We start from the raw sequence: 57,671 nt of genomic DNA, 5'->3' as shown, positions 1-57,671 counted from the left end.
GCCTCCAACACTTTACTGCACGTTTTCGCTTCCGGCAAATAGAGTTACCTGCATGAACTCTCGTTTCACACCCGCCACATTTTCCGCAGCGAACCGCTCGTGGTGGGACCACGACGCCGCCAATTATCACGCCCAACATCCCGAGTATCTCTCCTCTTTCTATTGGTGCCCAGAGATGCTGCACGAAGAGCAGGCGCAGCTGTTGGGTGATGTCTCCGACACCACGGTGCTCGAGCTCGGCTGCGGCTCCGCCCCCTGCAGCCGCTGGCTCGCCCAGCGCTTCCCCACCGCCCGCATCATCGGCGTAGATATCTCCGAGCAGATGTTGCGTCGCGCGGCGATTGACGACGCCACCCTCCACCTGCTCCACGCCGATGCCCTAGCTCTACCGCTGCGCCCTGGGAGCGTGGACACCGTTTTCTCGGTCTTTGGCGCGCTGCCTTTCATCGAGGATCTCTCCGCCGCCTTCGCCGAGGTCTCCCGTGTGCTGCGCCCCGGCGGGCGCTTCGTGTTTTCCGTCAATCACCCCATGCGCTGGATTTTCGCCGATGACCCCAGCGCCGAGGGACTTCACGTGGCGTATTCCTATTTTGACGACGCCTATACGGAGGCGGATGATCAGGGCGTGCTTTCTTATGCTGAAGGCCACCACACGGTCTCCGACTACGCCAATGGTCTGGTAGCCGCCGGTCTCAGTATTCGTCACATGATCGAACCGGAGTGGCCAGAGGATCTCGAGACCACCTGGGGCCAATGGTCGCCGCTGCGGGGACGCATCTTCCCAGGCACGCTCATCATTTCCGCGCGCAAGGACTAAGACAGCACTCCCAACCGGCCACCTTATAAGAAAGGACACCCGCGGCTTCATGGGCGGCATCCTCACCAGCTACGGCATTATTCTCGGCCTGATCGCCGTGGGTTTCGCCGTGGGCTCTACACGGGTCATTGCGTCTGAGGAGCAGCGCACAGTACTCGACCGCCTCGCCTTCTATGCCGCGCTGCCGGCCCTGTTGTTCACGGTCTTCGCCCGCTCCGAGCCGCAGCACATGTTCTCTCCCGTGGTGGTGGCAACCTCGGCGGCGGCGGTGATCACCGCGGGTGCATTCGTCGCTATCGCCTGGGCGGGTGGCTGCCGGCATCGGGCGGATTTGACGATCGGGGCGGCGTCGTCAAGCTATATGAACTCCAATAACATCGGCCTGCCGGTGAGTCTCTACGTGCTCGGTAGCGCGGCCTATGCGGCGCCGGTGGTGTTATTTCAGGTGTTGATCTACGCCCCCATCATTTTGACGCTGATCGATCGCTCCTCCTCATTGGTGGTCGCGGTGCGCCATGCGCTGCTCAGCCCGGTGGTGCTGGGCGCAGCCGCGGGGCTGGTGGTGGCGTGGAGTGATCTGACAGTGCCCGATATGGTGTTTCGCCCGGTCGAGGTGCTGGGCGGGGCGGCCATTCCCCTGATGCTCATGAGTTTCGGCGCCTCGCTCACGACTGCCACCCCGCTGCGGGATCCGCAGGCGCGCACGCTGACCTTCTGGGCGGTGGGACTGAAACAGCTGGGCATGCCGCTGGCCGCGCTCGGTGTGGGTATGCTGCTGGGGCTTGATCACCAGCAGCTCTTTGCGGCCATGATTCTCGCGGCGCTACCGACCGCGCAGAATGTGTATAACTACGCATCCAACTACGGCCGCGATACCCGCGTGCCGCGCGATACCGGGCTGATCACCACCTTCACCGCATTACCGGCGATGATGGTGATAGCCGCATTCTTCGGTTAAACGCTGCTGCGTAGTAGCAGCGTCTAGTGCGCGGCGGCGTCCCAGTTCACGCCGGCCCCGACGGAGACCTCCAGCGGCACAGACAAGCGCACAGCCTTGTCCATCTCTTCTTGCAGGATCTCCACGACGGTGTCCTTTTCCCCTGGGGCGACCTCCACCACGAGTTCATCGTGTACCTGCAACAGCAGCCGCGAGCGGAGCTGCCTATCCTGCATCACTTGGTACACGCGCAGCATGGCGATCTTGATGATGTCGGCGGCTGTGCCCTGGATGGGCGCATTCAGCGCCGCGCGCTCAGCGTTTTCGCGGGCGACACGATTGGTGGAGCTCAGCTCCGGCAGGTAGCGACGCCGGCCGAAGAGGGTGGCCGTGTAGCTATCATTGCGGGCCTGCACAACGACGTCGTCGAGATAACGCTTCACCCCGCCGAAGCGCTCGAAGTAGGTGGCCATGATCTCTTTGGCCTCTCCAGGCGAGATGTCCAGCTGCTGGGAGAGCCCATAGGCGGACAGCCCATAGACCAGGCCATAGGACATAGCCTTGACGCGGCGGCGGATTTCCGGGGTGACCTCGTCGACGGGCACACCGAACACGCGGGAGCCGACGAAGTTGTGCAGGTCCTCGCCGCGGCGATAGGCCTCGATGAGCCCGGGATCCTCGGAAAGATGCGCCATCACGCGCATCTCGATCTGGGAATAGTCGGCGGTGACGAGGCATTCGTGGTCCCGGTCGACGACGAAAGCGGAACGGATATGGCGGCCCACCACGGTGCGCACGGGGATGTTCTGCAGGTTCGGCTCGGTAGAGGACAAACGCCCCGTCGAGGTCACCGTCTGATTGAAGGTGGTGTGGATGCGCCCATCCGGCTGCACGGACTTGATCAGCCCGTCCAGGGTGGTCTTCATCTTCTGATATTCGCGATGGGCCAAGAGGTGATCGAGGAAAGGATGCGGGTGGGTGCGGGCGAGGTTCTCGATTTCCTTGGCTGCGGTGGAATAGCCCGTCTTGGTTTTCTTCGTCTTGGGCATCTCGAGGGTCTCAAACAACACCACCTGCAGCTGCTTCGGGCTGGAGAGATTCAGGCTCTCGTCGCCGGCGATCTCGCGGGCGGCCTGCACTTCCGCGGCAACGTGTTCGATGAAGGAATCACGCTGCCGCTCTAGGCTGTCGATATCCACGGCGATACCGGTGTGTTCCACCTCGCCGAGCACGCTCACCAGGGGCAGCTCGAGATCCCGGTAGAGCTCGAAGCTATCGATCTGCTGCAGCTGCGTAGTAAGTTCCTCGGCCAGCTCGATAATCGCCACGCCCTCCGCTGCCAAGAGCTCGGATTGCGCATCGTCGAGCAAGCTCATCTGACCGCTGTCCTCGGCCTGCTCGAGCTGCCGCTGCAGATGGCGCTGGTAGATATCGTTGAGCGCATAGGTGCGCTGGCCCGGGCGCAGCAGATAGGCGGCGATAGCAACATCGTGGGCGATGCCGCCCAGGATCAGGCCGCGGCCGCGCACCATGTGATAGACGGCTTTGGCGTCGTGCAGCAGCTTGGGGCTGTCCGATTCCAGCCACGCGGCGAGCGCCTGCTCGTCCTCCGGATCCAGCTCGGCCACCTCGGCGATGACCGCACTACCCGTCGCATCCACCAGCGCAATGCTCTGCAGATCCCCGCGGCCGGCGGCAGCCGTGCCGCGCGCTGCCAGAGCGAGCGGTTCCTGCTGGCGCTGTGTGAGCCACTGCGCCAAGGAGCTGGGCTTATCGACGCTCACCTCCAGACGCTGCTCCTCTTCTACTACAGCCGCATCCCCATCGCTGGGCAGCGCGCTGAGCACCCGCTCGCGCAGATTCGAGCCGAATTCCAGCTCATCGAAGCGCTCGGCCACATCGGCGGCGTCGGCCGGGCGCAGTTTTAGCTGCTCGGGGGTGATATCGAGGGATAGGTCAGTAACCATCCCAGTGAGTTCGCGGTTGAGCTGCACCTGGTCCAAGCGGGCGCGCAGGTTATCCCCGCGCTTGCCGCCGATATCGTCGGCATGCTCCACGACGCCCTTGAGGCTGCCGTATTTCACGATCCACTGGGCGGCGGTCTTTTCCCCCACCAGCGGAATATTGGGCAGATTATCGGAGGGATCGCCACGCAGGGCCGCGAAGTCGGGATATTGGGTGGGGGTGAGACCGTATTTCTCTTCCACCGCCGCAGGCGTGAAACGCTTGAGGTCGCTGACACCCTTCATGGGATAGAGCACCGTAGTCTGCTCATTCACCAATTGCAGATAGTCGCGGTCGCCGGTGACGAGCAGAATCTCATAGCCCTCGGGCTCGGCCGCCTTGGTGAGGGTGCCCACGATGTCATCGGCCTCGTAGTTCTCCATCTCCACGGTGACGATATTGCAGGCCTCGAGCACCTGCTTGATCAGCCCCACTTGCCCCTTGAACTCCTCCGGAGTGGCCTCGCGCTGGGCCTTGTACTCGGGAAAGAGCTCCGTACGGAAGGTGGTGCGGCCCACATCAAAGGCCACGCCCACGTGGGTGGGCTGCTCCTCTTTCAGCAGAGAGGAGAACATGGACATAAATCCGTACACCGCATTTGTGTGCTGGCCGCCGGAGGTGGAGAAATTCTCCGTTGGAAGGGCATAGAAAGCGCGAAAGGCCATGGAGTGGCCGTCGATAAGCATCAAGCGTGGCGTCGGATCAGTCATAGTGTCTCAGTTTAGGACAGCTCGCGGGATGCCGATGTAGCGCGGTCATGGCTAGCCGCGGCGGGCAGAGAAAAACCAGCGGAGGCGCCCCCTCGAGTGGGTTGCTGCCTCCGCTGGTCACTGTGCCCCAGGTGAGACTCGAACTCACACTGGACGGGTTTTGAATCCGTTGCCTCTGCCAATTGGGCTACTGGGGCGCGAGACATCATTATAGAGCACCCCATGAAGGAAGGATAAATCACCTGCCTAGGGCTTCACTATGGCCGTTCCCACACCTTCGCGGCGGCCACGAGTGTCGTTTCGTTGCGCCCCTTGCTGCTGTCGTATAGTCGCTTAAGCACAGCACCGCGGCGGCAATGGGCCTGTGCCCCAGCCCCGCAGCCAAGACGAGAAAAGAGAGTCGCTGCACACACCATGAGAATCAATCCTGTCGAAATCCTCAACAACGCCTTCCGCGGTGCCCTCATTGCGCTGGCGGAGCTGGTCCCCGGGGTCTCTGGCGGCACGATCGCCCTCGTCGTCGGCGTCTACGAGCGCGCCATCGCCGCCGGTGATGGAATCCTGGCCGCCTGCAAGGCACTGCTGAGCAACCGCAAGGAGGCCGCGGCCCGCTTTAAAAACCTCGACTGGGCGTTGCTGATCCCGCTGGTCGGAGCCATGGCGATCACCATTTTGCTCATGGCTGGGGTGATGGCGAGCTTCGTGGAGAACCAGCCGGAAATCGCCCGTGGTCTCTTCCTCGGCATGGTTGCCGCCTCCATCGTGGTGCCGCTGCGCATGGTGGACGCCGCCGCTCTGCGCCGCAAGCGCATCCCGGCGATCATCGCTTTTACTCTTGCCGCGATCGTCACCTTCATCGCCACCGGCGCGTCCTCGGCGCCGCAGAGCAACCCGGCGCTTCCGGTGTACTTCTTTGCCGCCATGGTCGCGGTGTGCGCCCTCGTCCTGCCGGGTGTCTCCGGTTCCTTCCTGTTGCTGGCGCTCGGGCTCTACCAGCCGGTCCTCAACGCGGTGCATGAGCGCGATCTCACGGTCATGGGCGTGTTCTTCCTCGGTGCCGTCACCGGTATCGCCCTGTTTATCAAGCTGCTCAACTACCTGCTCACCGCCCATCGCACCCTCACCCTCATCACCATGAGCGGACTCTTGCTGGGCTCCCTGCGGGCCCTGTGGCCATGGCAGAATGACGCCGCCGAGGCCATGGCACCGGATGGAAATATGCTCATCGTGTTTGCCTTCACCCTCCTCGGGGCACTGATCGTTCTCGGCTTGGTATGGATGGAAACATTCACCGCACGCAAGGCTCCCGCCGCCATCTAGGCTGCGATCACCGCGCCGCGACGTCGTGAAGCTGCTGCTCACTACGCAGCACACGGCCGCAGGCGCGGTTTTTTTCTGTCTCCACAAGTATGCGCTAGGGTGAATATCATGCATAAGTTTTCAGCGCAGCTTCTTCGTCGCCTCACCGCCGGCGTCCTCGCGGTGAGTGTGGCCTGCAGCGCGAGCGCATGCGTGGTTAATGAAGAAAATGGGCACCCAGAAGGCTGGCAGGACATTCAACCCGAGCCCAATCCGGATGTGGTTGCTCTCGTTCCCCCAGAGATCGCCGAGGCCGGCGTGATCACCATGGCCACCAATCCGCCCTTCGCCCCCGCGGAGTTCAAGGACTCCCACGGCACCATCATTGGTTTCGATATTGACCTCGCGCGTGCCGCGGCCGCCACGATGGGGCTGAAGCTCGATGTTCGCCAGCAGGACTTCAACATGATTCTGCCCGCCATCTCCTCGGGCACCATCGACTTCGGCGCCTCGGGAATGACCGATAACGAGGAACGCCGCCGCAAATACGACTTCGTGGACTATCTCACCGCCGGCATTCAATGGGCCGCGCCGCCGGATAGCGGCGTGGATCCCGATAACGCCTGCGGACTCACGGTGGCCGTGCAGCGCGGCACCGTCTCAGAATCGGATGATGTTCCCGCCCGCTCCGAGGCCTGCGTCGCAGCCGGCAAGGAACCGATCACGATCTTGGCCTATGATGACTCCGACTCGGCGGCGCTCGCCGCGGTACTGGGCCGCGCCGATGCCTACTCGGCGGACTCCCCCATCAGCGCCTGGGCGGTGGAACGCTCCGAAGGAAAGATCGAATTGATCGGAGACATCACCGACGCCGCCCACTATGGCTGGCCCGTAGACAAGGGCTCTCCCCTCGCCCCGGCCCTCGCCGCCGCCTTGCAGTCGCTCATCGACTCCGGCGACTACGAGGCCATCATGACCCAATGGGGCATCTCCTCCGGGCTGGCCGATAGCGCCGCCATCAATGGCGAGGACATCTAATCCCGCGGGCCGCCGCCTGCCACCTCTTGAACTCTTCGAGCACGTTAGACATTAGGACAATCTCATGACTCATCCCTCCACCGGCGCGAGCTCTGCTGCCGCCGACGCCGCCCCCATCGTGGCCAAGCCGCTGCGCCACCCCGGGCGGTGGGTATTCGCCGCCATCTTGCTGCTGCTGACCGTGTGGTTCTTTATCTCTGCGGCGCGCAACGAGGCCTATGGCTGGGACACCTACGCCCAGTACATTCTCGATCGCCGCATCGCTATCGCCGCCCTGCACACCCTCGCCATCACCGTGCTGGCGATGATCATTGGCGTGGTGCTTGGTGCCCTCTTAGCGGTCCTGCGCATGTCGCCCAACCCGATTATGCGTGGTGTCTCCTCGATCTATTTGTGGATCTTCCGCGGTACTCCCGTCTACGTGCAGCTGGTGTTCTGGGGGCTGCTGAGCTCGATCTACTCCTCGATCGGGGTGGCGGGCTTTGAGCTCAGTCTGGAAGAAGCCCTGCGCAACACGTTTTTCCTCGCCGTGATCGGGCTGGGCCTCAACGAGTCCGCCTATATGGCCGAGATCGTGCGCGCCGGTATTCAATCCGTGCCCGAGGGCCAGACCGAGGCCTCGAAGGCGCTGGGCATGAGCTGGTGGCAAACAATGCGCCGCACCGTGCTCCCCCAGGCAATGCGCATCATCATTCCCCCGACGGGCAATGAGCTGATCTCCATGCTCAAAACCACCTCGCTGGTGGTGGCCATCCCCTACGCCGGGGAGCTCTATGGCCGCGCCACCGACATCGCCAACGCGATCTTCGAACCCGTCCCGCTGCTGCTGGTAGCCGCCACCTGGTATCTGCTGGTCACCTCCGTGCTCATGGTGATCCAGCACTATGTGGAACAGCACTTTGATAAGGGCTCCAGCCGCGAACTCACCGCCCGCCAACTGGCAGCGCTGGCCGACGCCGAGGGCGTTCCGCCGAACAATGTCACCATCAGTAACTCGACCACCCCGAAAAGGAAGTAATTACTCATGACACTCATGGTTGACGCCCAGAAGGTTGTGAAGAACTTCGGGCAGCTGAAGGTTCTCAAAGGCATCGACATGCAGGTGGAGAAAGGCAGCGTCACCTGCCTGATCGGCCCCTCTGGTTCCGGTAAATCCACCATGCTGCGCTGCCTGAACCACTTGGAGCGCATCACCGCGGGGCGGCTCTACGTCGATGGCGAGCTCATCGGCTACAAGCAGCGCGGCAACACGCTCTATGAAATCTCGGAGAAGGAAGCCGCCCAGCAGCGCGCCGATATCGGCATGGTCTTCCAGAACTTCAACCTCTTCCCCCACCGCACCGCCTTAGAAAACATCATGGAGGCACCCATGGTGGTCAAGAGGGTCTCGGCCGCCGCAGCCAAGAAGCGCGCCCAGCAGCTGCTCGAGGAAGTCGGTCTCGGGCACAAAGCCGAGGCCTATCCCCTGCAGCTTTCCGGCGGCCAGCAGCAGCGCGTAGCCATTGCCCGCGCCGTGGCCATGGACCCGAAGCTCATGCTCTTCGACGAGCCCACCTCCGCCCTCGACCCCGAACTAGTCGGCGAGGTCCTCGGCGTGATGCGCCGCCTCGCCGAACAAGGCATGACCATGGTCGTGGTCACCCACGAGATCAACTTCGCCCGCGAAGTCGCCGATCAAGTGGTGTTCATGGCCGATGGTGTGGTGGTGGAATCCGGCACGCCCGAGCAGGTGATTGATCATCCCACCCAGGAACGCACCAAGGAGTTCCTCTCCTCCATCCTCTAGTGCTACTACGCATCAGAGTTCGTGCGCGGCGCGCAGCCGCTAGGAGAGGCTGAGTACTCCGCGAATCAGCGCAGACAGCCCACCGGCCGTGGCCAGAATGAGTGCCAGCCGGTGGGCTTTATCGCGCGGAATCAGCGCGGCACAGCGCACCCCGAGATAAATACCGAGCAGCATCGCCACCACTCCCACCGGCCAGATCTGTACCGGGGTACTCGACAAGCTGCCGGCTCCGAGCAGGAGCTTCATAATGAGCGAGACTAGGCCGGAGACGATAAAGATCGGCTGCAAGGTGGCGGCATAGCTGCGCTGCTCCCAGCGGCTGGCTGCGGCATAGACGGTGATGGCCGGCCCCGCGACACCCGCGATGGTATTCATAAAACCGCCCACCACCCCGGAGATCGCGGCGGGCAGCGCCCCGGAACACTGCGGCACCCAGCGTTTGCCATAGGTTACTACGCACAACGCCACCAGCAGCAGCGCCCCGACCAGAATCATCAGCCACGCCGCGGAGACGGCCCGAATCAGCAGCGCCGCGGGAATAGAGCCGAGCACCAACACCGAGCTGATGATGCTGAACATGCGCCAATCCACCCACTGGCGCACCGTGCCGGTGGTGATCGCCGCATTGACCACGGCCAGCACATTGAGCACCATGATGCCTTCGATCGGCCCGAGCAGCACGCTCAGCACCGGCGCGGCAATCAGCCCCAGCCCCATGCCGGACACGCGCTGCAGCAAGGAGCCGAGCACCACAATGAAGAAAACTATGAACGCACTGAGCATTCATTTAACGTAGCGGAGCAGAGCCGTGCGCGTTGCCATGAGGTGCGTGCTGCAGGCCCTTATCGACGTCGCCCCGCCGCCCTAGCAGCCACAGCCACAAGCACCTACTCTTGGGCGAGTTTCTCCGCCATGGCTGCCGCCACCGGCCCGGGCAGCATGCTAGACACATCGCCGCCATAGCGGGCCACCTCCTTGCACAGCGTGGAGGAGATGTGACCATAGTGCTGCTCGGTGAGCAGGAAGAAGGTATCGATCCCGCTGAGCCGTTTATTCATCTGCGCCATGGGCAGCTCGTATTCATAGTCGAGGGAGCTGCGCAGCCCCTTGACGATGACGTCGATGCCTTCTTTCTGGGTGTAATCCACCAGCAGTCCCGTCCAGGTGTCCACTCGAACATTGGGCAGATGCGTAGTAGCTTCCTGCACCAACTGGGCGCGCTCCTCGACGCTAAACATGCCCTGCTTATGCGGGTTGTGGGTGATGAGAACGACCACCTCATCGAAGGTGGCGGCGCTGCGGGTGATGATATCGAGGTGCCCCAGGGTCACTGGGTCGAAGGAGCCGGGGCACACACTGCGGGTGGGGGTGGGCATGGAGGCGTGGTCTTTCTAAGTGGTGCTGGTTACAGCAGGATCTGCCGCATCGGCGCTGGCGTCGGCGCTGGCGTCGGCGCTGGCATCGACGGCACTGGCGTCAAAGACAGCCATGTCCATCCGGGCGATGCCATAGGTGCGCTTTTTCAGTTTCTGCCCGGTCGGGGTAAAGCAGGCCGGCCACGCGGTCTCGGGAGAGTCGATATGGCGCTCCACCACCACGGCGGCGCCATCGCGCAGCGTCGGAATGAGGGCGCGCACCATCTCGGCGACGGCCTCATCGGCGAGATCATAGGGCGGGTCGGCGAGCACCATGTCGAAGTAGTCGCGCGGGGCCGAGGCCAGATAGCTGGAGGCGGCACGCTCCTCGATGTGGATATCGGCGTGCGGGATCAAGTCCGCGTTGCGCCGAATCACAGCGGCCGCCGGCGGGTGATTCTCCACGAAGACGGCGCCGCGGGCGCCGCGGGAGACGGCCTCGAGGCCGAGAGCCCCAGAGCCGGCGAAGAGATCCAGCACCATCTTGTTCTCAAATCCGAAGCGCACCTGGAGGGAGGAGAACAGCCCTTCCTTGGCGCGGTCGCTGGTGGGGCGCGTGCCCTTGGCGGGCACCGCGAGCTTTCGGCCGCGAGCCCAGCCGGAGATGATACGAGGGGAACCCATGATGTCGTTAAGCCTCCTTGGTGGCGGGGTCAGATGCGGTGGAGGTGGCGTCGAGAAGCTCGAGCAATTCATCGCCACCGAGACAATCACCGAAATCCTCGACAGCGAGTGCGCCCACTACCCCAGGGCCTGGGGCGTGCACCGCCGTTTCGAGCTTCACGGCCTCGATGATGGCGAGCTCATCGCCGGTGCGGACCTGCTGGCCCGGCTCCACCGTGAAACGCACGATGCCAGCAAAGGGGGCGAAAATCTTCATGCCCCACAGCTTAACAACGCTAGGACTTCTCGATGAATTCTTGCGTATCCTCCTCGACCTCACTCACGAGCTCGCGGGCCCAGTCGGGATCGGTGCGCACATAGTCCATGGCATCGGCATAGGCCTGCTCAATAATGTCCCCATCGTCGATCAAGCTCAAAAGCTTGACTCTCCGGTGTCCGCCGGACTGGTCGGTGCCGAGCACATCGCCTTCTTGGCGGGTGCGGAGATCCAGCTCTGCGAGCGCAAAACCATCGGTGGTCTCCGCGACGCGACGCAGACGTTCAGCGGAGGGACTCTCGGCCGGCTGCGCGGTATGGAACAGACACAGCGCAGCGTGCGCGCCACGGCCGACGCGCCCGCGCAGCTGGTGCAGCTGGGAGACACCGAATTTATCGGCTTCGCGCACATACATCACCGTGGCATTGGGCACGTCGATGCCCACCTCGATAACCGTGGTGGAGACCAGCACATCGATACCGCCGGCGGCGAAGTCGCGCATCACATGATCCTTGGTGGCCGACTCCATCTTGCCGTGCAGCATGCCCACCTCCAGTTCGGGGAAGATCTGGCTGGAGAGCTGCTCGTGCATCTCATAGACCCCGCCCTCGCCGTCGATACGCGGACACACCACGAAGCATTGTCTGCCCTGCTGCACCTCCTCGCGGATGCGCTCCCAGGCCCGGTTCACCCAAGCGGGTTTGGACTCGGGCACCACCGAGGAGGTGATCGGGCGGCGACCGCCCGGGAGTTCCCGCAGCATGGAGATCGCGAGATCGCCGAAGCTCGTCATGGCGATGGTGCGTGGGATGGGCGTGGCCGTCATCACCAGCATGTGTGCCTGCAGGCCATCTCCGCGGGCCAGCCGCAGCTTATCGCGCTGCTCCACACCGAAGCGATGCTGCTCATCGACCACCACGAGCCCGAGATCGAAGAACTCCACGCCTTCTTGCAAAAGCGCGTGGGTGCCGACCACAATATCGGCCTCGCCGGAGACGATATCGAGCAGCGCTTGGCGCTTGGTGGCCGTCGGCGCCGAACCGGTGAGGCAGGTGATGTGGACTCCGCCTACCCCGCCCATGCCGGCCGTATCCAGCAGCGCCTGCAAAGAGCGGGTGTGCTGCACCGCGAGTACCTCCGTGGGGGCGAGCAAGACGGCCTGACGGCCGGCATCGACTACCTGCAGCATGCCGAGCAGGGCCAGCACGGTTTTACCGGAGCCCACCTCGCCGAGCAGCAGCCTACTCATCGGCTGGGTGCGGCCGAGATCCTCGTTGATCTCGCGATGGACCGCCCGCTGGCCGGAGGTGAGACTAAAGGGGAGGCGAGCCACAAGCTGGGCGGCGCGCGACCCAGCGGCATCGGTAGCGCCGGCGCTGTCCACAGCAGGACAACTCGGCGCTACTTTCTCCGCATTGTCCACGGTGCGTAGTGCCATCACTAGCGCCAGGGTGAGCGCCTCGTTATATTTCAGCCGCTGGATAAACGGCAGCGGCCCCCGGCTATCGGGTTGGTGAATACCGCGCAGGGCCGCATCGAGGCTGGGCAGCCCGTGTGGGGCAGGCTCGCCGAGGGGATCGGGGATGTGCTCGAGCGCGCCCAGCACGCGATCGACGGCGGCCATGAAGCGCCACGAGGTCACGCCTTTGCGCATGGGATAGACCGGCAGGTAGTCCATGGTGGCGAAGAGCTGCTGGATGGCCTCGCCATCGCCATAGGATTTCAGGTCATTCATGTTGCTCACCGGCACCTCACCGGAGTCCGGGTCCGGCAGCGTGTGGAAGCTGGGATGGCTCAGCTGCGGCCGGCCACGGTAATACTTCACTTTGCCGGTGAATATCGCGCGGGTGCCCACCTCGAGGGTGCGGTCGAGCCAGTGGGAGTTAAAGAAGCTGATACCGATGAGTGTGCGCCCATCGGAGACGGTGATGCGGGTCAGCCGCTTCGGCTTCTTCCCCTGCTCGGACGCCAGATAGCGGGAATTGGCCTGCACCACGGTGCCGACGCAGGTCACCACATCGCCTTCTTCCACCGATTCCGCCAGCACATCCGAGCCATAGCGCGACCAGGCCCGCGGATAATGCTCCAGCAGATCGGTGACGGTATACAGCCCCAGTTTCTCCCGAATGACGCGGGCTTCTTTCGCCGGCAGCAGCGTAGATAGGCGCCGCTCGTCCTTCCAGCCCAGCACGGTCTATTCCACCCCGATCTCCGCTGCGTAGTTCATCCCCCGCGCCGGATAGACGCTGAGCTCAATATCGCGCTGCTCCAGCACCTCCTCCTGCAGCAGCGCACTCAGCTGCTCTACCCCACTGGCATCACTGAGCAGCACGGTCACGAGTTCGGACTCTGGCCGCAGCAGCCGTTCGCAGGCTGCAGCCACCGCCGCATCCAGGGTGCTGGCGCAGGCGAGTTCTTCGCTTGTCGACGCCGCCCCCGAGCCAGTATGCGCCACGTACTGGTTCGGCTCTGCACTGATATAGCTGGTACGCATCGCGGAGGCGGCCTCGGACATCGCATAGCAGTCCACCACGAGCGGTTGGCGGGGATCGTGCACGGCGATAGCCGCCAACCCAGACACCAGCTGGCTGGTGGGCACCAATTGGATAAACACCCCGCTGGCATGGGCGGCTAGTTCGGTAGAGACCAATTCCCGCTTGGAGAGCATCCCATTGGGCAGCACCGAGACTTCCTTCGCGCCGACTGTAGAGATGGCCTCGCCGATCTTTTTCACCGTGTCCTCCCCCGCGCTCGCTGGCGCCACCACGGTGGCCCCGGACGCCTCATAGAGCTCGGCGAGTTCGCCGTGCGGGCACAGGGCGATGATGATGCGCCGCTGCTGATCCACACGAGCAGATTCCGGCTCCGGCTCGGGCAGGGCCTCGAGATGCAGCTGGGAGACCTCGCCGGCATAGCTATAGGCGGTCTCGATGATGGTGCCGGGCTGCTCGGAGTGAATGTGTATCCGGCCCTGATAGTCCCCGGCGCGGGCGAGCACCAGGCTATCGCCGAGTGGCTGCAGGGCGGCGTAGAGCTCGTCGATGTCCTCGCCTTCGTAGTAGAACATCACCTCGAGGTAGGTGCTACTACGCATCTGCGTAGCAGTGCCGCGGTGCGGGGTGATGACGGAGAGATCCTGCACCGGCACCGTGGAATCGATTTGTTGGGCGAGCGTCTCGAGAAGCACCACGAGCCCAGCTCCCCCAGCGTCGACGACTCCCGCCTCGCGGAGGACATCGAGCTGCGAGGGCGTGGCATCGAGGGCGCGCTGGGCGGCGGCGGTGGCAGCGAGCACGACCTCGGCCAGATCATTCGAGCCGGTGGCGTCGGCGGCCACGGCAGCTGCCCGCAGCACGGTTAGTACTGTTCCTTCTACCGGCTCGTTGATGGCCTCATTAACCATGGCCAGGGCCGTGTTGAGGGAGGTGCGCACCATGGTGCCGTCAATGCCGCCCCCGGCTGCGGCCAATGCCACCGCCCGCAGCACTTGGCTGAGTACCATTCCGGAGTTTCCCCGCGCCCCGCGCACGGAACCCTGGGCGAGGGCTGTGGCGACGTCGTTGACGTCGAGTGGCTGCGGGGAGGCGTCGATAAGCGTCTCGAGATGCGCCAGTGCGGCTTCCATCGTGTGCGCCATATTGGAGCCGGTGTCCGAGTCCGGCACGGGGAACACGTTCAGCGCATTGATTTCCGCCCGGCGCGCCGCGAGCTGCGTGGCGGCGGCGCGTGCCCACGAGTGGAGTTCTTTGGGGCCGAGCGTGGTGGGGGCTGCTGAAGTCATAGTGACACTACAGTCTAGTGTTTCGGCTGGGATGCGTGGGTGGGGTGTGGATCGAGTCGCCAGTCTATGGGCGTGGCGCCGAGCTTGCTGAGGATGTCATTGGTGCGGGAGAAGGGGCGGGAGCCGAAGAAGCCGCGGGAGGCGGACAGCGGCGAGGGGTGCGGCGAGCAGATACACGGGGTCTCGCCGAGGAAGCGTTGGGTGTTTTGGGCGTCGCGTCCCCACAAGATAGCCACCAGCGGGGTGTCGCGTTCGGCGAGGGCGGTGATGGCGCATTCGGTGACCTCTTCCCAACCGTGGCCGCGGTGGGAGCCGGCGCGCCCTGGGCTGACGGTGAGTACGCGGTTAAAGAGTGCAACACCTTGTTCGCACCAGGCGCTCAAGTCGCCGTGTTCGGGTGGGGTGATGCCGAGATCGGAGTGGAGTTCGGTGTAGATATTGTTCAGGCTGCGCGGCAGGGGGCGCACATCGGGTTGGACGGAAAAGGACAGCCCCATGGCATGGCCGGGAGTGGGATAGGGGTCTTGGCCGACGATGAGCACCTTGATCTCGTCGAAGGGATAGCTGAAGGCGCGCAGCACGTCGCTGCCGGCGGGCAGATAGCCGCGCCCGGCGGCGTTTTCGGCGCGGAGAAACTCTCCCAGCTGGTGGATGGTGTCGGCGACGGGGGCGAGCACGGGCGCCCAACTGTCGTGCACGGGCAAGTCGGTGGTGGTCATGGCGGTGCCTTTAACGTCGTGGTGGATGCGGTGGGGATGGTCGGGGCTGGCTTAGGGGCTGTGCCGGTCCGCGGGTCTGCTGGAAAAGGTACTCCAGCCATCGGCAAAGCGGGCGGTCTCGCCATCGACGGTGACGGGATAGGGGGCGCGGCCGCGTACGACTTCGCCGATGACGCGGAATCCGCTCGGGGCTTCGCCGGCGGTGGTGGCGATGATGGCGTGGTCTTCTCCCCCGCCGAGTACCCATTCCCAAGGGTCGCGGTCGAGGAGTTCGGCGGCGCGGCGCATGGCGGCGCTCGGCGCGATGGCGGTACCGAAGAGGTTGATGCCGACGCCCGAGTGATAGGCGATGGCGTGGCAGTCGGTGTAGAGGCTATCGGAGGTATCGGTCATCGCGGTGGCCCCAGTGGCGCGGGCGATCACCCCGCGTTTGGGTTGCAGTTCTGGGGTGCAGTGCGAGCGCACGAGGTGGCGGAACTCCTCCGGGATACCGGCAGGGCCGAGCTCGGAGAGCAGGGCGAGCCCGGCGGCGGATTCCCCGAGGGCTCCCGAGGCTACAACTTTTTGCCCGACGCGCGCCTTGGACAGCGTGGTGGCGGGCAGATTGCCGCCGAGCTGCCCGGTGGCGGTGATGGAGATAATGAGCTCCTCGGATTCCACGAGATCGCCGCCCACGAGTTCGGCGTTGTGCTTGGCGGCTTCCTCGGCGATGCCGTGGGCGAGTTCTTCTACGAAGCTCACCGGGGTGGCGGCGGGGGCGCCGAGTGCCAGCAGCGCGGCGACGGGACGCGCCCCCATGGCTTCGATATCGGCGAAGTTCGCCACGATCGCTTTGCGACCAATGTCGTGGGCACTGGACCAGTCGAGCCGAAAATGCCGGTTGCCCACCAGCATGTCGGTGGTGACCACGGTGCGGGTATTGGGCACGGGGTGGCCGAGCACTGCGGCGTCATCGCCATTGCGGGCCGAGGGCGCGGCGCGCAGGATCGCCGCGATCGCGCCTTTTTCTCCTAGGTCGGCGAGTGTTGGCCCGCCGTAGCGGGTGGGAAAGGTCACGGGCATCGTGTTATGCCACCGTCCTCGTTGTGTGGGTGTTCATCCGTGGCGCCACCTGCACATGCCCGGCGGGCGTGCGGGCGCCGCATTTGATGCTATCCGATGCTCAGCCGCGACGGGCTGCGGGTAGAGTTTGTGGCTATGAGCAGCTCCCGTACTGAGACTCCCGCCTCTGATATTCCTCGGCGTCCCATCATTATCGCGCTGGTGCTTTCGATTCTTCTCACCATTGCGGTGCTCGTCGGCACTAAATGGCTTTTCGGCGATGGCCGCGATCCCGTAGCGCTGTCTGAATTGCCCTCTGAGCAGGCCGATTCCGCGGAGTGCTCGGCGCTTATCGACGCTCTCCCGGAGTCGCTCAACGGCCTGAAAAAGGCGCGCCTAGTGGAACCGGTACCGGCCGGGGCCTTCGCGTGGTCGGGCACCGATAATCAGCGCATCACCTTGCGCTGCGGTGTGCAACCCCCTGCCCAGTACACCACCTTGGCCCGCACCGAGGATATTGATGGCCGCGAGTGGTTGCGGGTCAAAGACGCCACCACCGGCTCGACCATGCAAACCTGGTATCTCGTGGGTGCTACCCCCACGGTGGCAGTGACCGCCGATGCTCAGTCCCTGGGAGATGCCCCCAACCCGGTGGCGGATCTTGACGATGCCTTAGCGCCGATTCAGGGCGAGCGCTTGTCCCCTGCTGCCGCCCCCTTGGCGCAGCTGGACTCCCCCGATGCCGATAATCCGCGCTGCGCGGCCTATGAGCAGGCGCTGCCGAGCGTGCTGGAGACCTCCTCGGGCACCTACCGTCTGGTTAAGGGCTCGGAGCTGATCGCCGCCGGCTATCCGCAGGATCCGCAGAACACCGTGGCGTGGATGCCGGACGACGATGGCCTGGAGCCGATTGTCACCCGCTGCGGCCTGGCAGAGCCGGCGGGCTATGAGCCCGGTGAGCAGCTGCAGCAGATCAATGACATTCCGTGGTTCAATGACACCCAGTTGGCCAATGGAACGACCCAAGGCGTGTGGTACGCCCTGGGCCGTGATGTAGCTATTGCGGTGGCCATGCCCCAAGCTGTGGGCCAGACCGTGTTTGTGGATATCGGCGACGTCATCACCGACACCACCGCCACGGTCGCCCGCTAGGCCGGCACCTGTTTTAGGAATCGATACGGACGTTGAGGCTGGGCTGGATATCGGATTCCGGTACCAGCCCGTACTCCTCTAGCCCCTTGCGCACGAGCTCGGCGCCGTCGATATTGAGCGGGCCGGAGGTCCACAGCGCATAGGGCAGGTTAATGAAGCGCTCCTGCTGCACCGCCTCGAGATCCTTGGTGGCGGGGTTCTTCTTCAGCTGCTCCACCTTTTGCTCGAAGCTCTGGCCGGGATAGTCGACGAAGACAAACACATCGGGCTGGGCGTCGGCGAGGGTTTCCCAGCCCACCTCCACCCAGGTGTCATCGAGATCGTCTGTTGCGTAGTCTGCACCGGCAGCGGCCACCATTTCTGCGGGGGCACCCTTCGCGCCGGAGGTAAACACCGCATCGGTGCCGGAGTCGTAGAGGAAGACCACCGGCTTGTTCTCCGCCTGCGGGGCGTTATTCAGCGCCTCGATACGCGCATCCATATCGGCGATCACGTCTTCGGCTTTATCCTCATGGCCGGTGATCGCGCCGACGTTGTGCAGATCGCTGCGCACCGCATCCCACGGGTTTTCCACGCCGCGGGCCGTCGAGCCCTCTTGGCGGCAGGCCTCGGTGAGAATATAGGTGGAGATATCGTGCGTGGCTAGGGAGTCGGGGGTGATGTTTTTATCCTCCCCCAGCCCATAGCCCCAGCCGCCGTAGAACACCTGCGGGGAGGCGGCCACGATCTGTTCCAAGGAGGGATACTCCTCGCTGATCTCCTTTAAGTTATTGACCTTCTCGCCATACTTTTCGACGAGCACGTCGCGGTCCCGGTTCAGGCTAGAGACCGCCACCAGCTCATCTTGGGCATCGAGGGCCAGGTTGAGCGCAATGAGGTTGCCGTCATTGGCCAGGCCGGCGGCCTTTTTCGGAAAGCTCACCTCCTCGCCGCAGTTGGTGACGGTGACCATCTCGCCGGAGTGGTCGGTGGCATCGTTAGGTGCTGCGGGGTTCTCGGCGCTGCCGCCGCCGGAGCAGGCGCTCAGAAGGACTGTGGCGCTACTCAGGGCGGCGACAAGCGCGAGGCGATAAGGCTGTGACATGTGTTTGTACGCATCCTATGGGTTGGAGGAATCAGGACGGGTGTGTACCCCATCGATAACGAGGTGAGGGTGGCGCAGCCCCTGCCGCACAATCACCGAATCCACGCCAAAGACTGTGCGCACCCGCGCCGCGTCGAGCACCTCAGTGGGGCTACCGCAGGCAAGAACCTCGCCGTTGTGCAACACCAGGCAGATATCGAAATGCGTGAGCGCTAGGTCTAGGTTGTGGATCGTGGAGACGATTGTTGCGTGCGAGGCGCGCATGAGCTCCAAGACGCTGAGCTGGTGCTCCACGTCGAGGTGATTGGTGGGTTCATCGAGCAGGATCAAACCGGTGTCTTGGGCGAGGGCGCGAGCGATAAACACGCGCTTGCGCTGCCCTCCCGAAAGCTGGTTGCAGGTGCGTTCGGCCAGATCGGTCACGCCCACCCGCTGCATCGCCTTCTCGGTGGCCTCGCGGTCTGCAGCCGACGGCGGCCGCCACACCGATTGGTGCGGCAGACGCCCCAGCGCCACCGTTTGGCGCACGGTCAGTCCCTCCGGCACGGTTTCTTCCTGGCCGACATAGGCCAGCATCTGACCCCTGTGTTTCGCGCTCAGCGACGCCAGCGGCGTGTCATCGATGCGCACCTGGCCGCGGGAAGGGAGAAAACCCGCGATGCTGCGCAGCAATGTCGTTTTGCCAGCACCATTAGGGCCAACAATGGCGACCATGGCGCCAGGCTCCACGCTGAGGGTGACGTTGCTGAGAATAGGGGTGGCGTCGATAAGACAATCCAGCTGCTCGAGATGGAGACTACGCATCAGAGTTCTAGGCCTCCTTAGCGAAGCTATACGAGCTCGACCTGCCCATGATGAACAGGAACAAAGGCGCGCCAATAATGCCGGTGACTACTCCGAGGGGAATTTCCTGCGCGCCTGCGACAACGCGCGAAGCCATATCCACCCAGAGCAAAAACAGCCCGCCACCGAGCATGGCGATGGGCACCAACCTGCGATGCGTTGGACCCACCAGCATGCGTGCCAAGTGCGGCACCACGAGACCGACAAAACCGATCCCGCCGGATACCGCGACGAGCACGCCCACGAGCACCGCTTGGAGAAGGAACAGAGATGCTCGGAGCTTATCGACGTCCACTCCTACGCTTGCGGCCACATCCTCCCCCGATGCCAAGGCATCGAGACGAGGACCGAGGACGAAGAGAATGACAGCGGCCAGAAGCGTCGCCACCACCGGGATGCCTAGTTTGATCCACTGCGCCCCTGCGACAGAGCCCAGCATCCAAAACATCACCGATTGCGCGGCGCGCGGATCGGGACCGATGAACACGAGAAAACTGGCGAGGGCTGAAAAGGCGCTCGCGAGCACGACACCGGTGAGAATCAGCCGCAAGGGGGTGATACCGCCCTGCGCATAGGTGATCCCATATACCGCCATTGTGGCCACGAGCGCACCAATCAGCGCCCCGCCAGAAAGTGCCCACACCCCTAATGAGGAGAAAATGCCTAGAGTAATAACGGCTGTCGCGCCGACGCTAGCGCCGGAGGACACGCCCAACAGATAGGGATCAGCCAGAGGGTTACGCACCAGAGTCTGCATGGCCACACCGGCCAGCGCGAGCCCAGCGCCGACGATGAGAGCAAGCAGGCCTCGCGGCGTCCGCAGCTGCCACACAATGGTCTCCACCGACTGCTCCGGCACCGTGGCCGAAGACAGGCCCAGCTTCGACTGCATCACAGCAGCTACATCACCGAGCGGGATGGTGACCGATCCCACCGCCACCGAAGCGACGGCTGAGACCGCAATGAGCAGCATCAGCACGGCCACGAGGGCCGTGTAGCTGCGTCGAAAAATCGACACGCCAGCAACAATCCTTCACTGCTAGGCGACCTGAGGAACACGAGAAACTCGCTTCCCCACGCGAGGCCGAAAACCTAGCCATCAAGTGGTTCACACACTTTCTTTCAGCTGCCTTTAACGTTGGCCGAGGGCAGGCATTCGGACTTGTCCACATATCCTCGCCGTAAGAGCGAAGCGCGGCTTACCGTTGCGCGTCAGTTCTGGAGTTGCACCAGATTCCCCTGCGGGCTCGACCCAGCAGCGACTTGTATCTTACACCGCGGATGAGTGGCTGCTAATAAGCGTCGATAAGCGCCGCAGCTAGCGGCGAGAAATCGCCTGCTGAATCACAATATCCAGCAGCTCAGCGTAGGGCACGCCAGAGGCTTCGAAAACCTTGGGATACATCGAGATCGGCGTAAAACCGGGCATGGTGTTGATCTCGTTGAGCACCGGGCCGGAGTCGGTGACGAAGAAATCGACGCGCGCCAAGCCCGTGCAGTTCAGGGCGTGGAAGGTTTCCACAGCCAGCGACTGGATCAGCTCCGTAGTCTCCTCCCCGAGCGGTGCTGGGATCGCGGCAGAGACCACATTGTCGAGGTATTTGGTGTCGAAGTCGTAGAAGCCCTCATCGCCGTCCTCGGTGCCGATGAGCTGCGCCGGCACCGAAGCCACCACCTCGCCCGAGGGGTACTGCAGCACGCCGCACTCCACCTCGGCGCCGCGGATCTCGGCCTCCACGATCACCTTTTCGTCATAGTCCACCGCCGCCTGATAGGCCGCGGGGAACTCCTCCCAGGACTCCACCTTGGAGATACCGATCGAGGAACCGCCGCGAGCCGGCTTGACGAACACCGGCAGCCCCAGCAGCTCCTTTTCTGCTTCGCTGAGCTCGCCGCGCTGCCGCAGCACCACCTCGCGCCCCACGGGCAGTCCCGAGGCGCTCATGAGTTTTTTCGTGTATTCCTTATCCATCCCGGCCGCCGAGGCCAGCACCCCAGCGCCCACATAGGGCACCCCAGAGAGCTCAAAGAGACCCTGGATGGTGCCATCTTCACCGAACTTGCCGTGCAGTACCGGCACGATCACATCCACGCGATCATAGAGCTGCCCGGCGCGCTCGCCGCTGCTATAGCGGAACTCGCCGCGCCGGTTGGGATCCACCGAGAGCTGAACCTCCTCGGTGTGTTCCACCACGGGTAACTCGCGACCGGCGGCGCGGAGCTTTTTGGGATCGGATTGCCCCACCACCCAGGTGCCTTCGAGGGTGATGCCCACCGGCACGACGCGATAGGTTTCGGCATCGAGGTGGCTCATCACCGCCGAGGCCGAGATACAGGAAATCGAGTGCTCGGAGCTGCGGCCGCCATAGACGACGGCAACAGAGGTACGGGTGTCAGTGGCATCGCTGGCAAAAGAGGTAGGAGCAGTCATCTCGGTCTTTCATATCTCGGCTGTAGTGACGGGCTGTGTTGCGGGGCTGTGGGTACGGGCTGTGTTGCGGGGCTGTCCGCCTGCTGCGGCGCAGGCACGCGGCATTGCACCGCACCTCGGCGAGCGGGGTGGGTGCCGAACCGCTGCGATTGTACTACTCGGACTTCTTCGACCGCCCCATCAGCGCACCCACCATGGTGTCCACATCCATTCCCTCGTGGCACACCATGTAGACGGCGTGAGTGATGGGCATGTCCACCCCATGCCGCTCGGCGAGGCGGAACACCGACTCCGAGGAGGTCACGCCCTCGGCGACCTGCCCCGAGGTGGCGTGGGTGGCCTGCTCAAGCGAATCGCCTCGGCCGAGACGGGCGCCGAAGCTGCGGTTGCGAGACAACGGCGAGCTACAGGTGGCGACCAGATCGCCCAATCCTGCCAGCCCGGCAAAGGTGCGACTATCGGCCCCAACCGCCACGCCCAGTCGGGCGATCTCGGCGAGGCCGCGCGTGATCAAGCTCGCGGTGGTGTTCTCCCCTAGCCCTTTGCCATTGGCCATGCCGCAGGCCAAGGCAATGACGTTCTTGCACGCCCCGCCAAGCTCGGTGCCGATCACATCGGTATTGGTATAGGGCCGGAAGTAAGGCGCCGAGCAGGCCGCCTGGGCGTATTTGGCGTTGTCCTCGTTGGTGCAGGCGATCACGGTGGCGGCGGGCTGTTCCATGGCCACCTCGCGGGCCAGGTTGGGTCCTGAGAGCACGGCGATGCGCTCCGGCTCGATGCGTCCGGCCTCGGCGATTACCTCGCTCATCCGCATCAAGCTGCCGTGTTCCACACCCTTGGCGAGGCTGATGACGATCGCCTCCCGCGGGATGAGCTCGACCCACTGCTCCACATTGGCGCGCAGTGTTTGGGAGGGAACGCCCAGCACCACGATATCGGCGCCGGCGAGGGCGCGGGCGGCCTCGGCTGTGGCGGTCACGGCCTGGGGCACGCTAAGCCCGGGCAGGTAGTCGAGGTTCTCGCGCATGATCTGTATGGATTTCGCCACCGATTCCCGGCGCGCCCAGAGGCGCACGGTGGCTCCGGCATCGGCGAATACCTTGGCTAGGGTGGTGCCCCAGCTTCCTGCGCCCATCACTGTCACGTTGACCATGAACCCTGTTGTGTCCTTCCCGAGGTATCTGCTCGTTGCGGTAGTAGCTGCACTGTGTCGAAGCGGCGCGCAGAATGGCGTCGTCGCAGACAGTGCTGCATCTGTGTGCGAGTCTACCGAGCATTGCCGTGCGTTCGTGGACAGTACACTGTGGCGGTATGTCTACTCCTGTGTTGCGCGCCGAGTTTGCCGAGAACTTCCCCGATCTCTGCCTTGAGTGGCAGGCAGCTGATTATCCCGATGCCTCGCTGCTGCAGCTCAATGAGCCTCTCGCGGCGGAGCTGGGGTTGGATGCGCAGTGGCTGCGCACGGATACGGGGCTGGATTTTCTGTGCGGCCGGGCTAGCGGCTGCTATACCCAGCCGGTGGCCCAGGGCTATGCGGGCCACCAGTTTGGCCAGTTCAATCCGCAGTTGGGCGATGGCCGCGCCCTGCTGCTCGGCGAGCTCGACACGCCTGGTGGGTTGGTGGATCTTCATCTCAAGGGCTCGGGACCCACCCCGTTTTCTCGGGGCGCGGATGGTTATGGGGCGCGCGGGCCGATGCTGCGGGAGTATCTGATCTCCGAGGCGATGCACGCTCTCGGCATCCCGACCACGCGGGTGCTCGCGGTGATTGATACCGGCCGCAGCGTGCTGCGTAGTGGCCCTGAGCGCGGGGCGATGATTGTGCGGGCGGCCAGTTCCCATATCCGCGTGGGCACCTTCCAGATGGCGACGGTACTCGGCGCCGAGGATGTCTCCGCCCAGCTGGTCGAGTATTGCCTCCAGCGGCACTATCCCGAGCATGCCGGCGGCGGGGCGCTGGCCTTGCTCGAGCAGGTGATGAACACCCAGATGCACACCGTGGCGCAGTGGATGGGCGTGGGTTTTATCCACGGGGTGATGAACACCGATAACACCACGATCAGCGGCGAGACGATCGACTACGGCCCCTGTGCTTTCCTCGACGCCCACGCCACGGATGCGTGTTTCTCCAGCATCGACACCACCGGCCGCTACCGCTACGGCCAGCAGCCGGCGATCCTCGGCTGGAACATGGCCCGCTTCGGCGAGGTGCTGCTGCCGCTTATCGACGCCGACCCGCAGGCCGCCATCGCCCAAGCCCAAGAAGTCCTAAGCAGCCAAGGCAGCCGCTTCGAGGCCATCGCCACCGAGATGTGGGCCGCCAAGCTCGGCATCAGTGGCCGGCCGCAGGCGCCGCAGGTGGTCGCTCTCGCCCTGGATTATCTGCGCCGCGAGCAGCCGGATCACACCACGTTTTTCGCCACCCTCGATGAGGACTACGCAGCAGAGCAGACGGATCCTCTGTGGCAGGCGTGGCGGGACGCTCAGCCGGATCCGCAGCGGCGTAATCCGGTAGTCATTCCCCGCAACCACGAGGTGGAACGCGCCCTCAGCGCGGCCGCTCAGGATGATTGGCAGCCGTGGGATGCACTCCTGCACGCGCTGCGCCACCCCTTCGATGCAGACGCCGTTTACCCGGAGTTGCTCGGACCGGCAGCTGCGGAATGGACGGAGAACTTCACCACCTTCTGCGGTACCTAAGACCGCCGTCCTACAATTGCAGCTATGGCTTCTCACGCGCAGGAAACTGATAAAGACCGCAAGAACAACGTGCTTGTCACGGGTCGGCTGCAAAAAATTCCGTCTAATCCCTGCAAGGACATCACCCGCCCGACCCTTGCTGCGGGCGCGGTGCTGTGGCGCGGCGATCGTTCCCGCCCCGAGGAGATCGAGGTGGCGGTGATTCACCGCCCGCGCTATGACGACTGGTCTTTGGCGAAGGGCAAGCTGGATCCGGGCGAATCCCTGCCGGTGACTGCCGCCCGTGAGATCGAGGAAGAAACCGGCTACGAGGTACGCCTGGACAAGCTCATCGGCAAGGTCAGCTATCCGGTACACAAGCGCACCAAGGTGGTCTATTACTGGCTGGCCGAGGTCATCGGCGGCGAGTTCAGCGCCAACGATGAGGTGGACACGCTGCGCTGGCTGTCAATTGACGACGCCGCCTCGCTGCTGTCCTACCAGCTGGATGTAGATGTCTTGCGCAAGGCCGAGAAACGGCTGCGCCTTGCCCCGGATACTCGCGTCATTCTGCTGCGCCACGCCAAGGCCTATCAGCGGAAGAATTGGCAGGGCGATGACTCTATCCGGCCTTTGGATAAGAAAGGGCGTCGACAAGCGGAAATGCTGGTGCCTTTGCTCAGCGCTTTCCGCCCAGAGCAGCTGTATTCCGCCGAGCCTGATCGCTGCCAGGACACTATTGCCCCGCTGGCCGATGAGCTGGGCATGGATGTCACCGTCAATGAGCTCTTCGGCGACAATGCCTGGCTTTCGCAGATGACAAACTGCCACAGCGCTATCTCGGAGCTGTCCCGCAGCGGCACGATTTCTGTGGTGTGTTCCCAGGGGATCTGGATTCCCGATGTAGTGGCGTGGGCCGCGGCCCGTGGTCAGCTGCCGATCGATGAGATTAAGGCGAAGAAGGGCTCGATGTGGATGCTGGACTTCCGCGACGGGCAATTGGTGGGCGCGGACTATCTCGCCAGCGCCCTGCCGGTGAAATAACCGGTTTATCGCCCGCATACACGACAAGGCCCCGCCGAGGTGGTATCCACCTGGCGGGTTCGTGTGCTGCGCGGGGTGCGGGGCCGCAGCGGGGCGGCGGGCTTAGAAGACCCGCGGCATGAAGGGCTTGCGCTGGGCCTCGAAACGCTCGATGGCTTCCTCATCGCGCAGGGTGAGGCTGATATCGTCGAGCCCCTCGATCAGCCGCCAGCGGGTGTAATCATCCACCTCGAAAGGCAGGATGTGCTCGCCGGCGGTGACGGTGCGGTCGACGAGATTGACCGTCAGCTTCAGGCCCGGGGTTTGCTCCATCAGCTTCCACAACAGCTCGATATCGCTGTGCTCCATCTGGGCGGCCAGCAGCCCGGCCTTACCGGCGTTGCCGCGGAAAATATCGGCGAAACGCGGGGAAAATACCACCCGGAAGCCATAGTCCATTAGCGCCCACACGGCGTGCTCACGGGAGGAGCCGGTGCCGAAGTCCTCGCCGGCGACCAGTACCGAGCCTGCTGCGTAGTCCTCTTGGTTGAGCACGAACTCGGGGTCGCGTCGCCACGCGGCGAACAGCCCGTCCTCGAAGCCGGTGCGGCTGACCCGCTTGAGGTAGACGGCGGGGATGATCTGGTCGGTGTCCACGTTCGACCGCTTCAGCGGCACGCCGACACCAGTGTGAGTGTGAAACTTCTCCATTGTTGTTCTCTTCTCCTAATGCGACGGTGCTTAGAGGTCAGCGGGCGATGCCAGGGTGCCGGCCACCGCGGAGGCGGCGGCCACCGCGGGTGAGACCAAGTGGGTGCGGCCGCCCTTGCCTTGGCGTCCTTCGAAGTTGCGGTTCGAGGTGGAGGCGCAGCGCTGGCCGGGCGAGAGCTGGTCGGGGTTCATGCCCAAACACATCGAGCAACCGGGCTGGCGCCACTCGGCGCCGGCGGCGGTGATGATCTTGTCCAGGCCCTCGGCCTCGGCCTGTTCCCGCACCCGCTGGGAGCCGGGCACCGTGAGCATGCGAACATTCTCGGCCACGCGGCGGCCCTTGAGCACCTCAGCGACCGCCCGCAGATCCTCGATGCGACCATTGGTGCAGGAGCCGACGAAGACGGTATCGATTGTCACCTCACGCAGCGGCTGGCCGGGAATCAAGCCCATATAGTCGATGGCCTTCTCCGCGGCCGAGCGCTCGTTTTCGTCGCTGATCTCCTCCGGGTTGGGCACGCACTCTGCAAGCGGCAAACCCTGGCCCGGGTTGGTGCCCCAGGTGACGAAGGGAGTGAGGGCATCGCCGTCGATGGTGACGACCTTGTCATAGCTGGCGCCCTCATCGGTGCGCAGGCTGGACCAGTATTCGACGGCCTGATCCCACAGCTCGCCCTCGGGCGCGTACTGCCGGCCCTTGATGTAGTCGAAGGTGGTCTGGTCGGGGGCGATCATGCCGGCGCGGGCGCCCGCCTCAATCGACATATTGCAGATGGTCATGCGTTCTTCCATCGACAGCTTCTCGATGGCCTCGCCGCAATATTCAATAATGTGGCCCTGGCCGCCGCCGGTGCCGATCTGCGCAATGATCGCAAGAATCAGGTCCTTGGCGGTCACGCCCTCGCCGAGAGTGCCGGTGACATTAACGGCCATGGTCTTAAAAGGCTTCAGCGGCAGCGTCTGGGTGGCCATCACATGCTCTACCTCAGAAGTGCCGATACCGAAGGCGATCGCACCGAAGGCGCCGTGGGTGGAGGTGTGCGAATCGCCGCACACCACCGTCATACCGGGCTGGGTGAGACCGAGCTGCGGCCCCACCACGTGCACGATGCCCTGTTCTTGATCCGCCATGGGGTGCAGCCGCACACCGAACTCCTCGGCGTTGGTGCGTAGTGTCTCCACCTGGGTGCGCGAGATTTCGTCCTTGATCTCCAGGATGGAACCGGTAGTGATGCCCTCGGTAGGGACGTTGTGGTCCTCGGTGGCTAGGGTGAGATCGGGGCGGCGCAAGGAGCGTCCCGCCAGCCGCAAACCATCGAACGCCTGCGGGGAAGTGACCTCGTGAAGAAGCTGTAGATCGATGTAGATGAGATCGGGTTTTCCTTCTTCACCGTGGGTCACGATGTGGTCGTGCCACACCTTTTCCGCCAGCGTTTTGGGGCTGGTCATATGATCACCGTTACCTTTCACTATGGTGCCTGCCGCAGCAGAACTGTCGTGTCTGCGTGTGCCGCGGCGCGACTGAACGCACGGACGAGGGTTGTCCTCGACATGTTCTGGCTGCGCATCTCATGCTCAACGTGGGGCTGGCACGCTGGGTTTGGGCGGTGTGTCAGGACACCCCGCTCAGCTCGAACCAGAAACTAGCCTCTCACGATATGGGATGATAATATCGTGTCATGGGAAAGTTTAACTCACTTGATGGGCAACAGTCCAGCGGAATCAAAGTACTGGACCGCACAGTACTTATCCTGAACACCGTCGCGAATTCACCCCAATCCCTCAGCGAGCTGTGCGAACGCACCCAGCTTCCCCGCGCCACGGCACACCGGCTTGCCACGGCCCTCGAAATGCACGATCTTCTGAGCCGCACCTCCGATGGCAAATGGTCCATCGGGTCCGCATTGCGCGCGCTCGGCGCCTCGAGCTCCGACAAGCTTATCGACGCCGCCGCGCCCATCATGGCCAACCTGATGGAGACTACGCAGGAGTCCGTGCAACTATATCGCCTCAACGGAACGATGCGTACCTGCGTGGCCGCCCAGGAGCCCTCCTCGGGACTGCAAAACACCGTGCCCGTGGGCTTTCGCATGCCACTGACCGCAGGCTCGGCCGCGCGCGTCTTCGTGGCCTATGCCCCACCACATCTGCGCGACACCATTCTGCGCGATGCCCACTTCACCACCACCGACCTCGAGCAGGTGCGCGCCCAAGGCTACGCAGACTCAGTCTCCGAGCGCGAGGTCGGACTTGCCAGCGTCTCCGCGCCCATCTTCGACGGCAATGGTGAACTCCTCGCCGTCTTATCGGTCTCCGGCCCCGCCGAGCGGCTTGGCCCTAACCCTGGTCAGCGGCACGGGCAGGCCCTACTCGAGGCCTCCCGCCAGCTCAGCGGCACCGCCTAAACGCCGGCGAGTGGCACAGCCGACATAAGAAAACACCTCCTCCCTTCTATCTTTCAGAAAAGACAGGTCAGAGAGGAGGTGTGCACTTTGTACCCCGTACGGGATTTGAACCCGTGTTACCGGCGTGAGAGGCCGGCGTCCTAGGCCGCTAGACGAACGGGGCCTTGGATCGCTTCGAACTGCTCGTTCGTTGCTTGCATAAAGTTACACGACGGGTACTAAGAATTAGAAATCGCCCCCTTCAGCTGTGAAAATAAGCATTGCGGGCGGCGTCGATAAGGCGTGGGGTGCACGCGCACACGCGGGGCGTCTTCGGCGGTAAGTGAAGACGCCCCGCGCGGACAATAGTGTGAAAACCGATCCATGAACGCTCGGAGCCTCAGCGACCGCGAGTTCACGCTAGCGACGAAGGTGCGGAAGTATCGTGACCCCGGCGTGATGCTCTCACCGTGGGCCCGTCCGCTGTCTCTGCATCAGAGTCAGGTGTCGAGGTGATCTATGCGCAATCCGTAGATTATCGAGGAGGTCTCGGTGAACAGAGTCACGATAAACATTCACCTTCGCTTAGCTCTACCCTCGCGCATCTCTAGCGCGGAGAGGGATCAGATTATGGCAATGCTCGCTACGAAGGGGACGTGCGACGCTGTTACTAGAAAAGACGCTGCTTCAGCCATCCACTCTCCTTTGCTGACATGAAATTGCTCTGAACAGGTATGCGATATATCGCCGAGAATCTCACCCGATGCGCGCCGTAGCGGTAGCGACCCGCTGCGACTTAGACAACCCCGTCCTAGGCGCTGGTGGTTATCTCAAAAAACCCGTGTGAACTTCTCACCCCTCACTCTAGACCCCCGGCCGCGGCGGGGGAAGAGATTCGCTATTTTTCCGCCCACGAACGTCTGCTTGCACCCCATCCTGCCACCCCCGCGCTGGGGCGGGCAGATCGGCACACCGGCATTCGTTTTAAGGAGCACCTTAATTTTCCCACCCGCTGAGCTGGGGTAGCGTGAGGCTCATGAGTGGTTTTGATACGTCCCGCTTCCCCTGCTCGCGGCGCAGCTTCCTCAAAGGCGTCGCCGCAGCGACCGCCGCTACCGCCTCCGGCGCCTTGCTCGCTGCCTGCGGCAGCTCTGAGACCGCCGCGCAGGTGGATTCCGCATCGATACCAGTGGGAGGCGCCGTCTTCGTCGACGGCTGGGTTGTGGCACAGCCAGAAGAGGGAGTGTTTACCGCCTACTCCGCCACCTGCCCACACGCCCAGGGCCCCATCGATCACCTCGAGGACGTCGATGGCGAGCAGGTGGCCGTCTGCTCCAAGCACATGTCGAAATTCAGCCTGGCCGATGGCTCGGTCATCGAAGGCCCCTCACGGGATCCCATGGTGCCGGCCACGATCGACAAAGCCGGCAACGAGCTGACTGTCTCCTAAAGACCCAGCGTCACACTGGGTGCGGGAGGTACACTTCTCGCGCTTCGAGGGGCACTCACCTCCGCTTTTCCGCACTACCCTCTATGGGGGATAGAACAGGCACCATATCGGAGTCTGGTTTAGGCTCCCTCTATGCACCACGCCGATATCGACTCCACGTCATCTGCTACTACGCATCAGCCCGCGCCCTCGCGCACGGAGCGCCTAGATTCTCTTCCCGTGACCAGAAAACACGCTCAAATCTTGGGCGGCTCTGGAATCGGATGGGCGCTCGACGCGATGGACGTCGGGCTTATTTCTTTTATCATGGCGGCCCTCACCGCCCACTGGGGCTTGAGCCATACCGAAACATCGCTGCTGGGATCTATCGGCTTTGTGGGGATGGCGATAGGCGCCACCTTCGGTGGTTTGCTCGCTGATAAATTTGGTCGCCGCTCCGTATTCACCCTCACCTTGCTGGTGTACGGCATCGCCACCGGCGCCTCCGCGCTTGCTGGCAGCCTCGCTGTCTTGCTCGTGTTCCGCTTCATCGTCGGCCTGGGGCTCGGCGCCGAGCTACCTGTGGCCTCCACCTTTGTCTCTGAGTTCGCTCCGCGCCGCATCCGTGGCCGCATGGTGGTCATCCTCGAGGCCTTCTGGGCGCTGGGCTGGATCATCGCCGCCTGTATTGGCGCATTCGTGGTGGCCGCCGACGATAACGGCTGGCGCTGGGCTCTCGCTTTGGGCTGTATCCCCACCGTGTATGCGCTCGTCGTTCGTTTTGGCATGCCGGAATCCGTCCGCTACCTCGAGGCCACGAACCGCCACGAGGAGGCCGAGAAGGTCGTCCGTTCCTTTGAAGAGTCCCCGGCTCTCGGACGCCAGCCGCAGCACGACCGCGCGGTGGCGGCAATGGAACCCGAGGTGGCGAACGCCCACTCTATTTGGGCATCGCCGCTACGACGTCGCACCGCAGCCCTGTGGACGGTCTGGCTCTGCATCAACCTCGCCTACTACGGGGCGTTTATCTGGATTCCCTCGATTTTGCACGAGCAGGGTTTCACCCTCGTGAAATCCTTCACCTTCACGCTCATCATCACGCTGGCGCAGCTGCCCGGCTATGCCGCGGCCGCCTATCTGATTGAGCGTTGGGGCCGCCGCTTGACCCTCGCGGTCTTTCTTGCCGGTAGCGCCACCGCGGCGCTGAGCTATGGTTTGAGCTCGGCGGAGTGGCAGATTATTGCCTCCGGCTGCTTCCTCAGCTTCTTCAACCTCGGCGCATGGGGCGCGCTCTATGCCATTGGGCCGGAGCTCTACCCCACTGCTCTGCGCGCCACCGGCACCGGAGCGGCCGCTGGTTTCGGCCGTATCGCGTCTATCGCCGCCCCGCTGATCGTTCCGCCCCTGCTCGCCTTCGGCGGGCAGGTCATGCTCTTTACCGTCTTCGGTATGGCGTTCGCGATCGCCGCCGCCGCGGCCTTAACGTTGCCGGAAAATACCAACGTGGCACTGGATTAGCCGCAGCACCGCCGCTCTCACAGCACGTGAGATGGCGGGGTATACAAACGACAAGAAGGGGCGCCGAGTGCGCCCCTTTTTCCTACCATGCGCCATAGAGAGCTCAAGACAAAGCAACAACCTCCCCTTCGCTTCCACCTAAATGAAAGTAAAGGGGAGGTTGTACGTTGTACCCCGTACGGGATTTGAACCCGTGTTACCGGCGTGAGAGGCCGGCGTCCTAGGCCGCTAGACGAACGGGGCATAGGAACCAGCATGAAGCGTGCTTCATACTGAAGCTGGCCTACCAGGACTCGAACCTAGAATGACGGTACCAGAAACCGTTGTGTTGCCAATTACACCATAGGCCATTGCGCTCAGCTGCTGATTGTTATCAGCTCCTGCTGTGCAACGAGGAATACTATAACCATGACGGCTCTCATTGCACAAACCAGCAGCTCAAGCGCGATTTTAGAGCCTTATCGAGGCCCCGATTGCGTTAGTTGGCGCTCTCCTCGCTCCACGGGGTGCGCGCCCGGGCAGCCTGCAGGCGAGCCAAGGTGGAGTCCTTGCCCACCAGCTCCATGGATTCAAACAGCGGCGGCGACACCTGGGCGCCGGTGAGTGCCACGCGCAGGGCGCCATAGGCCTTACGCGGCTTCAGCTCTAGCTCTTCAATCAGACGAGAGCTCAGGGCCGACTCGATCTGGGCGGTGCTCCACTCCTCGAGCGGCTCGAGCACGGCGATCGCCTCGTCGAGGGCCTGGACGGCATCCTCCTTGAGGTTCTTGCGCGCTGCCTTCGGCTCCAACTCGAGGTCCTCATCGGCGACAACGAGGAAGCGCAGCAGACCCCACGCATCGCCCAAGGTCTTGATCCGGGTCTGTACCTGCTCGGCAGCGAAACGGAAGGCGTCGTCGGGATACTCCGCCGGGAAGTCGTGGTACTCGCTGAGATAGGTGCGCAGGCGGGAGGCGAAATCGTCGAGCTCCAGCAGGCGGATGTGATCGGCGTTGATGGCCAGCATCTTCTTCTCATCGAAGCGAGCCGGGTTGGACAGCACATCGGTGATGTCGAAGTTCTCGATCAGCTGGGAGGTGGTGAAGATATCTTCATCCTTGCTCAACGACCAGCCGAGCAGGGCGAGATAGTTGAGCATGCCCTCTGGGATGATGCCGGCATCGCGGTGGTTAAAGAGGTTCGACTGCGGATCGCGCTTCGAGAGCTTCTTATTGCCCTGCCCCATCACGAAGGGCATGTGCCCGAACTCTGGCACGCGCTGGGCCACGCCGATCTGCATGAGCGCCTCATACAGCGCGATCTGGCGCGGCGTAGAGGGCAGGAGATCCTCGCCACGCAGGACGTGAGTAACCCCCATGATGGCATCGTCCACCGGATTCACCAAGGTGTAGAGCGGCTGGCCATTGGAGCGGGCCACCACATAGTCCGGCTGGGTCTGGGACTTGAAGGAGATCTCGCCTCGCACCAAGTCATTCCACGCCCAGTCCTTTTCCGGCATGCGCAGACGCCACACGGGCTTGCGGCCTTCGGCCTCAAACGCGGCCTTTTGTTCCTCGCTGAGATCGCGGTCGAAGTTATCGTAGCCCAGCTTGGGATCGCGCCCTGCGGCCTTGTGGCGCTCCTCCACCTCCTCTGCGGTGGAGTACGCGGGGTAGACCAGTCCGGCGTCGATAAGCTTCGACAGCACCTCCTTATAAATGTCACCGCGCTGCGACTGACGATAAGGCTCGTGGGGGCCGCCCTTTTCCACGCCCTCGTCCCAGTCGATTCCCAACCAGTTCAAGGAATCGATAATGGCCTGGTAGGACTCTTCGGAGTCGCGGGCAGCATCCGTATCTTCAATGCGGAAGATCATCTTGCCGCCCGTGTGGCGGGCGTAGGCCCAGTTGAACAGGGCGGTGCGCACCATTCCGACGTGCGGAGTGCCGGTGGGCGATGGGGAAAAACGAACGACGACTTCTGAAGTATGAGACATGGTTGTCTAGTCTAGTAGCTTTCCCGTGGCCTGCATGAACTAGCATTACATGCCATGGCCCGATTCGCTCACCGTCCCTCTTCTGCACCGGATTTCCTGCTCTCTCGTGCCCATGGATCAGTGCGCACCCAAGGATCGCGCGCTACCTATAGCGACCCATGGGAAGCCGTGGCTGCGCTGCGCGAGGGGCGGGTGACGATGGTGGTCGGCGCCCTTCCTTTCTTGCGCGATGATCCCGCAGCACTGACCGTGCCCGAGCGAATCATTAGCGAACAAGGCCCCCTCGAGCCGCACGCGCACTATCGCATCGGCCCCGGCTCGCAGCTGCACTCCGAGCTTGTTGGCGTCGACCCCGACGAGGACGAGCATCGGGCGCGGGTGGAAGCGGCCGTCGCCACCATCGCACGCACCCGTCTGGAAAAGGTGGTGCTTGCCCGCGCGGTGGACGTGCGCTTCGACCCACCGGCCGATCCGCTGCTAGTGGCCGCCAAGCTCATTGATCGCTCCCCCCACTGCGATGGCTTCATCGCCGACCTCTCCCCCGCTGGCGGCGACCACGCCCACACCATGTTGGTGGGCTCCTCCCCCGAGGTTTTGGTGCGTAAACGTGGCACCACGATCAGCGCCTATCCACTGGCTGGTTCGGCACCTCGCGGCGTCGATAAGCGCAGTGATGAGGAACATGGGCAGCGGCTCTACAACAGCGCCAAGGACCTCGCCGAGCATGCCCATGTGGTGCAGCATTTGGAGCGCACCTTGCGACCGCTGTGCGAGACGCTGAGCATTCCCGAGCGCCCCGAGCTGACCAAAACCGCCGAGATGTGGCACCTCGCCACCCCCATTACGGGCACGGTCAAGGAAGCAGAGATGACTGCCCTCGAGTTGGCCCTGCAGACGCACCCCACCCCGGCGATTTGCGGCACCCCCACCGATGCCGCAGAGGCAATCATCACCGCCACCGAGACACCGCGCGGGTTCTATGCTGGCGCCGTGGGCTGGTCCAATCGGCGCGGGGACGGCGAGTACATGGTGGCGATCCGCTGCGCCGAGGTCGATGCCTATGGCACCCACGCGCGCACCTGGGCCGGCGGCGGGATCGTCGCCGATTCCGATCCGCAGGCCGAACTCGATGAAACCACTGCCAAGCTGCGGACCATTATGTCCGCGCTGGGGTTGTAGGGGTTCACGCGGGCCTGCGGGACTGCGGGCGTAGGGCTCGCGCGACATACGACAACCACCCGCCGCCGAGTGGGATCTCAGCAGCGGGTGGGCATAAGTGTGAGGCCGCGACGCGCGGCGGCCGCAGGGGCGCGGCCGGTTTAGGCGCGCTCGACGGGGTTGGCCAGACGGCCCAAACCGGGGATCTCGATCTCGATGTGATCGCCGGGGAACATTTCCTCTGTTCCTGCCGGGGAGCCGGTAGAGATAACATCACCCGGCAGCAGCGTCATGGACGCGGTAATGAACTCCACGATCTCTCCCACGGACATGATCATCTGCGAGGAGTTGGAATCCTGCTTGGTCTCGGTGACACCGTTGTGCGTCAGGTGTGCCTTGATGGGCAGGTCCTCAAGATCGAGGGAATCGAGGTCGGTTTCGATCCACGGGCCCAGCGGGCAGAAGGTGTCAATGCCCTTCGCGCGCGACCACTGGCCATCGGAGAACTGCAGATCACGGGAAGAGACATCGTTGATGACGGTGTAGCCGAGGATCACGTCCTTCCAATTCTCGGCCTTGACGTTCTTGCACGGGCGCCCGACGATGAGCGCCAACTCGCCCTCGAACTCCACTCGAGTGGCGAAATCGGGGATCTTGATGGCAGCGCCCGGGCCCACCACAGCCGTCGGCGGCTTCAAAAACAGCGTTGGGGGCAACGCATCCGCAGACTTCTTAAACACCTCCGCCACGTGGTCCGCGTAGTTGCGACCGATCGCGCAAATCTTCGACGGCAGCATCGGTGCGAGCAACTTCACCTCGGCGATCGGCCAGCTACGGCCCGTGAATTCCGGCTTAGTGAAAGGAGTCTCTTTGATCTCCTTCGCTACCTGGTCCTTACCTTCCCCCTCGATGACGGCGAAACACATTCCTTCTGGGTGGGCAATTCGTCCAAAACGCATGCCGACCATCTTAACCAGCCTGCGCTTCCACGCGCCGCTAATCGGGCATAAAACCTGCTACAGCATGGCGACTCTCCCACCAGATGGGGTTAGTTTCCGCGCTGCTACTACGCATCAGAGCGGCTGATCCCCCATCGCGCTCGCGAGCAGGGAAAATCAGGGCCACCTAAGCGGCGCCACTCTGATGCGTAGTCACAACTGAATATCACGCAGAGTGGAGTACCCGAGGTGTGCCCTCATGGCTAGGTAGAGCTCGGCGCAGGCGATGGCGTCGATAAGCGCATTGTGATTGGGATAGCGCGGCAAGCTATAGCGGGCGCGCACCCGTGGCAGGCGAAGGTCCTCGCCGCGCGGATAGGTCGACATCTTTTCCATGTGCGTGCGTTCGAGTTGGAAGGTGTCGGCGGTGGGCACTTTCAGGGACGCGCCGAATTCCTGCGCGCAGAGCGCAGAGAGGAAGCGCTGCTCGATCGGGGCGAAATGCACCAGCATGGTGGTGCCCGCGAGCCGGGGAAGGAACGCCTCCAATGCCTCGCGGGGGCTTAAGCCGGTGGCGAGTTGGGTGTCGGTGAGATGGTGCAGCGTCGCGGAGGTGCCCACCGAGCGGTCCTGTTTGATGAGCATATAGCCGGCCTCGCCGAGCTGGATTCTGCGGCCACGCACCGGCACCCACCCGATCGAGAGCATGGCGTCTTTTTTCGGATCCAGGCCCGTGGTCTCAATATCGACGGCGAGCAGCTCCGCCTCGTCGAGGGGCGTGCGCGGGTCTTGAGCGGCGACGGCCTCGAACTCGGCGAGCGCGCCGGTGGCCTTCTTTTTTCCCCAGCCGAACATCAGATGCTCCGCACGGGGTATTTGGTGCTCAGGGCTGATTGCATCGAGCGGATGATGGAAAAGGCATCGCGGAGGCCTTCGCGTTCGATGGTGCTGAGCTGTTTGGGGTCGATGTGGTAGTCCACGGCTTCTGGGGCGGCGCCACTACGCAGCTGCGCCGCCTGGTGGCGCTGCACCACGGTGTTAAGAAAATGGAAGCTATCGAGCAGATCAGCCCCGCCTTTGGCGGAGACCCAATTGCTGGCCATGGCATACTCCAGGCGCTCGGAGGTGCCGAGAGGCCGCGTGCTGATCTCGGCGGGCGCGGATAGGGCAAAGAGGCGGGCCATTTGCACGATCGTGGCCGTGCCGCCCTTTTTCACGTTGAGAGTATTGGCGTAGTCTCCGCTGCGTTCCACCACGAGCCCACGGAAGAACCCCAACGGGGCATCGCGTCGTGCCGCAAGCGCAGCCAAGTGGGCGTGCATCCTGCGCGCCCCGTGGGCTTGATCATTCGCGGATTCGATGACCTCCTCAGCAAGCGCCAGGGTGCCGGCGACACCGCGCATGTCGAAGAACACCTGCGTGTGCAGCACCGCCTCCGGCTCTGGGGCGGATACCCACGTGTGGAAGGTGCGCTTCCACTGGCTCACCGTCATGCGCCACTCGGGGTTGGAGGCCATCATCTCGCCGGGGCAGAGCACTTGGCCGGCGGCGGCAAGCCGCGTGCACACGCGCTCATAAAACGTGGCGAAGTAGTCTCCATGCGCGCCGGAGTCGAAGTCGTCGGCGAGGATGAGAGCATTGTCCTGATCGGAGGCGAAGCCCATTTCGCGGCGCCCGTGCGAGCCGAGCACCACGAAGCAATAGTCCACCGGGGGCGGACCCATCTCCTCTTCCGTGAGCGCGACCAGCCGCTGCGCTAGGGCATCGGCGGCGAGGGTGAGCAGGCCAGAGACCTCCGCGGGATCGGCGCCGCGCTCGATGAAGCGGGCGGCCACTTCCTTCGCGGAGCTATAGACCTCTGCGAGCTCCGCATCGGTTTCGGCCCGCTCCATATCGGCGTGCACGAAGATCGGATCATTGCGCAGCAGGCGCATAATATCGCCCGAGGCGACGATGCCGACGAGGTTGTGATCATCGATCACCGGCAGGTGGTGGATGCGGTATTGGGCCAGCAGCAGCATCGCTTCGAAGCCGCGCATCGAGCTGCTCACCGTCACCGGATCTGGGGTCATCACCGCAGAAATCGGCAGCGAGGAATCGATCGCCTCCGCCACCACTTTCTTGGTCATGTCCCTATCGGTGACGATGCCGAGCAGCCGCACCGTATCCTGTGCCGCATCGACGAGCACCCCGTCCTCCAACGCGCTCTCCTCGCCCTCGACCACCAGCAGGCTGGACACGCGCTGGGAGGCCATGCGCGCCCCCGCCTCTCTAATGGAGGTATCGGGACTACAGCAGGCGGGCCGGCGCACCATGCACTCGCCCACCGAGCTGCGCAGCGCATCGGAGGCCGACTCCTCCCGCATCTGGGAGGCCGTCGCCCGAATCCGCTGCGACTGCGAGCAGAAAAAGCGATGCACCTGCGGCTGGTTCTCGCAGAGCTCAAGAAATGCCTCGCGCGGCAGCCGCAACAGGAGGCTATCCTCCACCGCGACCATCGTGTACATCGACGGAGAATCATCCTCGAGCGTCGAATAGCCGAAGGAGCGCCCAGCATCGCGGCGATCGAGCAGCAGCCCATCCTCGCCGAGCACGTCCACCGCGCCCGAACGAATGATATTGAGAAAGCTATTGGGCTGTCCCGCACTAAAAATAACCTCGCCGGCGCGGACATACTCCACCACCACATGCTGCGGCAGCTGGCTCAGCGCTTCCGGCGAAAGATGACTAAAGGGCTCGTGCTTCGATAAAAAATCGCGGATCTCTTCCAGTTCTACGTTCATGTCCCGTAGTGTAATTCACTTCACTTTTGAGACGACGTGTTTTAGACCAAAATGATCCGCGATTGTGACCTAGATCTCCACTGTGGCACCATTGCTTATCGACGTCGCCCTCCTGCTACTACGCAGCAGAGCGCCGACAGCAACGCCCCAGGTGCCCCGAGCCGCGCGAGACGAAGGCGGCCCGGGGAGCGGCGCACGGCTAGCTCAAGCGAGCGACGATATCGTCTCCCACCGCCGTGGTGGAGATGGCGGCATCGGCATCGCGTGCCGATAGATGATTCTGCACAGCCTCCTCGATGCGCTGGGCATTAGCCTCGTCATCTAGATGGCGCAGCAAGAGCGCCATCGAGAGAATGGCGGCCACCGGATCGGCCACACCGGTGCCGGCGATATCGGGGGCGGAGCCATGGACGGGCTCAAACATCGAGGGATTCGTGCCGCTGGCGTCGATATTGCCGGAGGCAGCCAGGCCAATGCCGCCGGTGATGGCGCCGGCCTCATCGGTGAGGATGTCGCCGAAGAGGTTGTCGGTGACAATCACATCGAAACGGGAGGGATCCGTGACTAGGTAAATCGTGGCGGCGTCGATATGGCAATAATCCACGGAGACCTCGGGATAGTCCTTAGCCACCGCATCCACGGTGCGCTGCCACAAGGAACCGGCGTGCACGAGCACATTGGTCTTGTGCACCAGCGTGAGCTTCTTGCGTCGTGACTGAGCCAGATCAAAGGCATAACGCACCACGCGCTCGACACCAAAACGGGTGTTCTGGCTTACCTCGCTGGCCACCTCGTGCGGAGTGTTCTCCCGCAGGGTGCCGCCATTGCCGGCATAGAGCCCCTCAGTACCCTCGCGCACGACCACGAAGTCCACATCACCGGGATCGCGCAGCGGCGAGGTGGTGCCCGGATAGATCTTGGAAGGACGCAGATTCACGTGGTGATCAAGGGCAAAACGCATCTTGAGCAGCAGGCCTCGCTCCAACACACCCGGGGGAACCTCCCCTGGTGCACCGATAGCGCCAAGCACAATGGCGTCGTGGCGCTTCAGCTCCGCCAGATCGTCCTCGGTGAGCAGCTCGCCATTGCGGAGATAGCGGCGCGCCCCGAGGTCAAAATCGGTCGTGGCAACGTCGTCACGCACTGCATGGAGCACCTTCAGCGCCTCGGCCGTGACCTCCGGCCCGATACCGTCGCCGCCGATGACTGCAAGTTTCAACCCAGATTTCATAGAGTGATACACCTTTCCCATATAGTGAACAGCGCTAGTGTAGCACGTTAGCCCTGCTCCGCGAGCACAATAACCGTGCGCTGCAACTGCAGCACCGCCGCCACCGCGCTACGCAGCGCCGAGTCGAAACCAGCCTCGTCACAGCCGGCCACCTCCACCGCGGTGTGCACCGCACACCACCAGCCCTGCTCCCCTTTCACTGGGAATGCCGCCGCATCATCGACCTTGCTGGTCGCGAAATTGCACACATGCGCCAACTCTCCAGGCTCGCTGTCCACCTGCGACATGGCGACCACCTGCAGATGCCCAGCACGAGTTGCCCCAAAGTCCACCGGCAGGCCATCGATAGCAAACTCAATGCGACCCGTCTCCGCAGAGGGCTGCACCTCACTCACCCCATGGGCCTTAAACCACGTAGCCACAGACTGCATCACTGCTGCACGGGCGGCATCATCGGGATCTTCCGCCGCAAGGTTCGGGGCGGGCTCAGCAGAGTCCGCGGCGGAGATCATCCCGCAGGCCGCCATGGCCCGGTCCCGATACGCCGGTTCCGAGATGCTACTACGCAGCAGAACTGTGCCGCTTTCCGCATCAGCGACAAGTTGGGCGCCGGGATTGGCGGAATTATAGGCCGCAACTGCGAGAAGAGCGCGGGGATAGTCGTCGACGGTGAAGCTCACGGGCAAAGTCTCAGAGTGCATAACTCTGTAGCGTAGTAGCACCTAAAAATAACCCGCGTGACTACCCGAGTATCGCTACTCGGAAGCCACGCGGGCAGCAGGCGACGTGATTAGTCCAGGCAGAGCTGGAAGACGAGGGAGGCGTCGAGCTTCTCGCCGATGCTCTCCACGACCTCTTCGGGAATTTCCTGATCGATGCGCAGGATCAGGGTGGCGCCGGAGCCGGTGGCGTCCTGGGACAGTGCGGCGGCGTTGATATTGACCCCGCACTCGCCGAGCACGGAGCCGACGATGCCTACCGCACCCGGGGCGTCGGTGTACTGCAGGAAGAGGTTGTGACCTTCGGCGCGCAGATCGAGTCCGCGGCCATTGATGCGCACAACCTTCTCCACGCTGTTCAATCCGGTGAGGGCGCCGAAGACCTCGACAGCGCTGCCGTCGCTCGCGATGACCTTCACCCCGAGAACGGAGCGGTGGGTCTGGGCCTCGGTGGCGGTAGAGACATCCAGCTCCACGCCGCGGGACTCGGCGATCTGCGGGGCGTTGACGAAGGTCACGGGCTGATCGACGGTGGTGGCGAACACGCCGCGCAGCGCCGACAGGCCCAGTGCATCGATATTCTCGGAGGACAGCTCGCCGCGGCCCTGGACCTCGACGCGCACGGCAGCGCCGTCGAGCAGGTGCACTGCCACGAGTCCCAGCTTGCGGGCCAGCTCCAGCCATAGGGCCACTTCCTCGCCCACGGCGCCGCCGGAGACGTTGACCGCATCGGGGACGAACTCGCCGGCCAGGGCCTTGAGCACGGAGTCGGCCACGTCGGTGCCGGCACGATCTTGGGCCTCAACAGTGGAGGCGCCCAAGTGCGGGGTGACGACTACCTCGGGGCAGGCGAAAAGTGGGGAGTCCGTGCAGGGCTCGGTGGCATAGACGTCGAAACCGGCGCCGCGGATGGTGCCGGCCTGGATGGCGTCGACAAGCGCCTGCTCATCGACGAGACCACCGCGCGCGGCATTGATGATGATCTGCCCCTTCTTGGCCTTGGCGAGCAGCTCGGCGTCGAACATACCGGCAGTCTCCGGGGTCTTGGGCAGGTGAATCGTGACAAAGTCGGAGCGCTCCATGAGCTCCTCGAGCTCCACGAGCTCCACGCCCAGCTGGCCGGCGCGGGCCGGATTGGCGTAGGGATCGTAGGCGATGATGTCGGTTTCGAAGGCGCGCAGGCGCTGGGCGAAGAGCTGACCGATGTGGCCGAAACCGACGATACCCACCGTTTTCCCGTAGATTTCCACGCCCTTGAAGGAGGAGCGCTTCCACTCGCCCTCGCGCAGGGTGGCGTCGGCGGCGGGGATCTGGCGCGCGGTCGAGAGCAGCAGCGAGATGGCGTGCTCGCAGGCGGAATGGATATTGGAGGTGGGGGCGTTGGCCACCATCACTCCCTGCTCGGTCGCGGCATCGATGTCCACGTTGTCCAGGCCCACGCCGGCACGGCCCACGATCTTCAGCTTCGGCGCCGCGTCGAGCACCTCCTTGTCCACGGTGGTGGCAGAGCGCACCAGCAGCGCGTCGGCGTCCGCGACCGCAGCGAGCAGTTCGGGGCGGTTGGGACCGTCAACCCACCGCACTTCCACGGCATCTCCGAGCGCATCGACGGTGGACTGGGCGAGCTTATCTGCGATGAGAACGACTGGACGGGTTGTCTCGGTCACGAGGAATCTCCTGGGAATATGGGGTGTTGGGCAGCTTCCGGCTGATGCGTGACGACGCCGCCACGCCCTCATAGAAAGTCTGACATTCCAGACTTGCGGTGAGGCCAGAAACAGGCCCACCCTCTGCTGCGTAGTACAGCGTGGGTGGGGCCTTTTAAATCTTAATGGCTAGGAGACCGATCCTTGCTGAATCGGCCTCAATTGGGGGGATTTTATTGATAGGACACAAACCACGGACGCGGCTCGATGTCCATCGTCTCCTCTGGGGTGAAGGTGGGAGAATCCTCGTCGTAGAAGTTCTTCCACGCCAAGAAGATGCGCGGGTCGAGGCCGTCCTTGAGTACATCCCAGGTTTGGAACTTCAGGTCTGGGGTACCGTGGCCGTCAGCGTGCAGCACGATGGCCAGCTCGGGGTAGTCCACATTCAGCTGCTCGCGGTTGCGGATCATCTGCAGCTGGAACTGGTGCAGCACCAAAGGCTTCTGCGGCAGGTTGTTTTCATCGACCAACTTGGCGAGCCAATCGGAGACCTCGTTCACCTCGGCAGCGTCCACATGGCCCACATTCTGCAGGGGCAGATCATTCGGCCCGAGCTTCCACTCCGGATCGAGCGCCAAGCCCACATTGGGGCGCTTGAGCAGCTCTTCATAGAGCTTGGCTTGGTCGAGCAGACGCGCCCGGCCGGGCTGCAGATCGAGCACCGCATAGCCGCCAACCTCGGTGATGGCGTCGAGATAGTCGAGCAGCTCCTCGGTCGTGGCCTCATTGGAGTAGTCATTATCATCACCCGGATCCGAGGAGGCCACGGTGGCCATCATCTCGAAGGCGGGGATGACCGGATCGTCCACGTACTGCTGGTACTGCTCAGCGATATCGACCACGCGCTCCGCGGCGGACGCAGAATCCTGCTCACCCATCGCCCCCAAGGCAGGACCAGTGTGGTGGCCATAGAGGGCAACCACGTGGCGGCCCGGGAATACCAGCTGGCCGCCACCGGGCTGTTCCTCGGTGACGTCCTGGCTGAGCACAATGCGCTTCTTCAGGTTCTCCTTGGAGCCAAAGAGACGACCCAAGGCGATCACCGGCTTATCTTCCATGCCGGCCACGGCCTTGATGCCCTCTTCCGAGGCGCGCGGATCGGGCCACGGCAGCGCAACCAGGTCAGCGCCCCATGCCTTAGCGGTAGCCGTCGCCGGTATACCGCTCATCGGGGAGGTCAGCACCACCGGAGAGTTGCCGTCGTCAAGCGCGGACTGCGCAGGGAAATTCTCCTGCTCCTGCGCCTTGCCCTCGGCCGGGGTGGAATAGCCCTCCGGAACCAGCAGGGTTGGCTGCTTGGGATCCAGATTCACAATGTCCGTGATGGACTGCCCGATATCGCCGGTGGTCTTCTCAGTGAAGCTCTGCGAGGTGGCGGCCTCTAGGGAGGCGATGGTGCCTTCGTCCTTGATGAAGGTGATATCGGCATCATCGGTTGCCTCAGCCGCAGCGAAGTCAGTATCGCCGACCAGCAGCACCTTGGTGGCCTTGAGACGCTTGAGCTCCTCGAGGATCGCGGCGCGGTTATCGGGAGTATTCATCAGCATCGGGGCGTGGGCCACGGCCGCGATCGATGCGCCGCGCAGCTGCGAGGCCTTAGCCATGCCAGAGACCACCGCTGTCTCGGAGTGGTCATAGAAGAGCTCGGAGGCGTCAATGCCGGAGAAATCGTTATCGCCTACCACGAAAGGGGCCTCGCCGAAACGGGGGTCCACGTCGCGGGCTGCCGCTGCATTCGACGCCGCCGGTTTATTATCGGCGCCGCCATTGTTATTAGAGCACGCCACTCCCACGCTGGAGAGCATGAGCACACTCGCGGCGATCGCGATAGCCTTGTTCTTCTTCACTAAATAATCCTCTCGCCCTGACGGGTTCGATTGCTGGTTTGCCTAGGTCCTAAACGTATCCGCCTACCCAGAGGACGCGGTCTCGGCTACGGGCTAAGCGCACACTACGCAGCAGCCCGGCACTACTCGGCGCGCCACCGTGCCGAGGTCGCATGAGCGCACATCGACACGCACCCCCGTGGGCAGTATTGACAGCTTAGCCTAGCGCATCTTATTACTCTCCCGTGCTTTCTTCGGGGCATTGGAAGGCATCGGGGCCCTCGTGGCCACCACGCAGATCGTTTTCATCCACGTCGTGAATTGCCTCGTTGCCCATGGCTTCCTCGATGGCCTGCACCACGCGCCGGCGGCGATCGGAGAAGAAATCCTCTGCCTTCGCCGCGTGCAGATACTCGGGGGTAAGCATTGAGGTGGCGAGCACTGCGTCGAACTCGGCATCTTCCATGATGGACTTCGACTGCACCCGCGGCAGATAGCGCGAGGGCGGGGTTCCCGAAATCACCACCTGGGTGCGTCGCCCCATGGGGGCGCGGTTGAGCACCGAGTTATACAGCACGGGGTCCACGCCCTGCTCGGCGCACCACCGCGGCGGGAAGATGTAGTGGAATCCGGCGTCGAGATCCTCGATATTATCGCCGGTGAATTCCAGCCCGGTGCGCCAGTCCTTGGCGCCGCGGCCCATCATGAGCGCAAAGATTCCCTTATAGGCGGTGGAATCGGCGTCGATGCTGAGCAGACGCGACTCAGCGAAGCGCGCCTTCGCCACGCTCGCGGGCAGCTCCGCATCCGCAGCGGCGCCAGACTCCCCTGCTGTACCGGACTCCCCTGCTGTACCAGCCTTCCCTGCTGCATCAGCCTTCTCTGCGCGGGCGGCGGCGAGCACCCAGCGCGGCACCTCATTGACGTCTCGGGCGGCCCGGTTGGCCACCGCGGCGGTGCCGTAGAGCTCGCCCAGAATAACGCACCAGAACCAGCGATAGAGCCGGTCCCATGCTTTGCGAGACTGCCATACGTCCGGTTCCTCCTCCAGAATCGCAAGGATGACGGCCAGCGCCACCAGCTGGGAGGTATAGGGCACCTGGTCGCGGGTGAAGATGCGGCGATCGCGGAGGAATTTCGCGGTGTGCGCGAAGGCCACCCGCATCGACTCGGCGGCCGGCTTGTACTCCTCCAAGGTAAGCTGGAGAATATCCTCGCGCTGGCCTGAGGCGCGGCCGCGCCGGTAGGTCACCAGCAGCGTCACGGCTTTGAGGAAGTCGGTGGTGCCGACATCGCCCAAGACCTCGAAATTGGAGAGCACATCCTTGGTCTTCTTCCAATCGTCTCCCAGCTTGTACTCGCTGTCCTCGGTGGCAAAGACCGAGGTGAGAAGATCGAAAACGCCCATGCGTAGTCCCCCGGAGTTGGCGTGGGCAAAAATGGAGCCGATACCGCCGGTGTGGGTGTCGCGATCCAGCCGGATCATCGGCACGCTGTAGCGAGATAGCGGGCGCACGACGCGGTTCATGATGGTCTTCGTACGGTCGCGCGTATCGGCGTCGCCCCGGGCGGCGAGATCGAAGAGCATATTGGCGCCCTTGTCATTCAACAGGTCAGCAATGGGAATGACCTCATTGCTCAGCTCCGCCTCATGGTCGGTGACCCCACCCTCGATGAAGGGGCCGAAATGGGTGTGCACGATGCCTTTCTCGTCCACGGAAAACACCGCCTCATCGGGCAGGATATCGCCCTCGAGCGCCTTGTTGATGTCCAGATAGAACTTGCGGCGCACCCGCTTCCGGCGAAAGTCCACGGTGTCGATGTAGCCATCGCCGCTCAAGGTATGAAACAGCGTGGTCAGCCGCTGCTGGCCGTCGAGAAGCAACCATCCCGGATCGGAGCCTTCATTCGGCGCGCCCTGCAGCGGTCGCGGTTTGAAGCGTACCGGCTCGCCGCGCACATCCAGCGTCATCAGCGTGCCGATCGGATAGCCGCGCAGCACCGTCAGGATAAGGGCGCGTACCCGATCCACATCCCAGCGGAAGGAGCGCTGGAAATCCGGTAGCTGCAGATCACCGCGATTGATGCGGGCAAACAGGTCAGTCAAAACATAGCTTGGCGTACTAAAACCCATACCCTTAAACCTAGCGCCTTATCCCCGTCGCGGCGCGATAGCGCTTATCGACGCCGCCCCGCGGCACCTACTCGCTTTGGCATTCGACTTCCTCATGCCCTGCATGCTCCTCGGATTCAATCTGAATGGTGGCATGCCCCAGGCCCATATCCTTCAACGCGGCAGTGGCGGTGTCGAGGACTACGCAGTGGCGCGAGGAGTCCAAGGAATCGTCGACCACAAGGTGGCAAGAACACAGATGCGTAGTGCCATCGAGACTCCAGATGTGAATGTCATGTACCTGCCTGACCTGATCGATCTCGATGAGACGCTGCTCCACCTGCTCGACGGTGACCCCGGCCGGAGCGTGCTCGAGAAGCACTTGGCTGGCATCGAACACCAGCCGCAGGGAGCGCGGCAGAATCATCGCGGCGATAATGACACTTGCAATGGTATCGGCTGCCACGAAGCCGGTGTAGCGGATAATCAAGCCGGCAATAATGACTGCCACCGAACCCAACAGGTCGGTAATCACATGCAGATAGGCCCCACGCAGGTTCATACTGTCGTGCTGCCGCCGCACCAAAACCACCGCCGCGATGGTATTCACGACCAAACCGATAATGGCGACGATGAGCATCATGCCGGTGTCCACGCTGTGGTCATGGCCAAAACGCCCAATTGCCTCAATGAAAATATAAATTGCAATACCTGTGACGGTGAGGGCATTGATGAGGGCAGCGAAGACTTCCATGCGCTTATAGCCAAAGGTTGCGCCTGCGGAATGCGCGGAGCGCCCCACCACCATTGCGATGAGGGCGATAAAAAGCCCCGCCGAATCGGAGAGCATATGCGCCGCGTCGGACAATAGAGCCAAAGATCCGGAAATGAGGCCAACGATGAGCTCGGCGAAAAAGACCGCAGCTGTCAGGCCGATAACGATTAGCAGCGCCCGCAGCGAGTCGGTGGGCACATGCGCATGCGCATGGTCGTGGCCATGGGCGTGACCGTGACCGTGGTTGTGGTCGTGGTTGTGACCGGAGTCGTGCGCATGCTCCTCGTGGGAGGAGTGGGAGCCGTGGGAATGAGGGGAGGAGGTAGTCATGCCCGTAGCCTATCCTCTATTTTCAATAAATTCCAATATTGAAAATATTATGGGTAGCCTGTACGCACAAAAGCCCCACCATAGGGTGGGGCTTTTGGCTCTATGGGGCTACTACGCAGTGGCGTCCAGCGGGTTCTTGACCCAGGACATCATGTCGCGCAACTTCGCACCGGTCTTCTCGATCGGGTGGTTGGCGATCTGCTCGCGGTAGTCCTTCATCTTCGGCTGGCCGGCCTCAACGTCGGCAACCATGTCGCGCACGAACTTGCCCGACTGGATATCAGCGAGCACCTCTTCCATGCGCTTCTTGGCCTCGGCATCGATGATGCGCGGGCCGGCGACATAGCCGCCGAGCTCAGCGGTCTCGGAGATGGAGTAGTTCATGTTCTCCAGGCCGCCCTCCCAGATGAGGTCCACGATGAGCTTCATCTCGTGCAGCACCTCGAAGTAGGCCATCTCGGGGGCGTAGCCCGCCTCGGTGAGCACCTCGAAGCCGGTCATCATCAGCGATTCGAGGCCACCGCAGAGCACTGCCTGCTCGCCGAAGAGGTCGGTCTCGGTCTCTTCACGGAAGGAGGTGACGATCACGCCGGCACGGGCGCCACCGATAGCGGCAGCATAGGACAGCGTGAGGTCCTGGGTGTCGCCGGAGGGATCCTGGTCGACGGCGATCAGGCAGGGCACGCCCTTGCCGTCAACGAACTGACGACGAACCAGGTGACCGGGACCCTTGGGGGCCACCATGCCGACGGCGATGTCCTCGGCGGGGGTGATCAGGTCGAAGTGGATGTTCAGGCCGTGACCGAAGAGCAGCACATCGCCGGACTTTAGGTGCGGCTCGATCTGCTCGGTGAAGATCTTCGCCTGGGAGGTATCCGGGGCCAGGATCATGATGACATCTGCCCATTCGGACACCTCAGCGACGGATCCAACCTCGAAGCCAGCCTCTTCGGCCTTAGCGGCGGACTTGGAGCCCTCGCGCAGACCGATCTTGACCTCGACACCAGAGTCGCGCAGACACTGAGCGTGAGCGTGGCCCTGGGAGCCATAGCCCACAACCGCAACCTTGCGGCCCTGGATGATGGACAGGTCGGCATCGGCGTCGTAGAACACTTCAATAGCCATGTTGGAGAGATCAACCTTTCATTGATGGAAATGCTAGGGGTAGCGTATCACTTACTGGGACTCGAAGTCCACTATTTGAGACGCCTTCTTGTGGTTGGGTGTGAGAATACGAGGACCACGGTGCATCGCGATCTGGCCGGACTTGGCCATCTCCCGAATACCGAAGGGCTCGAGCACCTCGAGCAGCGCGTCCAATTTATCGGGCGCACCGGTGGCCTCGATCACCATGGAATCGGGAGCGACGTCCACGACGCGGGCGCGGAAGAGATTCGCCGCATCCACCACCAGGGGGCGGTTGGCGGCATCGGCGTTCACCTTCACCATGAGCAACGCCCGCGCGATGGTCTTCTCCGGCTCGAGGCGCACCACCTTGAGGACGTGGATCAGCTTGTTCAGCTGCTTGGTGATCTGCTCAATCGAGTCATCGTCGGTGTGGACCACGATGGTGATGCGGTTGACGCCGCGCGTTTCGGTGCGCGCCGAGGTGATCGCGCTCATGGTGTACGCCCGGCGGCTGAATAGCCCAGCAACGCGGGAGATGATGCCGTCGACATCTTGAACGAGCACGCTGAGAGTGTGACGATGGATTTCTTCAGACATTGATTCTTATCCTTCTCTCTTAGCCGCGCGATGCGGAGTCGGTGTCGGCAGCATCCGCTGCGGTGTTCTCTGCGTAGTCACTCTCTGCCTTCGAGGCATGCGCCGCGTAGCCGGAGGCATTGCCATCGGAATAGTCAGAGGCGGACGCGGCCGAGGACTCTTCGTCGAAAAGCGGACGCAGATCACGGGCGTATTGAATATCCGTGTTCGAGGCGCCAGCCGAGACCATCGGCCACACCTGGGCGTCTTGGCCCACGATGAAGTCGATGAGCACAGGCCGGTCGTTGATTTCGCGCGCCTTATTAATGGTGGGCACGATGTCTTCTTCCTTGGTTACGCGGAAGGCGACACAGCCGAGTCCCTCGGCGAGGGCGACGAAGTCCGGCACGTACTCGCCCTGCTCACGCAGCTTGGTGTTGGAGTAGCGGCTCTCATAGAAGAGGGTCTGCCACTGGCGCACCATGCCGAGGTTGCCGTTATTGATCACCGCCACCTTGATGGGCATGTTCTCAATCGCGGAGGTGGTGAGCTCTTGATTGGTCATCTGGAAGCACCCATCGCCATCGATGGCCCACACTTCCTTATCGGGGCAGCCCGCCTTGGCGCCGAGGGCGGCCGGCACGGAATAGCCCATGGTGCCCAATCCGCCGGAGTTCAACCACGTGCGTGGATGCTCGAAGTCAATGAATTGCGCCGACCACATCTGGTGCTGGCCCACGCCGGCACAGTAGATAGCGTCCGGGCCGACTGTTTTAGAAAGCTCTCGGATCACGTGCTGCGGGGTGAGCAAGCCATCATCCACATCATCCCAGCCGCGCGGGAAGCGCTCCTTGAGCGAGTTGAGATAGCTATGCCAGGCGCTGAGGTCCTGAGTGTCAACGGACTCGGAGTCGAAGGCGCGGTTGAAGGCGCTCAGCACCTCGCGGGCATCACCGACGATCGGCACATCAGCCACCCGAATCTTGCCGATCTCGGCCGGGTCGATGTCAGCGTGAATCACCTTGGCCTCGGGGGCGAAGGAATCAACATCGCCGGTGACGCGGTCATCGAAGCGCGCGCCGATGGTGATGAGCAGATCCGCGCGTTGGATCGCCCCCACCGCCGAGACGGTGCCGTGCATGCCCGGCATGCCCATGTTCAGTTCATGATGAGAGGGCACAGTGCCCAGCGCCATGAGCGTAGTGGCCACCGGAATACCGGTTTTGTCGATAAATTCCTGCAGCTCCGCGGAGGCGTTGGCCTTGATGATGCCGCCGCCAGCGTAGATCACCGGCTTGGAGGCTTGGGAGATGAGCTTGACGGCCTCATCGATCTGTCGGCTGTGCGGAGTCACCGTCGGGCGATAGCCGGGGATCTTGATCTTCGGCGGCCACTCGAAGGTCATCTCCGCGTTTTGCACATCCTTGGGGATGTCCAGCAGCACCGGCCCGGGGCGTCCCGTGGTGGCGATGTGATAGGCCTCGGCGAAGGCCCGCGGGATGTCATTGGGGTCGGTGATCATGTAGTTGTGCTTGGTCACGGGCATGGTGATACCGCGGATATCCGCCTCTTGGAAGGCATCCGTGCCCAGCAGGGAGTGCCCCACCTGGCCGGTAATGGCCAGCATCGGAACGGAATCCAGCATGGCGTCGGCGATCGGGGTGACCAAGTTAGTCGCGCCCGGACCAGAGGTGGCGACGCACACTCCGATACGGCCGGTGGCCTGGGCATAGCCGGTGGCAGCATGGCCCGCGCCTTGCTCGTGGCGTACGAGTACGTGGCGCACCTTGGTGGAGGAATAGAGGGGATCATACAGCGGCAGGACGGCGCCGCCAGGAATACCGAAAATGGTATCGATCCCGATGAGTTCCAAGGTCGTTACGATTGCCTGCGCACCAGTCATGCGTTGACCATTCACGGCATCCGCCTGTGAGGTCTGGCTGTGGTGCGCTGCAGCCTGCGATGAGGGCTGTTGCTTCTCGGCCACGGTGGATTGGCTCCTTGTTCGTTGCTGTCACTTGCTATGTACTACGCAGCAGAGTTGTCCCACCAGCACACCGAAAGATAGAGGCGCGGGTGGGCATATCCTGCCGGCGGGGAGTGAAACATCAGCTGTGTAATTATGTCGTAGCACTCAGCGGCGCCTCGAGGGGTAATGGAGGGACACAGACCGCTGATAAACCAAAACCCTCGGCGGGAACTCGTCTGGTGTTCGAGTCCGTCGAGGGCGCGTGCTGTATGGGACGACTAGTACCGACCGCTACGGCGCGCGCCGCTCGGTAATTACGAGTACAAGTCGAATGTTGGTCATGCGGCAATAATACACAGCAGCCCTCGGAACTCACACACAATTCACAGAAACTACCCCCATCAGATGGCAGCGCCGCCGAACCGCTCGCGCCACGACTGACACGCCACTTCCCCACCGCGGCCGCATGCTGCGGCAATAGCGAGCACCCTGCCGGCAACCGCGGACATCACCAGCGCCACGCCGGCGACGGAACTAAAAAATAGAGCTGAGAGTGAGATGAGAGCAGGTCAGGGTGGCTGCGGGTGGGCGTCGATAAGCGCTGATAACTCGTTGGCCACACCGCGGGAAACGACTATTTTAGAAACCACCATGCTCACTCAAGCTCAGTACATCTTCTATCAAACGCTCGACTGGATCGTCAGCCAAGGTCTCACCCTTATCCTTCTCATTCTCTTGGGCCTACTCGTGCCCAGAGTCGGCAGGCTCATCAACCGCTACGTGCAATCCAAATGGGAGGACTCCGAGGAAGACCGCAAGGCCAGTCTCGCGCTCGTCGGCGCGGCCGTCTATATCGGCCAAGGTATCGCCTACTTCCTCCTCATCCTCGTCTTCTTCAAAACCTTAGGGCTCTCGCTCGTGGGTGCCGCCGTGCCGGCGACCGTCATTTCTGCTGCCCTCGGTTTTGGCGCCCAGGCCCTCATCGGCGACTTCCTCGCGGGCTTTTTCATCATCACCGAGAAACAATATGGTGTCGGCGACTGGGTGCAGTTCGAAGGCAATGGCATCAGCGTCGAGGGCGACGTCATGCAGATCACCATGCGCGCCACCAAGATCCGCACCCTCAACGGCGAAAACGTCACTGTCCCGAACGGCACCGCCCGCGTGTGCATCAACTATTCCAACTACTGGGCTCGGGCTGTCGCTGTCCTTCCGGTGCCGCTGCTGGGATGCGACTCTGTTGAATCCGCCATCAGCCGCTCCACGAGCGCCGCCGAGCGCGCCCTCAATGACCCAGTGGTCAAGCGCGATATCATCGGCGAACTCGAAGTGCACCCCGCCGTCGATGTCGTCCCGCCCACCATCGTCGGCATGCCGTGGATGATGACCATGCGCTTTATCGTCCAGGTCAATCCCGCCCGCCAATGGGCCGTCGAACGCGCCATCCGCACCGAAGTACTCAAGGAATTCTGGGACGAATACGGCTCCGCTACCACCGTCGATGGCATGCGCGTTGCCGAGCTTCGCGACGCCACCACACGCCCGCTCGATGCACCCCACTCCCTTGCAGCCCGCTCTTCGCTTGACGACGCCGCCCGCGCCGAAAACAACCCCGCCGACGATGCGGCACACGCCGCTGGTGGAGCTGGCGCTGCGGGCGCTGCCGGGGCTGCTGCCGCTGGAGGGGCCGCTGCTGGTGAGGCTACTGGGGCTGCCGCTTCGGCTGCCGAAGAAGCCCCGACGCAGCAGGCTGCCGCCCTGGCCGATGAACGCACCCGCGGCTTCCCTGCCACCGATGCGCCGGTGACGGAGGAGCCTGGCGTCGATAAGCGCGATGCCGAAGAAGACCAGGGCCCCACGCACATCTTCCGCACGGACGTCTACGAACAGCGCTGGAAGCAGGCGCTCTCACTCGGCGGACGGACGCGTGTCTCCACCACGCTGATGATGATCGCGGCGCTGATATTGCTGATCACCAAGCTATTGACGGTGCAGCCAGCCGAGGACTGGCGGGCCACGACCCGCTTCGTGGACCCAACCACCTCCAGCAGCCAGCCCTCCACCACGCCATCAACCACGCAAGCGCCCGAAACAAGCGAGCCGCAAGTGACACCCGAACCCACCGCCACCAACCCAGCACCCACCAGAACCTCCCCCGCACCCAGCAACTCGCCCGCCCCGAGCAGCTCACCCCGAGAACCAGAGCAGTCCGAACCGGAGAACTCGGAGGCTAATAATCCCAGCGAGACGACGGACGTAGAATAGGCAGCTATGAACTCACGCCCCGGACACTCAGATAAGCCCGCACGATCCTCCCGCGCCCGCAGCACAAACACCGCGGGCCGAGCCGATACTGCCCGCTCGAGTAACCGGGCCGGTGCTGCTGGACGCAACGACGATGCCGTCACCACCTTCCGCCCCGACCGCACCCACATCTTCGCGGCCGTCATCATGATCCTCATCGCGCTCGTCGGCGTGGCCTACAAGCCGCTGATTCTCGGCTGGATCCTGCTCTTGCCGCTGATCTTCATCTATTACGTCTTAAAGTCCGCCACGCTGGTGGGGTCGGCGGGCATCACCATCTCCCCCGCCTTCGGCTCCTCCACGACCGTGCCCTGGGACACTATCGAGGGCGTGGAGTTTTCCGGGGCAAAAGCCCTGCTACGCACCTCCGATTCTCGCAAGCACCGCATGCCGGGCGTAACCTTTAATTCCCTGCCCAAACTGGAAGCCGCCTCGCAGGGCCGAATCCCCGACCCCATCACGCAAGGGCGCGACGCCGCCGCGGAGAAGGTCGAAGTGGTCCATAGAGATGGACGCAGCGAGCTTCGCGAGAAAACACCCGAGCGCGACGCCTCCACCGAACGCAAGGACAAGCCTCAAGACTAGATTGTGGCGCGGTGGCTGCTGCTCGGCTGCGGTGTGCTGGCGCTGGTGCCGTGCTGGGGTGGCGCGGTGGAGCGGTGGCGTGCGATGGTGCGCGGTGGTGCGCGGTGGTCGTTGGTGCGAGCGCACCGCCGCTGGTGAGTGTGTCCGCCGCATGCGCCTCGGCTGATCCCGCATCCTGAGAGCGGCTTCGCCAGCACCATTTCTTCCCAGGGCACACGCGCGGTGGGGGCTACTACGCATCAGCCCGACTCCCCGCGCACACCCCGCCGCCAGTTGCGCTATCCGCGCGAGAAGATCGCGGCGTAGGCCTTCGTTTTTCGCTTGAAAAAGCAGCGTGGAAGCGTCGATAAGCTGCATAAAGCCGATACATCAGCCGAGCACTCTCTCGCAACGCGGTGGGCTAAAGCTGCCCCCGTCACTAATTTTTCAGGGCTGACCCTCTACTCTGTAGCGTAGTCACCCATCAATCGTCATTTTCGGAAGTGTTCACCTTATGATTCCCCTTCGCTCACGTGTGACAACTGTCGGCCGCAATGCCGCCGGGGCGCGTGCCCTCTGGCAAGCAACTGGCACCAAACCGGAGGATTTCGGCAAGCCCATCGTGGCCATCGCCAACTCCTACACTCAGTTCGTTCCAGGACATGTGCACCTGAAGAATGTCGGCGATATCGTCGCCGATGCGGTGCGCGCCGCTGGGGGTGTGCCGAAGGAGTTCAACACCATCGCCGTCGACGACGGCATCGCCATGGGCCACAACGGCATGCTCTACTCGCTGCCCTCGCGCGAAATCATTGCCGACTCGGTTGAGTACATGGTCAACGCCCACACCGCCGACGCCCTGGTCTGTATCTCTAACTGCGACAAGATCACCCCAGGCATGCTCAACGCGGCGCTGCGATTGAACATCCCCACCATTTTCGTCTCCGGTGGGCCCATGGAATCGGGCGAGGCGATCGTGGTTGATGGCGTCGCCAAGCGCGGATCCGATCTGGTGGACGCGATCTCCGCCTCCGCCAATGACACCGTCGATGATCACCACCTCGAGCAAATCAGCAACTCTGCCTGCCCCACCTGCGGGTCCTGCTCCGGGATGTTCACCGCCAACTCGATGAACTGCCTCACCGAGGCCCTCGGGCTGAGCCTGCCGGGCAATGGCTCCACCCTGGCCACCCACGCCTACCGGCGCCGCCTCTTCGAGCGGGCCGGGCAGCGCATCGTGGAGATCGCCCACCGCTACTACGCAGAAGAGGACGCCTCGGTGTTGCCGCGCGCCATCGCCAACCGGGACGCCTTCACCAACGCCATGACACTCGACGTGGCCATGGGCGGTTCCACCAACACGGTGCTGCACATTCTGGCCGCCGCCATCGAGGGCGAGATCGACTTCACCCTCGACGATATCGACGCGATCTCGCGGCGCACCCCGTGCCTGTCCAAGGTGGCCCCCAATTCCGACTACTTCATGGAAGACGTGCACCGGGCCGGCGGCATCCCCGCCATCTTGGGTGAGCTCTACCGCGGCGGCCTACTTAAGGACACCGTCCACTCAGTGCACGCCGATTCCCTGGCCGACTACATCGCCCACTGGGATATTCGCGCCGAGAATCCGAGCGAAGAAGCAACGGATCTCTTCCACGCAGCCCCCGGCGGGGTACGTACTACGCAGCCGTTCTCCACCGAGAACCGCTGGGAAAGCCTCGACACCGACGCCGCCGGTGGATGCATCCGCGACGTCGAGCACGCCTATACCGCCGAAGGTGGCCTGTGCGTGCTGCGCGGCAATATCGCCGAGGACGGCGCCATTTTGAAAACCGCCGGTATCTCCGAGGAGCAATTCCACTTTGAAGGCACCGCCCGCGTCGTGGAATCCCAGGAAGAGGCCGTGTCCGCGATCCTGAATAAGGTGCTGCAGCCCGGCGAAGTCCTCTTCGTCACCTACGAAGGCCCTGCCGGTGGCCCCGGCATGCAGGAAATGCTGCACCCCACCGCGTTCATCAAGGGCGCCGGCTTGGGCAAAAAGTGCGCGCTCGTCACCGATGGTCGCTTCTCCGGCGGCTCCTCCGGGCTGTCCATCGGCCACGTCTCCCCCGAAGCCGCCGCCGGCGGCACCATCGGCCTCGTGCGCACCGGAGACCCCATACTTATCGACGTCGCCACGCGGACCATTCACGCCGATATCTCCGACGAGGAACTCGCCGCGCGCCGCGAAGAGGAAAACTCCCGCGAACGCCCCTTCACTCCACACCAAGACCGACCCCGCGCAGTGAGCAAGGCGCTCAAAGCCTATGCCGCCATGGCGTCCTCGGCAGATAAGGGAGCTGTGCGCATCGTCGACTAGGACGGGCGGCGCTTGTTCCAGGCCGTGGCGGTTGCCGAGTAGAAGGCGTCGATAAGCGCTGTGCGTAGTACGCAACATAAAAAAGGGGCTGGTCTGTGGCGACCAGCCCCTTTTGGCTATGCTCTGCGGCGCTAATTCAGCGGATTAACTCCGGCGCCAAACCACCACAGCGCGACGGCGGCTGCGCCACCAACGAGCACCCACAGCCACGAGCTCAACAAGGGGCGGTGCGCCCACGAGCGGTTGAAGTCGAGGGACAGCTTGCCAGGGCCGGTGAACTGGAGGGCAAGTACTGCCAGAATCATGACTACGCAGAAGAGCACCTCGCCCGACCAATTCAACGGATTCACACCCGCGTTGAGCACATCGATCTGGTGCAGCGCAGACAGCAACGTGGCGACAATACCCACGGCTGCGGCGACTGGGGTCAAGAGACCAAGCAGCAAGAACACACCGGCGAGCAGCTGCAGACTTGGCTGAACAACCGAGAGCAGCCACGGCATGGCGTAGCCGCTGAACTCGTTTTCCAACCCGGATAGGCCCTCGGAGTCGCCAAGCTGGAAGAAGGTCTTCACCCCGGCGAGGATCAGCAGTGCGCCCACGCCCACGCGAAGCAGGAAGATACCGAAGTCCAAGGTGCCACGGCGATGGTCCAACGCCGGGTCATAAGGCTGTTCGGCATCATCGGCCGGCTCCGCCATGTCGCCTTCGACCCACTGGGGGCCGGCAGCCGGCGCTGCAGCCACGCCCGGCGCTTGTGCGTAGTCCGCGTCATAATCCGCCTCGCCTGCCGGCTGGGGACGCTGAAGCGCCACCGTCTCCTCCGCGGCCGGGCGGTTCGGCTCGGGGCGCGGAGGCTGGCGTCGATCAGCGGCAGGCTGGGACGCGGCCGCCGGCGAGCCCTCAGGCTCCGTGGTGCGAGTATCGCGAGCGCTAGTCGGCGCATCCGATGCGAGCGGACGGGAGCGCTCAGGATGCTTATCAGAGGCGGCCTGAGCAGAGGCAGCGGCCGCGGCGGCGCCGGCGCGGGGCATCACGACAGTCTCGTTGCTGTCCTCTTCGCGACTAGGGGTGCTACTACGCACCGGAGCAGCACCGCGCTCGGGTGCGTCGTTCGCAGGCTGTGCTGCAGGCTCTGCAGGTTCTGCAGCGCGCGCTTGCTCGGCCTGGCCGGCCTGGCCGCGGGGTGGAATAGCCTGCGGTGCTGCACGGCCAGTGCGTTCGTAAATACTGCCCGCCGTGGAGCGCTTGCCAGACTTCTTCGGCTCAGGCGTGGAACTCTGCTGCGTAGTAGCAGAGGACTGTTTCTTAGAGTGAGCCTCGTCGCGCGCACTCGCTGCGGGCTGGCTAGCCGCAGGCTTATCGGCTGCGCGTTGCGACTCCGAAGCCTTGGCGTCCTTGGAATCCCGGCGCGCATCGGCCGAGCCCGCGGAATCCTTGGGGTTGTAGGTAGGGATTTCGGTGTCCTCGCCGAAGTCGTCGGCACGGGCCTTGTCGGGGCGGGGGTTCTCAGGCTTGGTCATGCAGCTCAGCGTA

Annotated in this window: 46 protein-coding genes, 4 tRNA genes and 1 riboswitch; of the genes, 16 read left to right on the top strand and 34 right to left on the bottom strand. The window is 63.4% G+C overall.

Annotated elements, in window-relative coordinates; genetic code table 11:
- Window positions 1–52 precede the first annotated feature (52 nt).
- The gene (locus GBB14_RS04240) at window positions 53–817 is read left to right on the top strand and encodes a class I SAM-dependent methyltransferase (protein WP_151530272.1); all 765 of its coding nucleotides are present in this window, start codon (window positions 53–55) and stop codon (window positions 815–817) included.
- Between the two features lie 49 nt (window positions 818–866).
- Entirely contained in the window at window positions 867–1,775 is a 909-nt protein-coding gene (locus tag GBB14_RS04235) for an AEC family transporter (protein ID WP_151530273.1), read from the top strand.
- A gap of 23 nt (window positions 1,776–1,798) precedes the next feature.
- Here GBB14_RS04235 and polA read toward each other — a convergent pair whose 3' ends face one another.
- Entirely contained in the window at window positions 1,799–4,468 is a 2,670-nt protein-coding gene (gene polA, locus GBB14_RS04230) for a DNA polymerase I (protein WP_151530274.1), read from the bottom strand.
- 123 nt (window positions 4,469–4,591) lie between these two features.
- Window positions 4,592–4,665 (bottom strand) — tRNA-Leu (locus GBB14_RS04225).
- A gap of 217 nt (window positions 4,666–4,882) precedes the next feature.
- Between GBB14_RS04225 and GBB14_RS04220 the strand changes: the two genes are divergently transcribed.
- The 4 genes from GBB14_RS04220 (at window position 4,883) to GBB14_RS04205 (ending at window position 8,591) form a co-directional block, all read left to right on the top strand.
- Window positions 4,883–5,788 carry a DUF368 domain-containing protein gene (locus GBB14_RS04220; RefSeq protein WP_151530275.1) on the top strand — a complete coding sequence of 302 codons (906 nt, stop codon included), beginning with the start codon at window positions 4,883–4,885 and terminating at the stop codon, window positions 5,786–5,788.
- A 108-nt stretch (window positions 5,789–5,896) separates the two neighbouring features.
- On the top strand, window positions 5,897–6,805 hold the full coding sequence (locus tag GBB14_RS04215) for an ABC transporter substrate-binding protein (protein ID WP_151530276.1): 909 nt from the start codon (window positions 5,897–5,899) through the stop codon (window positions 6,803–6,805).
- 64 nt (window positions 6,806–6,869) lie between these two features.
- On the top strand, window positions 6,870–7,823 hold the full coding sequence (locus tag GBB14_RS04210; RefSeq protein ID WP_151530277.1) for an amino acid ABC transporter permease: 954 nt from the start codon (window positions 6,870–6,872) through the stop codon (window positions 7,821–7,823).
- 6 nt (window positions 7,824–7,829) lie between these two features.
- Window positions 7,830–8,591 carry an amino acid ABC transporter ATP-binding protein gene (locus tag GBB14_RS04205; RefSeq protein ID WP_151530278.1) on the top strand — a complete coding sequence of 254 codons (762 nt, stop codon included), beginning with the start codon at window positions 7,830–7,832 and terminating at the stop codon, window positions 8,589–8,591.
- Window positions 8,592–8,630: 39 nt separating this feature from the next.
- Here the strand turns inward: GBB14_RS04205 and GBB14_RS04200 are convergent, their stop codons facing one another.
- The 8 genes from GBB14_RS04200 to GBB14_RS04165 form a co-directional block, all read right to left on the bottom strand.
- On the bottom strand, window positions 8,631–9,374 hold the full coding sequence (locus GBB14_RS04200) for a sulfite exporter TauE/SafE family protein (RefSeq protein WP_151530279.1): 744 nt from the start codon (window positions 9,372–9,374) through the stop codon (window positions 8,631–8,633).
- A gap of 104 nt (window positions 9,375–9,478) precedes the next feature.
- On the bottom strand, window positions 9,479–9,967 hold the full coding sequence (gene coaD, locus GBB14_RS04195) for a pantetheine-phosphate adenylyltransferase (protein WP_151530280.1): 489 nt from the start codon (window positions 9,965–9,967) through the stop codon (window positions 9,479–9,481).
- 15 nt (window positions 9,968–9,982) lie between these two features.
- Window positions 9,983–10,630: an RsmD family RNA methyltransferase gene (locus GBB14_RS04190; protein ID WP_151530281.1), complete on the bottom strand. Its 648-nt coding sequence runs from the start codon at window positions 10,628–10,630 to the stop codon at window positions 9,983–9,985.
- A 7-nt stretch (window positions 10,631–10,637) separates the two neighbouring features.
- Window positions 10,638–10,886 (bottom strand): biotin/lipoyl-containing protein, encoded by a 249-nt coding sequence (locus tag GBB14_RS04185; protein ID WP_151530282.1) that lies wholly within the window; start codon window positions 10,884–10,886, stop codon window positions 10,638–10,640.
- Window positions 10,887–10,905: 19 nt separating this feature from the next.
- A complete protein-coding gene (locus GBB14_RS04180; RefSeq protein WP_151530283.1) occupies window positions 10,906–13,077 on the bottom strand; it encodes an ATP-dependent DNA helicase RecG in 2,172 nt (723 codons plus the stop codon).
- A gap of 3 nt (window positions 13,078–13,080) precedes the next feature.
- A complete protein-coding gene (locus GBB14_RS04175; protein ID WP_151530284.1) occupies window positions 13,081–14,667 on the bottom strand; it encodes a DAK2 domain-containing protein in 1,587 nt (528 codons plus the stop codon).
- 14 nt (window positions 14,668–14,681) lie between these two features.
- Window positions 14,682–15,386, bottom strand: a complete 705-nt coding sequence (locus GBB14_RS04170; protein WP_151530285.1) for a uracil-DNA glycosylase — start codon at window positions 15,384–15,386, stop codon at window positions 14,682–14,684.
- Window positions 15,387–15,437: 51 nt separating this feature from the next.
- Window positions 15,438–16,448 carry a thiamine-phosphate kinase gene (locus tag GBB14_RS04165; protein WP_151530286.1) on the bottom strand — a complete coding sequence of 337 codons (1,011 nt, stop codon included), beginning with the start codon at window positions 16,446–16,448 and terminating at the stop codon, window positions 15,438–15,440.
- A gap of 135 nt (window positions 16,449–16,583) precedes the next feature.
- Here GBB14_RS04165 and GBB14_RS04160 point away from each other — a divergent pair, with 135 nt between their 5' ends.
- Window positions 16,584–17,579 (top strand): DUF3515 domain-containing protein, encoded by a 996-nt coding sequence (locus GBB14_RS04160; RefSeq protein ID WP_151530287.1) that lies wholly within the window; start codon window positions 16,584–16,586, stop codon window positions 17,577–17,579.
- A 13-nt stretch (window positions 17,580–17,592) separates the two neighbouring features.
- Here GBB14_RS04160 and GBB14_RS04155 read toward each other — a convergent pair whose 3' ends face one another.
- From GBB14_RS04155 to GBB14_RS04135, 5 genes are all read right to left on the bottom strand, one after another.
- Entirely contained in the window at window positions 17,593–18,663 is a 1,071-nt protein-coding gene (locus GBB14_RS04155; protein ID WP_151530288.1) for an ABC transporter substrate-binding protein, read from the bottom strand.
- 15 nt (window positions 18,664–18,678) lie between these two features.
- Window positions 18,679–19,467, bottom strand: a complete 789-nt coding sequence (locus tag GBB14_RS04150; protein WP_151530289.1) for an ABC transporter ATP-binding protein — start codon at window positions 19,465–19,467, stop codon at window positions 18,679–18,681.
- Window positions 19,468–19,474: 7 nt separating this feature from the next.
- Window positions 19,475–20,479, bottom strand: coding sequence for an iron ABC transporter permease (locus tag GBB14_RS04145; RefSeq protein WP_151530312.1), 1,005 nt, complete (start codon window positions 20,477–20,479; stop codon window positions 19,475–19,477).
- 156 nt (window positions 20,480–20,635) lie between these two features.
- Window positions 20,636–20,777: riboswitch (cobalamin riboswitch) on the bottom strand.
- 47 nt (window positions 20,778–20,824) lie between these two features.
- On the bottom strand, window positions 20,825–21,937 hold the full coding sequence (locus GBB14_RS04140) for a D-alanine--D-alanine ligase family protein (RefSeq protein WP_151530290.1): 1,113 nt from the start codon (window positions 21,935–21,937) through the stop codon (window positions 20,825–20,827).
- Window positions 21,938–22,091: 154 nt separating this feature from the next.
- Window positions 22,092–23,090 (bottom strand): NAD(P)H-dependent glycerol-3-phosphate dehydrogenase, encoded by a 999-nt coding sequence (locus GBB14_RS04135; RefSeq protein ID WP_151530291.1) that lies wholly within the window; start codon window positions 23,088–23,090, stop codon window positions 22,092–22,094.
- A 158-nt stretch (window positions 23,091–23,248) separates the two neighbouring features.
- Here GBB14_RS04135 and GBB14_RS04130 point away from each other — a divergent pair, with 158 nt between their 5' ends.
- Both GBB14_RS04130 and GBB14_RS04125 read left to right on the top strand, forming a co-directional pair.
- Window positions 23,249–24,637, top strand: coding sequence for a YdiU family protein (locus tag GBB14_RS04130; protein WP_151530292.1), 1,389 nt, complete (start codon window positions 23,249–23,251; stop codon window positions 24,635–24,637).
- A gap of 24 nt (window positions 24,638–24,661) precedes the next feature.
- Window positions 24,662–25,660 (top strand): bifunctional NUDIX hydrolase/histidine phosphatase family protein, encoded by a 999-nt coding sequence (locus tag GBB14_RS04125; RefSeq protein WP_151530293.1) that lies wholly within the window; start codon window positions 24,662–24,664, stop codon window positions 25,658–25,660.
- Window positions 25,661–25,762: 102 nt separating this feature from the next.
- Here GBB14_RS04125 and leuD read toward each other — a convergent pair whose 3' ends face one another.
- Window positions 25,763–26,350, bottom strand: coding sequence for a 3-isopropylmalate dehydratase small subunit (gene leuD, locus GBB14_RS04120; RefSeq protein WP_151530294.1), 588 nt, complete (start codon window positions 26,348–26,350; stop codon window positions 25,763–25,765).
- Between the two features lie 30 nt (window positions 26,351–26,380).
- Window positions 26,381–27,799, bottom strand: a complete 1,419-nt coding sequence (gene leuC, locus GBB14_RS04115) for a 3-isopropylmalate dehydratase large subunit (RefSeq protein WP_151530295.1) — start codon at window positions 27,797–27,799, stop codon at window positions 26,381–26,383.
- A 230-nt stretch (window positions 27,800–28,029) separates the two neighbouring features.
- Here leuC and GBB14_RS04110 point away from each other — a divergent pair, with 230 nt between their 5' ends.
- A complete protein-coding gene (locus tag GBB14_RS04110) occupies window positions 28,030–28,755 on the top strand; it encodes an IclR family transcriptional regulator (RefSeq protein WP_151530296.1) in 726 nt (241 codons plus the stop codon).
- Between the two features lie 90 nt (window positions 28,756–28,845).
- Here the strand turns inward: GBB14_RS04110 and GBB14_RS04105 are convergent.
- A tRNA-Glu gene (locus GBB14_RS04105) sits at window positions 28,846–28,918 on the bottom strand.
- A gap of 852 nt (window positions 28,919–29,770) precedes the next feature.
- On the opposite strand from GBB14_RS04105, the gene GBB14_RS04100 reads away from it, so the two are divergent.
- Together GBB14_RS04100 and GBB14_RS04095 are read left to right on the top strand one after the other, a co-directional pair.
- Entirely contained in the window at window positions 29,771–30,184 is a 414-nt protein-coding gene (locus GBB14_RS04100) for a Rieske (2Fe-2S) protein (RefSeq protein WP_151530297.1), read from the top strand.
- Between the two features lie 132 nt (window positions 30,185–30,316).
- Complete coding sequence (locus GBB14_RS04095; RefSeq protein WP_192796223.1) at window positions 30,317–31,681, top strand: MFS transporter; 1,365 nt, start codon at window positions 30,317–30,319, stop codon at window positions 31,679–31,681.
- Between the two features lie 170 nt (window positions 31,682–31,851).
- Here the strand turns inward: GBB14_RS04095 and GBB14_RS04090 are convergent.
- The 3 genes from GBB14_RS04090 to gltX all read right to left on the bottom strand — a co-directional run bounded on the left by GBB14_RS04090 (window position 31,852) and on the right by gltX (window position 33,656).
- Window positions 31,852–31,924 (bottom strand) — tRNA-Glu (locus GBB14_RS04090).
- Window positions 31,925–31,959: 35 nt separating this feature from the next.
- Window positions 31,960–32,031: transfer RNA gene (locus GBB14_RS04085), tRNA-Gln, on the bottom strand.
- Between the two features lie 128 nt (window positions 32,032–32,159).
- Complete coding sequence (gene gltX / locus GBB14_RS04080) at window positions 32,160–33,656, bottom strand: glutamate--tRNA ligase (RefSeq protein ID WP_151530298.1); 1,497 nt, start codon at window positions 33,654–33,656, stop codon at window positions 32,160–32,162.
- 54 nt (window positions 33,657–33,710) lie between these two features.
- On the opposite strand from gltX, the gene GBB14_RS04075 reads away from it, so the two are divergent.
- A complete protein-coding gene (locus GBB14_RS04075) occupies window positions 33,711–34,835 on the top strand; it encodes an isochorismate synthase MenF (protein ID WP_151530299.1) in 1,125 nt (374 codons plus the stop codon).
- Window positions 34,836–34,975: 140 nt separating this feature from the next.
- Here the strand turns inward: GBB14_RS04075 and GBB14_RS04070 are convergent, their stop codons facing one another.
- The 12 genes from GBB14_RS04070 to GBB14_RS04015 all read right to left on the bottom strand — a co-directional run bounded on the left by GBB14_RS04070 (window position 34,976) and on the right by GBB14_RS04015 (window position 50,926).
- Window positions 34,976–35,773, bottom strand: coding sequence for a fumarylacetoacetate hydrolase family protein (locus tag GBB14_RS04070; protein ID WP_151530300.1), 798 nt, complete (start codon window positions 35,771–35,773; stop codon window positions 34,976–34,978).
- A 192-nt stretch (window positions 35,774–35,965) separates the two neighbouring features.
- The gene (locus GBB14_RS04065; protein ID WP_151530301.1) at window positions 35,966–36,607 is read right to left on the bottom strand and encodes an exonuclease domain-containing protein; all 642 of its coding nucleotides are present in this window, start codon (window positions 36,605–36,607) and stop codon (window positions 35,966–35,968) included.
- A complete protein-coding gene (locus GBB14_RS04060; protein WP_151530302.1) occupies window positions 36,607–38,535 on the bottom strand; it encodes a DUF294 nucleotidyltransferase-like domain-containing protein in 1,929 nt (642 codons plus the stop codon). Before GBB14_RS04060 ends, GBB14_RS04065 begins: the two co-directional genes overlap by 1 nt.
- Before the next feature lie 199 nt (window positions 38,536–38,734).
- Window positions 38,735–39,754 (bottom strand): 3-isopropylmalate dehydrogenase, encoded by a 1,020-nt coding sequence (locus tag GBB14_RS04055; protein WP_151530314.1) that lies wholly within the window; start codon window positions 39,752–39,754, stop codon window positions 38,735–38,737.
- A 59-nt stretch (window positions 39,755–39,813) separates the two neighbouring features.
- Complete coding sequence (locus GBB14_RS04050; RefSeq protein WP_151530303.1) at window positions 39,814–40,467, bottom strand: hypothetical protein; 654 nt, start codon at window positions 40,465–40,467, stop codon at window positions 39,814–39,816.
- Window positions 40,468–40,556: 89 nt separating this feature from the next.
- Entirely contained in the window at window positions 40,557–42,152 is a 1,596-nt protein-coding gene (serA, locus tag GBB14_RS04045) for a phosphoglycerate dehydrogenase (RefSeq protein WP_151530304.1), read from the bottom strand.
- A 212-nt stretch (window positions 42,153–42,364) separates the two neighbouring features.
- Window positions 42,365–44,038: a cell wall-binding repeat-containing protein gene (locus GBB14_RS04040; protein ID WP_151530305.1), complete on the bottom strand. Its 1,674-nt coding sequence runs from the start codon at window positions 44,036–44,038 to the stop codon at window positions 42,365–42,367.
- Between the two features lie 214 nt (window positions 44,039–44,252).
- Window positions 44,253–46,151: a DUF262 domain-containing protein gene (locus GBB14_RS04035; RefSeq protein WP_151530306.1), complete on the bottom strand. Its 1,899-nt coding sequence runs from the start codon at window positions 46,149–46,151 to the stop codon at window positions 44,253–44,255.
- Between the two features lie 67 nt (window positions 46,152–46,218).
- Window positions 46,219–47,235 carry a cation diffusion facilitator family transporter gene (locus tag GBB14_RS04030; RefSeq protein WP_151530307.1) on the bottom strand — a complete coding sequence of 339 codons (1,017 nt, stop codon included), beginning with the start codon at window positions 47,233–47,235 and terminating at the stop codon, window positions 46,219–46,221.
- 111 nt (window positions 47,236–47,346) lie between these two features.
- Entirely contained in the window at window positions 47,347–48,360 is a 1,014-nt protein-coding gene (ilvC, locus tag GBB14_RS04025) for a ketol-acid reductoisomerase (protein ID WP_151530308.1), read from the bottom strand.
- Between the two features lie 51 nt (window positions 48,361–48,411).
- Window positions 48,412–48,960: an acetolactate synthase small subunit gene (ilvN, locus tag GBB14_RS04020; RefSeq protein WP_151530309.1), complete on the bottom strand. Its 549-nt coding sequence runs from the start codon at window positions 48,958–48,960 to the stop codon at window positions 48,412–48,414.
- A 19-nt stretch (window positions 48,961–48,979) separates the two neighbouring features.
- Window positions 48,980–50,926 (bottom strand): acetolactate synthase large subunit, encoded by a 1,947-nt coding sequence (locus GBB14_RS04015; protein WP_151530310.1) that lies wholly within the window; start codon window positions 50,924–50,926, stop codon window positions 48,980–48,982.
- Between the two features lie 633 nt (window positions 50,927–51,559).
- Here GBB14_RS04015 and GBB14_RS04010 point away from each other — a divergent pair.
- From GBB14_RS04010 to ilvD, 3 genes are all read left to right on the top strand, one after another.
- On the top strand, window positions 51,560–53,173 hold the full coding sequence (locus GBB14_RS04010) for a mechanosensitive ion channel family protein (protein WP_192796248.1): 1,614 nt from the start codon (window positions 51,560–51,562) through the stop codon (window positions 53,171–53,173).
- Between the two features lie 6 nt (window positions 53,174–53,179).
- Entirely contained in the window at window positions 53,180–53,797 is a 618-nt protein-coding gene (locus GBB14_RS04005) for a PH domain-containing protein (protein WP_151529998.1), read from the top strand.
- Window positions 53,798–54,290: 493 nt separating this feature from the next.
- Window positions 54,291–56,135 carry a dihydroxy-acid dehydratase gene (ilvD, locus tag GBB14_RS04000; protein ID WP_151529997.1) on the top strand — a complete coding sequence of 615 codons (1,845 nt, stop codon included), beginning with the start codon at window positions 54,291–54,293 and terminating at the stop codon, window positions 56,133–56,135.
- A 131-nt stretch (window positions 56,136–56,266) separates the two neighbouring features.
- On the opposite strand, the gene GBB14_RS03995 is transcribed toward ilvD, so the two are convergent.
- Window positions 56,267–57,658 (bottom strand): DoxX family protein, encoded by a 1,392-nt coding sequence (locus GBB14_RS03995; protein WP_151529996.1) that lies wholly within the window; start codon window positions 57,656–57,658, stop codon window positions 56,267–56,269.
- Window positions 57,659–57,671: the final 13 nt, after the last annotated feature.

The sequence above is a fragment of the Corynebacterium sp. 51B genome, from assembly GCF_008930785.1.
GTDB lineage: Bacteria > Actinomycetota > Actinomycetes > Mycobacteriales > Mycobacteriaceae > Corynebacterium > Corynebacterium megadyptis.
The sequence above is the reverse complement of the archived record's forward strand: the minus strand, read 5'-3'. Positions and strand labels throughout refer to the sequence as shown.

What these genes read in the sequence shown, in the direction of transcription:
- GBB14_RS04240 (WP_151530272.1), top strand. Translation starts at nt 53, where the DNA reads ATGAACTCTCGTTTCACACCCGCCACATTTTCCGCAGCGAACCGCTCG.
- GBB14_RS04235 (WP_151530273.1), top strand. Translation starts at nt 867, where the DNA reads ATGGGCGGCATCCTCACCAGCTACGGCATTATTCTCGGCCTGATCGCC.
- polA (WP_151530274.1), bottom strand. Translation starts at nt 4,468, where the DNA reads ATGACTGATCCGACGCCACGCTTGATGCTTATCGACGGCCACTCCATG.
- GBB14_RS04220 (WP_151530275.1), top strand. Translation starts at nt 4,883, where the DNA reads ATGAGAATCAATCCTGTCGAAATCCTCAACAACGCCTTCCGCGGTGCC.
- GBB14_RS04215 (WP_151530276.1), top strand. Translation starts at nt 5,897, where the DNA reads ATGCATAAGTTTTCAGCGCAGCTTCTTCGTCGCCTCACCGCCGGCGTC.
- GBB14_RS04210 (WP_151530277.1), top strand. Translation starts at nt 6,870, where the DNA reads ATGACTCATCCCTCCACCGGCGCGAGCTCTGCTGCCGCCGACGCCGCC.
- GBB14_RS04205 (WP_151530278.1), top strand. Translation starts at nt 7,830, where the DNA reads ATGACACTCATGGTTGACGCCCAGAAGGTTGTGAAGAACTTCGGGCAG.
- GBB14_RS04200 (WP_151530279.1), bottom strand. Translation starts at nt 9,374, where the DNA reads ATGCTCAGTGCGTTCATAGTTTTCTTCATTGTGGTGCTCGGCTCCTTG.
- coaD (WP_151530280.1), bottom strand. Translation starts at nt 9,967, where the DNA reads ATGCCCACCCCCACCCGCAGTGTGTGCCCCGGCTCCTTCGACCCAGTG.
- GBB14_RS04190 (WP_151530281.1), bottom strand. Translation starts at nt 10,630, where the DNA reads ATGGGTTCCCCTCGTATCATCTCCGGCTGGGCTCGCGGCCGAAAGCTC.
- GBB14_RS04185 (WP_151530282.1), bottom strand. Translation starts at nt 10,886, where the DNA reads ATGAAGATTTTCGCCCCCTTTGCTGGCATCGTGCGTTTCACGGTGGAG.
- GBB14_RS04175 (WP_151530284.1), bottom strand. Translation starts at nt 14,667, where the DNA reads ATGACTTCAGCAGCCCCCACCACGCTCGGCCCCAAAGAACTCCACTCG.
- GBB14_RS04170 (WP_151530285.1), bottom strand. Translation starts at nt 15,386, where the DNA reads ATGACCACCACCGACTTGCCCGTGCACGACAGTTGGGCGCCCGTGCTC.
- GBB14_RS04165 (WP_151530286.1), bottom strand. Translation starts at nt 16,448, where the DNA reads ATGCCCGTGACCTTTCCCACCCGCTACGGCGGGCCAACACTCGCCGAC.
- GBB14_RS04160 (WP_151530287.1), top strand. Translation starts at nt 16,584, where the DNA reads ATGAGCAGCTCCCGTACTGAGACTCCCGCCTCTGATATTCCTCGGCGT.
- GBB14_RS04155 (WP_151530288.1), bottom strand. Translation starts at nt 18,663, where the DNA reads ATGTCACAGCCTTATCGCCTCGCGCTTGTCGCCGCCCTGAGTAGCGCC.
- GBB14_RS04150 (WP_151530289.1), bottom strand. Translation starts at nt 19,467, where the DNA reads ATGCGTAGTCTCCATCTCGAGCAGCTGGATTGTCTTATCGACGCCACC.
- GBB14_RS04145 (WP_151530312.1), bottom strand. Translation starts at nt 20,479, where the DNA reads ATGCTGCTCATTGCGGTCTCAGCCGTCGCTTCGGTGGCGGTGGGATCG.
- GBB14_RS04140 (WP_151530290.1), bottom strand. Translation starts at nt 21,937, where the DNA reads ATGACTGCTCCTACCTCTTTTGCCAGCGATGCCACTGACACCCGTACC.
- GBB14_RS04135 (WP_151530291.1), bottom strand. Translation starts at nt 23,090, where the DNA reads ATGGTCAACGTGACAGTGATGGGCGCAGGAAGCTGGGGCACCACCCTA.
- GBB14_RS04130 (WP_151530292.1), top strand. Translation starts at nt 23,249, where the DNA reads ATGTCTACTCCTGTGTTGCGCGCCGAGTTTGCCGAGAACTTCCCCGAT.
- GBB14_RS04125 (WP_151530293.1), top strand. Translation starts at nt 24,662, where the DNA reads ATGGCTTCTCACGCGCAGGAAACTGATAAAGACCGCAAGAACAACGTG.
- leuD (WP_151530294.1), bottom strand. Translation starts at nt 26,350, where the DNA reads ATGGAGAAGTTTCACACTCACACTGGTGTCGGCGTGCCGCTGAAGCGG.
- leuC (WP_151530295.1), bottom strand. Translation starts at nt 27,799, where the DNA reads ATGACCAGCCCCAAAACGCTGGCGGAAAAGGTGTGGCACGACCACATC.
- GBB14_RS04110 (WP_151530296.1), top strand. Translation starts at nt 28,030, where the DNA reads ATGGGAAAGTTTAACTCACTTGATGGGCAACAGTCCAGCGGAATCAAA.
- GBB14_RS04100 (WP_151530297.1), top strand. Translation starts at nt 29,771, where the DNA reads ATGAGTGGTTTTGATACGTCCCGCTTCCCCTGCTCGCGGCGCAGCTTC.
- GBB14_RS04095 (WP_192796223.1), top strand. Translation starts at nt 30,317, where the DNA reads ATGCACCACGCCGATATCGACTCCACGTCATCTGCTACTACGCATCAG.
- gltX (WP_151530298.1), bottom strand. Translation starts at nt 33,656, where the DNA reads ATGTCTCATACTTCAGAAGTCGTCGTTCGTTTTTCCCCATCGCCCACC.
- GBB14_RS04075 (WP_151530299.1), top strand. Translation starts at nt 33,711, where the DNA reads ATGGCCCGATTCGCTCACCGTCCCTCTTCTGCACCGGATTTCCTGCTC.
- GBB14_RS04070 (WP_151530300.1), bottom strand. Translation starts at nt 35,773, where the DNA reads ATGCGTTTTGGACGAATTGCCCACCCAGAAGGAATGTGTTTCGCCGTC.
- GBB14_RS04065 (WP_151530301.1), bottom strand. Translation starts at nt 36,607, where the DNA reads ATGTTCGGCTGGGGAAAAAAGAAGGCCACCGGCGCGCTCGCCGAGTTC.
- GBB14_RS04060 (WP_151530302.1), bottom strand. Translation starts at nt 38,535, where the DNA reads ATGAACGTAGAACTGGAAGAGATCCGCGATTTTTTATCGAAGCACGAG.
- GBB14_RS04050 (WP_151530303.1), bottom strand. Translation starts at nt 40,467, where the DNA reads ATGCACTCTGAGACTTTGCCCGTGAGCTTCACCGTCGACGACTATCCC.
- GBB14_RS04035 (WP_151530306.1), bottom strand. Translation starts at nt 46,151, where the DNA reads ATGGGTTTTAGTACGCCAAGCTATGTTTTGACTGACCTGTTTGCCCGC.
- GBB14_RS04030 (WP_151530307.1), bottom strand. Translation starts at nt 47,235, where the DNA reads ATGACTACCTCCTCCCCTCATTCCCACGGCTCCCACTCCTCCCACGAG.
- ilvC (WP_151530308.1), bottom strand. Translation starts at nt 48,360, where the DNA reads ATGGCTATTGAAGTGTTCTACGACGCCGATGCCGACCTGTCCATCATC.
- ilvN (WP_151530309.1), bottom strand. Translation starts at nt 48,960, where the DNA reads ATGTCTGAAGAAATCCATCGTCACACTCTCAGCGTGCTCGTTCAAGAT.
- GBB14_RS04010 (WP_192796248.1), top strand. Translation starts at nt 51,560, where the DNA reads ATGCTCACTCAAGCTCAGTACATCTTCTATCAAACGCTCGACTGGATC.
- GBB14_RS04005 (WP_151529998.1), top strand. Translation starts at nt 53,180, where the DNA reads ATGAACTCACGCCCCGGACACTCAGATAAGCCCGCACGATCCTCCCGC.
- ilvD (WP_151529997.1), top strand. Translation starts at nt 54,291, where the DNA reads ATGATTCCCCTTCGCTCACGTGTGACAACTGTCGGCCGCAATGCCGCC.
- GBB14_RS03995 (WP_151529996.1), bottom strand. Translation starts at nt 57,658, where the DNA reads ATGACCAAGCCTGAGAACCCCCGCCCCGACAAGGCCCGTGCCGACGAC.